This is a genomic window from Mycetocola sp., from assembly GCF_046716805.1.
GTDB lineage: Bacteria > Actinomycetota > Actinomycetes > Actinomycetales > Microbacteriaceae > Mycetocola_A.
In genome coordinates, this window is the sequence record NZ_JBKJWH010000146.1 from 1 (window position 1) to 41,071 (window position 41,071).

At 65.6% G+C, this 41,071-nt stretch carries 40 protein-coding genes and 1 pseudogene; 21 read left to right on the forward strand and 20 right to left on the reverse strand.

Annotated features, from left to right (window positions below):
- The first annotated feature begins 155 nt into the window (after nt 1-155).
- The 3 genes from ACLQ62_RS11480 to mshC are packed head-to-tail and all read left to right on the forward strand — an operon-like array spanning nt 156 to nt 3,664.
- Entirely contained in the window at nt 156-1,484 is a 1,329-nt protein-coding gene (locus ACLQ62_RS11480; protein WP_411721767.1) for a M20/M25/M40 family metallo-hydrolase, read from the forward strand.
- Between the two features lie 28 nt (nt 1,485-1,512).
- Nucleotides 1,513-2,370, forward strand: a complete 858-nt coding sequence (locus ACLQ62_RS11485) for an undecaprenyl-diphosphate phosphatase (protein WP_411721768.1) — start codon at nt 1,513-1,515, stop codon at nt 2,368-2,370.
- Between the two features lie 46 nt (nt 2,371-2,416).
- Entirely contained in the window at nt 2,417-3,664 is a 1,248-nt protein-coding gene (gene mshC, locus ACLQ62_RS11490) for a cysteine--1-D-myo-inosityl 2-amino-2-deoxy-alpha-D-glucopyranoside ligase (protein ID WP_411721769.1), read from the forward strand.
- A gap of 10 nt (nt 3,665-3,674) precedes the next feature.
- Here the strand turns inward: mshC and ACLQ62_RS11495 are convergent, their stop codons facing one another.
- Nucleotides 3,675-4,631, reverse strand: a complete 957-nt coding sequence (locus ACLQ62_RS11495; RefSeq protein ID WP_411721770.1) for a proteasome assembly chaperone family protein — start codon at nt 4,629-4,631, stop codon at nt 3,675-3,677.
- Between the two features lie 45 nt (nt 4,632-4,676).
- Between ACLQ62_RS11495 and ACLQ62_RS11500 the strand changes: the two genes are divergently transcribed.
- From ACLQ62_RS11500 to lnt, 9 genes are all read left to right on the forward strand, one after another.
- Nucleotides 4,677-5,360 carry an HAD family hydrolase gene (locus tag ACLQ62_RS11500; protein WP_411721771.1) on the forward strand — a complete coding sequence of 228 codons (684 nt, stop codon included), beginning with the start codon at nt 4,677-4,679 and terminating at the stop codon, nt 5,358-5,360.
- On the forward strand, nt 5,357-6,430 hold the full coding sequence (locus ACLQ62_RS11505) for a tRNA (adenine-N1)-methyltransferase (protein ID WP_411721772.1): 1,074 nt from the start codon (nt 5,357-5,359) through the stop codon (nt 6,428-6,430). Before ACLQ62_RS11500 ends, ACLQ62_RS11505 begins: the two co-directional genes overlap by 4 nt.
- 52 nt (nt 6,431-6,482) lie before the next feature.
- Nucleotides 6,483-7,382 (forward strand): FKBP-type peptidyl-prolyl cis-trans isomerase, encoded by a 900-nt coding sequence (locus ACLQ62_RS11510; RefSeq protein WP_411721773.1) that lies wholly within the window; start codon nt 6,483-6,485, stop codon nt 7,380-7,382.
- Between the two features lie 51 nt (nt 7,383-7,433).
- On the forward strand, nt 7,434-8,453 hold the full coding sequence (locus tag ACLQ62_RS11515) for a helix-turn-helix transcriptional regulator (protein WP_411721774.1): 1,020 nt from the start codon (nt 7,434-7,436) through the stop codon (nt 8,451-8,453).
- A 25-nt stretch (nt 8,454-8,478) separates the two neighbouring features.
- Nucleotides 8,479-9,429 (forward strand): helix-turn-helix transcriptional regulator, encoded by a 951-nt coding sequence (locus ACLQ62_RS11520; protein WP_411721775.1) that lies wholly within the window; start codon nt 8,479-8,481, stop codon nt 9,427-9,429.
- Between the two features lie 68 nt (nt 9,430-9,497).
- Entirely contained in the window at nt 9,498-9,776 is a 279-nt protein-coding gene (gene tatA, locus ACLQ62_RS11525; protein ID WP_411721776.1) for a twin-arginine translocase TatA/TatE family subunit, read from the forward strand.
- A gap of 47 nt (nt 9,777-9,823) precedes the next feature.
- Complete coding sequence (gene tatC / locus ACLQ62_RS11530; RefSeq protein WP_411721806.1) at nt 9,824-10,573, forward strand: twin-arginine translocase subunit TatC; 750 nt, start codon at nt 9,824-9,826, stop codon at nt 10,571-10,573.
- The gene (locus ACLQ62_RS11535) at nt 10,570-12,993 is read left to right on the forward strand and encodes a DEAD/DEAH box helicase (protein WP_411721777.1); all 2,424 of its coding nucleotides are present in this window, start codon (nt 10,570-10,572) and stop codon (nt 12,991-12,993) included. Before tatC ends, ACLQ62_RS11535 begins: the two co-directional genes overlap by 4 nt.
- A 33-nt stretch (nt 12,994-13,026) precedes the next feature.
- Entirely contained in the window at nt 13,027-14,586 is a 1,560-nt protein-coding gene (gene lnt / locus ACLQ62_RS11540) for an apolipoprotein N-acyltransferase (RefSeq protein ID WP_411721778.1), read from the forward strand.
- Here lnt and ACLQ62_RS11545 read toward each other — a convergent pair.
- From ACLQ62_RS11545 to ACLQ62_RS11560, 4 genes are all read right to left on the reverse strand, one after another.
- Nucleotides 14,583-14,948, reverse strand: a complete 366-nt coding sequence (locus tag ACLQ62_RS11545; RefSeq protein ID WP_411721779.1) for an RNA polymerase-binding protein RbpA — start codon at nt 14,946-14,948, stop codon at nt 14,583-14,585. The two genes, lnt and ACLQ62_RS11545, sit on opposite strands and share 4 nt — an antisense overlap.
- An 88-nt stretch (nt 14,949-15,036) precedes the next feature.
- Nucleotides 15,037-15,819 carry a glycerophosphodiester phosphodiesterase gene (locus ACLQ62_RS11550; RefSeq protein WP_411721780.1) on the reverse strand — a complete coding sequence of 261 codons (783 nt, stop codon included), beginning with the start codon at nt 15,817-15,819 and terminating at the stop codon, nt 15,037-15,039.
- Nucleotides 15,820-15,821: 2 nt separating this feature from the next.
- Nucleotides 15,822-16,841, reverse strand: a complete 1,020-nt coding sequence (locus ACLQ62_RS11555) for an SPFH domain-containing protein (RefSeq protein ID WP_411721781.1) — start codon at nt 16,839-16,841, stop codon at nt 15,822-15,824.
- Nucleotides 16,842-17,309, reverse strand: a complete 468-nt coding sequence (locus ACLQ62_RS11560; RefSeq protein ID WP_411721782.1) for an NfeD family protein — start codon at nt 17,307-17,309, stop codon at nt 16,842-16,844. It lies immediately after the preceding gene.
- Between the two features lie 144 nt (nt 17,310-17,453).
- Between ACLQ62_RS11560 and ACLQ62_RS11565 the strand changes: the two genes are divergently transcribed.
- Both ACLQ62_RS11565 and ACLQ62_RS11570 read left to right on the forward strand, forming a co-directional pair.
- On the forward strand, nt 17,454-18,218 hold the full coding sequence (locus tag ACLQ62_RS11565) for an SDR family oxidoreductase (RefSeq protein ID WP_411721783.1): 765 nt from the start codon (nt 17,454-17,456) through the stop codon (nt 18,216-18,218).
- Between the two features lie 123 nt (nt 18,219-18,341).
- Nucleotides 18,342-20,732 (forward strand): ATP-binding cassette domain-containing protein, encoded by a 2,391-nt coding sequence (locus ACLQ62_RS11570; RefSeq protein WP_411721784.1) that lies wholly within the window; start codon nt 18,342-18,344, stop codon nt 20,730-20,732.
- A gap of 573 nt (nt 20,733-21,305) precedes the next feature.
- Here ACLQ62_RS11570 and ACLQ62_RS11575 read toward each other — a convergent pair.
- The 6 genes from ACLQ62_RS11575 to trpD all read right to left on the reverse strand — a co-directional run bounded on the left by ACLQ62_RS11575 (nt 21,306) and on the right by trpD (nt 25,548).
- Nucleotides 21,306-21,641, reverse strand: coding sequence for a 4a-hydroxytetrahydrobiopterin dehydratase (locus tag ACLQ62_RS11575; protein ID WP_411721785.1), 336 nt, complete (start codon nt 21,639-21,641; stop codon nt 21,306-21,308).
- Nucleotides 21,638-21,961 carry a hypothetical protein gene (locus ACLQ62_RS11580; RefSeq protein WP_411721786.1) on the reverse strand — a complete coding sequence of 108 codons (324 nt, stop codon included), beginning with the start codon at nt 21,959-21,961 and terminating at the stop codon, nt 21,638-21,640. Before ACLQ62_RS11580 ends, ACLQ62_RS11575 begins: the two co-directional genes overlap by 4 nt.
- A 69-nt stretch (nt 21,962-22,030) precedes the next feature.
- Entirely contained in the window at nt 22,031-22,714 is a 684-nt protein-coding gene (gene dhaM / locus ACLQ62_RS11585; protein WP_411721787.1) for a dihydroxyacetone kinase phosphoryl donor subunit DhaM, read from the reverse strand.
- Nucleotides 22,711-23,358: a dihydroxyacetone kinase subunit DhaL gene (dhaL, locus tag ACLQ62_RS11590; protein WP_411721788.1), complete on the reverse strand. Its 648-nt coding sequence runs from the start codon at nt 23,356-23,358 to the stop codon at nt 22,711-22,713. Before dhaL ends, dhaM begins: the two co-directional genes overlap by 4 nt.
- Nucleotides 23,359-23,388: 30 nt before the next feature.
- Nucleotides 23,389-24,387 (reverse strand): dihydroxyacetone kinase subunit DhaK, encoded by a 999-nt coding sequence (gene dhaK / locus ACLQ62_RS11595; RefSeq protein WP_411721789.1) that lies wholly within the window; start codon nt 24,385-24,387, stop codon nt 23,389-23,391.
- 93 nt (nt 24,388-24,480) lie between these two features.
- Entirely contained in the window at nt 24,481-25,548 is a 1,068-nt protein-coding gene (gene trpD / locus ACLQ62_RS11600) for an anthranilate phosphoribosyltransferase (RefSeq protein ID WP_411721790.1), read from the reverse strand.
- Nucleotides 25,549-25,651: 103 nt separating this feature from the next.
- Between trpD and ACLQ62_RS11605 the strand changes: the two genes are divergently transcribed.
- The 5 genes from ACLQ62_RS11605 to ACLQ62_RS11625 all read left to right on the forward strand — a co-directional run bounded on the left by ACLQ62_RS11605 (nt 25,652) and on the right by ACLQ62_RS11625 (nt 30,798).
- Nucleotides 25,652-26,320 carry a heme-copper oxidase subunit III gene (locus tag ACLQ62_RS11605; RefSeq protein ID WP_411721791.1) on the forward strand — a complete coding sequence of 223 codons (669 nt, stop codon included), beginning with the start codon at nt 25,652-25,654 and terminating at the stop codon, nt 26,318-26,320.
- A 20-nt stretch (nt 26,321-26,340) separates the two neighbouring features.
- Complete coding sequence (locus ACLQ62_RS11610) at nt 26,341-27,156, forward strand: c-type cytochrome (RefSeq protein WP_411721792.1); 816 nt, start codon at nt 26,341-26,343, stop codon at nt 27,154-27,156.
- 43 nt (nt 27,157-27,199) lie between these two features.
- Complete coding sequence (locus ACLQ62_RS11615) at nt 27,200-28,282, forward strand: Rieske 2Fe-2S domain-containing protein (protein WP_411721793.1); 1,083 nt, start codon at nt 27,200-27,202, stop codon at nt 28,280-28,282.
- A complete protein-coding gene (locus tag ACLQ62_RS11620) occupies nt 28,279-29,916 on the forward strand; it encodes a cytochrome b (RefSeq protein WP_411721794.1) in 1,638 nt (545 codons plus the stop codon). Before ACLQ62_RS11615 ends, ACLQ62_RS11620 begins: the two co-directional genes overlap by 4 nt.
- A gap of 93 nt (nt 29,917-30,009) precedes the next feature.
- Nucleotides 30,010-30,798, forward strand: coding sequence for a methyltransferase domain-containing protein (locus ACLQ62_RS11625; protein WP_411721795.1), 789 nt, complete (start codon nt 30,010-30,012; stop codon nt 30,796-30,798).
- 294 nt (nt 30,799-31,092) lie between these two features.
- On the opposite strand, the gene ACLQ62_RS11630 is transcribed toward ACLQ62_RS11625, so the two are convergent.
- From ACLQ62_RS11630 to ACLQ62_RS11650, 5 genes are all read right to left on the reverse strand, one after another.
- The gene (locus ACLQ62_RS11630; RefSeq protein ID WP_411721796.1) at nt 31,093-31,515 is read right to left on the reverse strand and encodes a cytochrome c oxidase subunit 4; all 423 of its coding nucleotides are present in this window, start codon (nt 31,513-31,515) and stop codon (nt 31,093-31,095) included.
- Nucleotides 31,515-33,245: a cytochrome c oxidase subunit I gene (gene ctaD, locus ACLQ62_RS11635; RefSeq protein WP_411721797.1), complete on the reverse strand. Its 1,731-nt coding sequence runs from the start codon at nt 33,243-33,245 to the stop codon at nt 31,515-31,517. The genes ACLQ62_RS11630 and ctaD overlap by 1 nt, the downstream gene beginning before the upstream one ends.
- Before the next feature lie 2 nt (nt 33,246-33,247).
- Nucleotides 33,248-34,153: a cytochrome c oxidase subunit II gene (gene coxB, locus ACLQ62_RS11640; RefSeq protein WP_411721798.1), complete on the reverse strand. Its 906-nt coding sequence runs from the start codon at nt 34,151-34,153 to the stop codon at nt 33,248-33,250.
- A 184-nt stretch (nt 34,154-34,337) separates the two neighbouring features.
- Complete coding sequence (erpA, locus tag ACLQ62_RS11645; protein WP_411721799.1) at nt 34,338-34,697, reverse strand: iron-sulfur cluster insertion protein ErpA; 360 nt, start codon at nt 34,695-34,697, stop codon at nt 34,338-34,340.
- 107 nt (nt 34,698-34,804) lie between these two features.
- Nucleotides 34,805-36,223: a dipeptidase gene (locus tag ACLQ62_RS11650; protein ID WP_411721800.1), complete on the reverse strand. Its 1,419-nt coding sequence runs from the start codon at nt 36,221-36,223 to the stop codon at nt 34,805-34,807.
- A 39-nt stretch (nt 36,224-36,262) separates the two neighbouring features.
- Here ACLQ62_RS11650 and ACLQ62_RS11655 point away from each other — a divergent pair, with 39 nt between their 5' ends.
- A complete protein-coding gene (locus ACLQ62_RS11655; protein ID WP_411721801.1) occupies nt 36,263-36,847 on the forward strand; it encodes a DUF3043 domain-containing protein in 585 nt (194 codons plus the stop codon).
- A 24-nt stretch (nt 36,848-36,871) separates the two neighbouring features.
- On the opposite strand, the gene ACLQ62_RS11660 is transcribed toward ACLQ62_RS11655, so the two are convergent.
- The 3 genes from ACLQ62_RS11660 to hisD all read right to left on the reverse strand — a co-directional run bounded on the left by ACLQ62_RS11660 (nt 36,872) and on the right by hisD (nt 39,936).
- Nucleotides 36,872-37,906, reverse strand: coding sequence for a quinone-dependent dihydroorotate dehydrogenase (locus ACLQ62_RS11660; RefSeq protein WP_411721802.1), 1,035 nt, complete (start codon nt 37,904-37,906; stop codon nt 36,872-36,874).
- A 29-nt stretch (nt 37,907-37,935) separates the two neighbouring features.
- Nucleotides 37,936-38,430, reverse strand: coding sequence for a transcriptional regulator NrdR (gene nrdR, locus ACLQ62_RS11665; protein WP_411721803.1), 495 nt, complete (start codon nt 38,428-38,430; stop codon nt 37,936-37,938).
- 195 nt (nt 38,431-38,625) lie between these two features.
- Nucleotides 38,626-39,936 (reverse strand): histidinol dehydrogenase, encoded by a 1,311-nt coding sequence (gene hisD / locus ACLQ62_RS11670; RefSeq protein WP_411721804.1) that lies wholly within the window; start codon nt 39,934-39,936, stop codon nt 38,626-38,628.
- A gap of 98 nt (nt 39,937-40,034) precedes the next feature.
- Between hisD and ACLQ62_RS11675 the strand changes: the two genes are divergently transcribed.
- On the forward strand, nt 40,035-40,529 hold the full coding sequence (locus tag ACLQ62_RS11675) for a flavin reductase family protein (protein WP_411721805.1): 495 nt from the start codon (nt 40,035-40,037) through the stop codon (nt 40,527-40,529).
- Nucleotides 40,530-40,531: 2 nt separating this feature from the next.
- On the opposite strand, the pseudogene ACLQ62_RS11680 reads toward ACLQ62_RS11675, so the two are convergent.
- Nucleotides 40,532-41,071 (reverse strand): annotated as a pseudogene (locus ACLQ62_RS11680) (hypothetical protein); the annotation flags it as partial.

The following is a 41,071-nucleotide window of genomic DNA, read 5'->3' on the forward strand; positions in this document are numbered from 1 at the left end:
CGGGCACTAGCACCTCAAGCTAGCGCGTCTGCCATTTCCGCCACCCGCGCATGTGTTCGGGCCGTAGTATTACCGGCGCCGAGGTAAAACTTTAGCACGGTTTTCGGATGGTGTTTGCACGTCTCACAAACCATTCGGGCAGTAGCGTGGGGGGCATGCTTTCCGCCGCGTCCAGCCCGTCCGACACCCCCGCCGAACTCGATGAGACTGTGAGCGTGGCCCGCGACCTCATCCGCATCGACACCACCAACTACGGTGAGGGACGCTCCAACGGGGAGACGGCGGCAGCCGAGTACGTCGCCGCCTATCTCCGCGAGCTCGGCCTCGAACCGGAACTCTTCGACTCGGAACCGGGACGAACGAGCGTGGTCGCCCGAGTCGCCGGGCGGGACAGCGCACGCGGTGCCCTCGTCGTTCACGGCCACCTCGACGTCGTCCCCGCCGACCCCGCCAACTGGAGCGTCGACCCGTTCGCGGGGGAGATCAAGGAGGGCATGCTCTGGGGACGTGGCGCCGTCGACATGAAGAACATGGACGCGATGATCCTCACCGCCGTCGCGGAGCTGCTGCGGGCGGGGGAGCGGCCGGCCCGGGACCTGATCCTGGCGTTCTTCGCCGACGAGGAGAACGGCGGCGTGTTCGGTTCGCACTACCTCGTGGATACCCGCCCCGAGCTGTTCGCCGGTGCCACGGAGGCGATCAGCGAGGTCGGCGGCTACTCGATCTCGATCGACGGCAAACGCGCCTACCTGGTGCAGACGGGAGAGAAGACGCTCCTCTGGGTGAAGCTCATTGCCCGGGGTCCGGCCGCGCACGGCTCCCGCGTCGTTCCTGAGAACGCGATCACGCGCCTGGCCGAAGCCGTGGCCGCAGTCGGCAGGCAGGACTGGCCGATCCGGCTCACCGCGACCACAACGGCGCTGCTGGGGGAAGTGGCGCGCATCCTCGGCGTCGAGCCGCAGGCGCTCGGGCCAGACGAACTCGCCCTCGCGACCGGTACGGCATCCGGATTCATCCAGGCGTCCCTCCGCACGACGACCAACCCGACCGTCCTGACCGCCGGGTACAAGCACAACGTCGTGCCGGACACCGCCGAAGCGCTCGTCGACATCCGGACGCTCCCCGGCGAAGAGGATGCCGTCCTGGCCGCCGTGCAGGAACTCGTCGGCCCCGACATCGAGATCGAAGTGATGCACCGGGACGTCGGCCTCGAGAACGAGTTCTCCGGCCCGCTCATCGACGCGATCCGGGAAACCCTCGCCGCCCATGACCCGGGAGCCGAGGTCCTGCCGTACCTGCTCCCCGCAGGGACGGACAACAAAGCATTATCGAAGCTTGGCATCACCGGCTACGGATTCGCCCCGCTGCGGCTGCCTGAAGGCCTCGACTTCCCGGCGATGTTCCACGGCGTCGACGAACGGGTTCCGCTGGACGCATTAGTCTTTGGCAGGCGGGTTCTTACGGATCTCCTCCGCAGCTACTAGACCATCAACGGCAGGACATTCTTCACCCGTGGACTTTCTCAACGCGATCATCCTCGGCCTCGTACAGGGCCTGACCGAATTTCTCCCGGTATCGTCGAGCGCCCATTTGCGCATCGTCGGGGAGTTTCTCGGCACCGGCGAGGACCCGGGAGCCCGGTTCACAGCGATCACTCAGATCGGCACCGAGCTGGCCGTCATCATCCTGTTCTGGGGTGACATCGTGCGGATCATCGGCGCCTGGTGCAAAGCGCTCGTCGGCAAGATTCCCCGCAACGACCCCGACGCGCGGATGGGCTGGTTGATCATCCTCGGCTCCGTGCCGATTGTCGTGCTCGGGCTGCTCTTCCAGGACCAGATCGAGACGACGCTGCGGTCGCTGTGGTTCACCGCGTCGATGCTTATCGGTTTCGGCATCCTCCTCGGCATCGCCGACTGGGTCGGCCGGAAGAATCTCAAACTGGAGAACCTCGGCTACCGCCACGGCATCATCTTCGGCTTCGCCCAGGCGCTCGCCCTCATCCCTGGCGTCTCCCGTTCAGGCGGCACCATCACCGCCGGCCTGTTCCTCGGCTACGACCGCGCGTCGGCCGCACGGTATGCCTTCCTCCTCGCCATTCCCGCGGTGATCGGCAGCGGGTTCTTCCAGGTCTTCAAGTCGATCGCCGACCCGTGCCTGCCGGGCGCCACCGACTGCAAGCCGGAGATCTACGGCCCGCTGGAGACACTCGCCGCGACCGTCGTCGCGTTCCTCGTCGCCCTCGTCGTGATCAAGTTCTTCATGAGCTACATCTCGAAGCGCAGCTTCATGCCGTTCGTGATCTACCGGATCGCGCTCGGCCTCGTCCTGTTCGTGCTTCTGGGCACCGGCGTCGTCGACGCCGTCTAAGCCGCACGCGTCGGCCACAGCCTGCCGACCGGATTAGGCTGGGACGGTGAAGGCATGGAACAGACCTGAGATCCCGACCCTTCCCGGCCTTTCCTCGGCGCCGTGCCTTTATGACACGTCGACGCGCGGGCTCGTGGAAGCGCACACCGGCGACACCGCCAGACTCTACGTCTGCGGCATCACCCCCTATGACGCCACCCACATGGGCCACGCCGCCACCTATCTGGCCTTCGACACGCTGCAGAGGGTCTGGCTGGACGCCGGCCTCGAGGTGCACTTCGCGCAGAACGTCACCGACATCGACGACCCGCTCCTCGAACGGGCGGCGGCAACCGGGGTCGACTGGCAGGAACTCGCTGCCAGCCAGGTGGACCTGTTCCGACGCGACATGGAAGCCCTGAGCATCCTCCCGCCCGAAGATTACGTCGCGGTGACCGACGTGCTCGATGAGATCGCGGAGGCCGTTCGACGGCTGCTCGTCGCGGGCGTGGCCTACGAGGTTCCGACTCCGGAGAGCTCTGCCGGATCCGACATCTACTTCGACAGCGCCCTGGCGGCGACGGCAGGGATTTGGGCGCTTGGTGAGATCAGCAACCTCGACCAGGCGACGATGGAAGAGCTGTTCGCCGAACGCGGGGGAGACCCCGACCGCGAAGGCAAGCGCGATGTCCTTGATCCCCTGCTCTGGCGGGCCGCACGCGACGACGAGCCATCCTGGGAGAGTTCCGTCGGAGCAGGCAGGCCCGGCTGGCACATCGAGTGCTCCGTCATCGCCCTGATGGAACTCGGCCGTGACTTCACCGTGCAGGGCGGCGGCTCGGACTTGATCTTCCCGCACCATGAGATGAGCGCCGGGCACGCTGCCGCGTTGAGCGGGCATCCGCTCGCGCGGGTGTACAGCCACACCGGCATGGTCGCCTACCAGGGCGAGAAGATGTCGAAGTCTCTCGGCAACCTCGTGCTCGTGTCGAAACTGCTGGCCGCAGGGGTCGATGCGCGCGCCATCCGGTTGACCCTCCTCGCACACCACTACCGCTCGGACTGGGAGTGGACCGACTCGGCGCTCGAGACGGCCGAGGACCGGCTCAGCACCTGGAGCTCCCGCCTCTCCGTCGACGCGGACCGGGGAACGACATCCGCTCATGACGTACTGACCGCCCTGCGGGAGGCTCTCCGGATCGATTTGGACACGCCGAAGGCTCTCGCCATTGTCGATTCAGCCGTCGCCCTGGGGGTCGACGACCCGGCGCTGCTGCGCCGCGCCGTTTCCGCGCTCCTCGGCGTGGACCTCTGACGAACCGGACTCAGCGGGGCGTCGGCGGTTCGTTGCGCCCGTCGCCCTTGCCGTCTGCCGAACGCCGCAGGTAACGCTCGAATTCCTGAGCGATGGCCTCGCCGCTCGCCTCAGGCGATTCGACGGTGTCCCGCGCCTGCTCGAGCTGGCGAATGTACGCGGCCATGTCCTCGTCCTCGCCCGCGAGCGCGTCGATACCCTGCTCCCACTCGGCTGCTTCCTCGACCAGATCACCGCGCGGGATGACGACGTCGACGATTTCCTCAAGCTTGTCGATGAGCGCCAGCACGGCCTTCGGGGATGGTGCGTTGTGCACGTAGTGCGGAACGGAGGCCCAGATGGCGACTGTGGGGATGCCTGCGTCCTCAGCGGCCTCAGCGACGACGCTGAGGATGCCGACCGGGCCTTCGTACATGCTCCGTTCGATCTGCAACTCGGATCGCACCTCCGGGTTTTCGCTCGAGGTGAAGATGGAGATCGGGCGGGTGTGCGGCACGTCGGCGAGCATCGCTCCGAGAAAGACGACGGCGGAGATGTCGGCCGCGAGGGCGGCATCCACGATTTCGGCGGTGAACGCCTTCCAGCTGCGGGACGGCTCGACGCCGACGAGGAGGTAGATGTTGCCGCCGTTGTCGCCGGAGACGTTGAGGTCGGCGTCGTCGGCGAGCGGTTCAGCCGGAGAGAGGGGCGTGGAGGGACCGTACATCGTCGTGGTCGGCCAGCTGAGCCGCCGCCTGGCGTCATCGTCGATGCCGATCACCGGGCGATTGAACTGGTAGTCGTAGTACAGCTCAGGGTCCAGCTCGAGCATCGGCGCCACGTCCAACTGTTCCTGCAGGACTCTGACGGCGCCGGTCGCGGCTTCTCCGGCGTCATTCCAGCCTTCGAACGCGACAACGAGAAGTCGACCCTTGAGCAAAGAGTTCCCCGATTCTGTGAATTGTGGCCCATGCCCGAACACGGGCATCCTCCAAGAATAGGCGCAGTCCGTTCCCGGGTAGCATTGAAACCCGTGACTACACAGCTTCCCGCCGCCGTCCTCTGGGATATGGACGGCACACTCGTCGATACCGAACCGTACTGGATCACTGCAGAGACGGACCTCGTCGAGTCCTTCGGCCGTACCTGGACCTATGAGGACGCCATGACGCTCGTCGGCTCAGGGCTGTGGGAGTCGGCACGGATCCTGCAGGCCCACGGTGTCGACATGCCCGGAGACGACATCGTTCAGCTCCTCACCGGTCGCGTACAGGACCGGCTCAGGGCCGACGGTGTCCCGTTCCGCCCCGGCGCCAGGGAACTGCTCAAAGAACTCCGCGACCTCGGCGTGAAGACCGCTCTCGTGACCATGTCGGTCCGGGCGATGGCGGAGCAGGTGCTCTCGCACCTCGACTTCGCCGCGTTCGACGTCGTCGTTCCCGGCGACGAGGTGGAGCACCCGAAACCCCATCCTGAACCGTACCTGCGCGCAGCTGAACTCCTCGGGGTCTCCATCTCCGACTGCGTCGCCATCGAGGATTCCCGCGCCGGGCTGGCATCCGCTGTCGCGTCCGGTGCCGTCTCGATCGCCGTGCCGCACGCGGTGACGATCCCCGAAGGCCCCACCCATACCACCTGGCCCACCCTGGCCGGAAGAACCAGCACCGACGTGACGGCGCTTTTCGCCGCTTCACGCAGCGAAGGAATCCCACGATGACCGCACAACCCAACGCCGGGCGACCCCTCGACGAACGCCCGCAGAACGCCGGCCCGTTCCGGGTGGGCGACCGCGTGCAGCTCACCGGCCCGAAGGGCAAGCGCAACACCATCACGCTCGAGCACGGGAAGGAATTCCACACCCACCGTGGCATCGTCGGGCACGACACCATCATCGGGTTGCCTGACGGGTCGGTCATCACCACAAGCGACGGCATCGAATACCTGGCATTGCGCCCGCTGCTCGTCGACTTCGTCATGTCGATGCCGCGAGGCGCCGCCATCATCTACCCGAAAGATGCCGCCCAGATCGTCGGTCAGGCCGACATCTTCCCCGGGGCAACGGTCGTTGAAGCCGGTGTCGGATCCGGTGCGCTGTCGCTGTGGCTCCTCCGTGCCATCGGCCCGACCGGCCGGCTGGAGTCCTTCGAACGTCGCGACGAGTTCGCCGATGTGGCCCGCGGGAACGTGGCGACATTTTTCGGTTACGACCCGGACAACTGGCGCGTGTCGGTCGGCGACCTCGCCGAAACTCTTCCGAACACGGTCGAACCGGCATCCGTCGACCGCGTCGTCCTCGACATGCTCGCGCCCTGGGAGAACATCGACGCCTGTGCGACGGCCATGAAGCCGGGCGGAGTGCTCCTCTGCTACGTCGCCACGGTGACTCAGCTGTCGCGGGTGGCCGAGGCCATCCGCGCCACCGGGCAGTTCACCAATCCCGAGTCGAACGAGACGATCGTCCGCGGGTGGCACGTCGAGGGCCTCGCCGTGCGACCGGATCACCGGATGATCGGCCACACCGGCTTCCTGATCACGGCCCGCCGACTCGCCCACGGTGCCGTCCTTCCGGAACTGAAGCGTCGGCCGAGCAAGTCCGACTTCAGCGACGAAGACGTGGAACTGTGGACACCTGGTGCCCTCGGCGAACGAAACGTCAGCGCGAAGATCCTCCGCAAGCGCGTACGCACCGTGAACAACTCGGCGCAACTCAGCCGATCGAGGTCCTTCGGCGACGCCGTCGACAGCGCCGACGGCCTGTCTGAACCCGACGAAACTCCCAGCCACTAAAATAGCCACGCGACCGTTTCGCATCCGCCCTCCAGCATCGAAGAGAGATCCCGTGCGCAAGGCACCAGCACTGCTCCTGTCCGCCGGCCTGTTGATGGCCACCCTTACCGGCTGCGCTCCGACGTCAGCGGCGGATTCCTGCGTGCCGACGGCACCGGACGGCGCCGCGTCGACGTTGATCGACGTGTCCGGTTCGTTCGGCTCCGCTCCCCAGGTCGACTTCCCGACCCCGGTGAAGGCTCAGCAAACCGAGCGCGCCCTGGTGATCGCCGGGGACGACGACGGCCCCGTGCTCACCGGGAACCAGAGCGTTCGGATGGCGCTGGCCATGTACGACGGAGAAACTGGCGAACCGGTTCCTGGGGCGGCGTACGGTGAGCCGGCCGTCTATGCGACGTCACAACTCAACCCCGAGATCACAAAGGGGCTGGAGTGCGCGACTCCCGGATCCCGCATCGCCATGACCGTTCCGCAGGGCGATCAGGCCGCCATCCTCGTCGCCGACATCTTCGATGTGTTCCTCGCGAAGGCGGACGGGGCCGACCGTCCCGTGCTGCAACCCGGACTCCCGTCGGTCGTGACCGCTGCTGACGGCACACCGGGTCTCACCATTCCGAAGTCGGACCCGCCGAAGGAACTCGCGGTCGCGGTGCTCAAAGAGGGCGACGGCGAGACGGTGTCGAAGGCCTCCCGGATGATCGTCCATTACACCGGTGCGCTGTGGTCGGAACGCACCATCTTCGACTCCTCCTGGCAGAACGGCTCCCCGGCGACATTCAGCCCTGAGGAGATCATCCCCGGCTTCGCCACGGCGCTCGTCGGCAAGCAGGTCGGCTCCCAGATCCTCGTCGTGATTCCGCCTGAACTGGGTTACGGCGAGCAGGCAAACGCGACCATCCCGGCGAACTCGACGCTTGTGTTCGTCGTCGACATCCTCGGCACCCTGCCCTGACCCACACAGGCCAGGCGGCTCCGCCCGGCCGGACGCAAGGAGGATGATGTCGTGCCAGAACCCACCGAAGCCGCAGCGCAGCGCGTCGCCGTCGAGGAGCGTCTCTTCAGCCTCGTGCTCGCCCTGCTCGCGACCGAACAGGGCCTGACCAAATCGGAGATCCTCTCGACGGTGCAGGGGTACCGGCAGCGTTACTCGAACTCGGGCGGAAACGCCTCACTCGAGCGCCAGTTCGAACGCGACAAGGACGACATCCGAGAACTCGGGATTCCGCTCGAGACGGTCGAAGCGCCGGGGGACCCCGGCAACAATCAGCTCACCCGCTATCGCATTCCCAAGGGGGAATACGACCTGCCCAAGGAGCTCACGTTCTCGCCGGCGGAGATCGCCATGCTGTCCCTCGCTGCCACGGTGTGGCGGCAGGGCTCGTTGTCGGGGGAGTCTCGACGCGCCATCCTCAAACTCCGTTCGCTGGGGATCGAATCTGACGAACCGGTGATCGGGTATGCGCCGCGTGTCCGGATCCGGGAGAACTCGTTCGAGCCGCTCCGGCAGGCGCTCGAACACCACAGCGTCGTCGAATTCCCGTACCTCAAGCCGGGGGAGTCGACCGCGAAGACGCGTACGGTTGCCCCGCTCGCTCTCGTGCAGCACCACGGCCGCTGGCACCTGTCCGCCCACGACCTCACCATCGACGAAGGCCGGACCTACCTCCTCTCCCGGATCGTCGGACCTGTGAAGCCCATGCAGCGGACCTGGAAGCCTCCGGAAACGGGTGGGCACGCGGAACGCTCACTTCAGGCGCTTGACGCCCTGTGGGAGTCCCAGCGCGCCGTGATCCGGGTGGAACCGGGAACGGATGCCGCCACGCGGCTCGCCAAACGGGCATCAGCCGTCGAGGACGGGACCCTGGAACTGCACTACACCGACGTTGACGTGCTCGCCGACGAACTCGCCGCCTACGGACCGGAGGTCCTCGTGGAATCGCCGCAGCGGCTCGTCGACGCCGTCATTTCGCGGCACGTCAAGACCGTTCGCACCCACCGCGGAACAGGGGGAAACCGTGGTTAGGCCTGGGCTTCACGCGAGAGACAAGTTGACGTTCCTCCTCGCGCTCGTTCCGTACCTGATGGACCACGGCCATGTCACCGTCGCCGACGCGGCCAGGCACTTCGGCGTCGATGAGGAGCAGATCCGCGAGTCGGTTCGCCTCATCGCCGTTTCTGGAGTTCCCGGCGAGACCAGCTCGTACCAGCATGAGGACCTCTTCGACATCGACTGGGACCTGTTCGAGGAGAATGACGAGATCGTCATCACCCACCTCGTGGCCATCGACGACTCACCCCGGTTTTCGGCCCGCGAAGCCGCTGCTCTCATCGCGGGTCTGCAGTACCTGTCGTCCCTGCCCGAACAGGCCGATCGGGATGTCCTCGGCTCGCTGATGTCCAAACTCGCACTCGGTTCCACCGGCCGCCCCGCCGAAGTGGCCGTCGGTTCCAGTTCCGTCGACACAGCGCTCGCCCGGATCCGCGATTCGGTCGCGGCCGGCCACCGGATCGAATTCGACTACCTCAACTCGCGCGGCGAGTCGGAGAAGCGCACCGTCGACCCGTTGCGCATCCAGTCACTCGATCAGGACTGGTACCTGCGCGGCTGGGACCACCTTCGCCAGGCGGTGCGAACTTTCCGACTCGACCGGATGAGCAACCTCACCACGACCGACGAACCGATCAGCCACCACGCCGCCGAGGTGCCGCTGTCGGAGAGTCTCTTCGAAAGCTCAGCCACAGACCTCGAGGTCGTGGTCGAACTGGCCGACGACGCAATCGGGATGATCGCCGACTACCTGACGACGGATGCCCCCGTACCCGGCAGGAACGGACGGTCGCGCGTGACGCTCCACGTGGCCCACGATCACGGACTCAAACGCCTCATCGCCGGGCTCTCCGGTGTTGTCACCGTGATCAGCCCCGACACGGCGAGGACGCGAGTCGCCGACTGGGCGCAGGCGGCTCTCGACCGATACGCTGAGCAAACCGACCGGTAGGCCTTCACAGGGTCATTGCGACCAAAGCACGGTAAACTTGCCGGACACACAGGATCAAAGGACATCTCATGGGAATCTTCGGTAACGCGTTCAGCGGGTGGCACCTCCTCGTCATTGTGTTCCTCGTGCTTCTTTTGTTCGGCGCTCCGAAACTTCCTGCCCTCGCGAAGAGCGTCGGGCAGTCGATGAAGATCTTTAAGAGCGAGATCAAGAGCGACAAAACCGACAAAGACGTCGTCGATGACGCCACGGTTCCGTCTGTGCAGCCCACAGCGACGCAGGAGGCAGCAGATCCGACGATCGTGAACCCCGGAACGGGCGCTCCCGGACCCCAGACGAAACCGTAGGGTTCATGGCCGCCCGTATCAAACGGGGCAGGAACGCTGACGGTCGGATGTCGCTCGGTGAGCACCTGGTCGAGCTGCGCAAGCGCCTCTTCATCAGTGCCATCGGCATTGTGGCCGCCATGGTCGCCGGCTTCGTCGTCTCCGATTTCGCCATCAGCGCAATGGCCACCCCGATCACCGAGATCGCGGGGGATCGCGGTCAGGCACTGCTGAACTTCGACAACGTCACGGGTGCGTTCGATCTTCGCATGAAGGTCGCATTCACCATCGGGATCGTGATCTCCAGCCCCATCTGGCTCTACCAGATCTGGGCCTTCCTCGTACCTGGCCTCACCCGCAAGGAAATCGGCTACGCCCTCGGCTTCCTTCTCAGCGCCGTCCCGCTGTTCCTCGCCGGTTGTGCCGCCGGCTGGTTCGTCATGCCGCACATCGTCGAACTGATGGTCGGATTCACCCCGGCGGATGCCTCCAACTTCTTCAATGCGGGCATCTACTTCGACTTCGTGCTCAAGCTCGTCCTCGCTGTGGGGATCGCCTTCGTCGTTCCCGTCTTTCTCGTTCTGCTGAACTTCGTCGGCGTGCTGAGCGCGGCCACCATCATCAAGTCCTGGCGCGTGGCCATCCTCGTGATAGCGCTGTTCTGCGCTATCGCGACACCGGCGGCCGACGTCGTCTCCATGTTCATCCTGGCGATTCCGATGATCCTGCTCTACTTCGCCGCATACGGTGTCGCTTTCCTGCATGACCGCCGCGCCGCTCGTCGCAGGCTCGCCTTCGAGGCAGAATTGGCGTTGTGACCGTCAACCTGTCCCCGGCCGAGCGATACGCAGCCTCCAAGCGCAAGAGCCCGCTACTCGACGCCTTTCGTGCAAAGCAGCGATTCGACCTCGATCCGTTCCAGCTCGAAGCGTGCGCGAGCGTCGAAGCGGGCAACAGCGTTCTTGTCGCCGCACCCACCGGGGCTGGGAAGACCATCATCGCCGAATTCGCAATCTACGCGGCGATGCAGCGAACCCGGTCGAAAGTGTTCTACACGGCGCCGATGAAGGCACTGAGCAACCAGAAGTTCAACGAACTCGTCGCCGAATACGGCGCCGAGTCGGTCGGGTTGCTCACCGGTGATACCAACATCAACGCACGGGCCCGCATCGTTGTGATGACCACCGAGGTCCTTCGGAACATGCTGTACGCCGACTCTGACCTGCTCACTGACCTCGCATACGTGGTCATGGACGAGGTGCATTACCTCGCCGACCGGTTCCGCGGCGCTGTGTGGGAGGAGGTGATCATCCACCTCCCGCAGGAGGTGCGGATGGTCTCCCTGAGCGCGACCGTGTCCAACGCGGAAGAGTTCGGGGACTGGCTGCAGGCCGTCCGCGGCCACACCGAGGTCATCGTGTCTGAGGAGCGGCCGGTGCCCCTCGACCAGCACGTTCTCATGCGCGGCAAACTGATCGACCTTTTCGCTGCGCCGAGCCTCGCCGAGACGCACTCCGTGAATCCCGAGCTGGTGCGGATGGCGCAATTCGGCGGCCGGTCGCTGAACAACAAACAGTACAACGACGTCAGCCGGTACAACGCCAAACGCGGCCAGCGCACCGGGCAGCGCGTTGACCGCGGCCAGGTTATCGAACTGCTGGACGAACACCACCTGCTCCCGGCCATTTTCTTCATCTTCAGCCGGGTCGGATGCGACCAGGCAGTCACGCAGGTGATGCGTTCGGGAATCCGTCTCACGGAAGCCCACGAACGTGACGAGATCCGCGAGCTCGTTGAAGAGCGCTGCTCGGCCCTGCAGGACGAGGACCTCGGCGTGCTCGGATACTGGGAGTGGCTCGACGGACTCGAACGGGGCATCGCCGCCCACCACGCCGGAATGCTGCCGGCGTTCAAGGAAGTCGTCGAGGAACTGTTCCGCCGCAAGCTGGTGAAGGCGGTCTTCGCGACCGAGACGCTCGCCCTCGGCATCAACATGCCTGCCCGAACCGTCGTGCTCGAGAAGCTCGAGAAATTCAACGGAGAAGCCCGGGTTCCCATCACCCCGGGGGAGTACACGCAGCTCACCGGGCGGGCCGGCCGCCGCGGAATCGACGTGGAGGGCCACGCGGTCATCGCGTGGCAGGAAGGCCTGCACCCCCAATCGGTCGCCTCTCTTGCTTCACGGCGCAGCTACCCCCTCAACTCCAGCTTCAAGCCGACGTACAACATGGCCGTGAACCTCATCGACCAGTTCGGCCGCGAACGAACGCGCGAGATCCTCGAGTCCTTGTTCGCCCAGTTCCAGGCCGACCGCGCGGTCGTCGGAATGGCCCGCAAGGTTCGGGAACAGGAAAGCTCACTGGCGAAATACCGTGAGGCGATGACCTGCCACCTCGGCGACTTCGCCGAGTACGCCGGTATCCGCAGGGAGCTCACCGACCTCGAACGCAAGAGCGGGTCGCCTGAGAACTCCTCACGGTCACAAAACGATCGCCGACAACGCCAGCTCGTCGAGCTGCGCAAGCGGATGAAGGCCCACCCGTGCCACGGATGCGCCGACCGGGAGCAGCATGCGAGGTGGGCCGAGCGCTGGTTCACCTTGAAGCGGCAGACCGACCAACTCAGCCGGCAGATCTCCACCCGAACGGGCGCCGTCGCCAAAATCTTCGACCGCGTCACCGACGTCCTGCTCGAGTACGAGTACCTACTTCCCGGTGAGAACGGAGAGGTGGAACTCAGTGCGGCCGGGCGTACCCTCAAACGCATCTACGGTGAACGGGACCTGCTTGTCGCTGAGGCTCTGCGGCGGGGAGTGTGGAACGACCTCGACCCTGCGAGCCTCGCCGCCATGGCCTGCAGCATCGTTTTCGAGCCGCGGCGTGACGAGGGAACCCTGGCCGACCGGTTCCTGCCGCGTGGAGCCTTCCGTGTGGCTCTGGACAAAACCCAGGACCTCTGGGCCCGGCTCGACGACACCGAACAGGAGAACCGCCTGCCTGGGAGCGAGCCCCTCGCCACCGGCCTGTGCCTGGCCATGCATATGTGGGCGCGCGGCTCGAGCCTGAACTTGGTGCTGACCGAGGCGGATATGGCGGCGGGGGACTTCGTCCGCTGGACCAAACAGACCATCGATCTGCTCGACCAGCTTTCGATCGTCGCCGACGGTGGCGTTGGACGCAATGCCCGCAAGGCGCTGGAGGCTATCCGCCGGGGAATCGTGGCATACAGCGCCGTGTGATCCGGCGCCTCTTACGCCGCATAGGCTGGAACAGTGACAGCCCCGACGCGCCCCCCCGTACCCCTCCTCGCCGCTGTCATCCTTGCCGCAGCGTCAGGTCCCGTCTTCGACGCCGGATTTCCTGACCTCGGGATCTGGCCTCTGGCGTTCGTCGGTATCGGGCTCAACCTGGTCGTCCTCATCGGCCGCAGCGCCTGGGGCGCCCTCCTCACCGGCTTCATCGCCGGCGTCTCGTTCTACCTGGTGCACGTGTCGTGGGTTTCGCTGTACCTCGGCCCTGTTCCCTGGATCGCCCTGTCGGTGCTCGAGTCGATCTTCTTCGCCCTCGGCGCTCTGCTGATCACTCTGGCGTTCCGCTGGATACCGAGGGTGTGGTCGACGCCCCTCGGCCGGGTCGGCCTGCTCCCGCTCGTCGTCGCCGGACTGTGGACCGCCCGGGAAGCTCTCGTCAGCACCTGGCCGTACGGCGGGTTCGCGTGGGGCCGGGTTGCGCTGAGCCAGTCCGAGAGCCCGTTCGCACCGCTCGTCGCGTGGGTCGGGGTCAGCGGTCTCAGCTTTGTTCTCGTCTGGCTCGTCGCATTCCTGCTGCAGTTCCTCCGCGAGCCGAAGGTGCCGATTCCCTCTCTCCGACTGCTGGCTCCAGCCGCCGCCGTCGCCCTCGTGCTCGCTCTGCCGGCCTGGCCGATTCTCGAACGCGGCACGTCGACGATCGCCGCTGTCCAGGGCAATGCGAAAGCAGGCTACTTCGACGAACGCGAACCGGGTGACATCCTCTCCGCCCAGGCGTCGGCGACTCTTCCCCTCGTCGGCGCTCCGGTCGACATGGTCGTCTGGCCGGAGAACGGCACAGATCTGGACCCGGTGACCGTGCCGCAGGCGGCATCCGTCCTCGACTATCTCGGCGCCCAGACCGGCGCCCCGATCCTCACGGGGACGATCATGGAGCGGGACGGCCGGTTCTACAACACATCACTGTTGTGGGAGTCGGGGACGGGCCCCACCGACTACTACGACAAGCGGCACCCGGTTCCGTTCGGCGAGTATGTTCCGGACCGGGAGTTCTGGGAACCGTTCGCACCGGACCTGATCGGGCTGATTGCGCGGGAGTACACCCCGGGCACCCGGGACAACGTCTTCAACGTCAACGGAGTGATCGCCGGTATCTCGATCTGTTTCGACATCGTGGACGACGCGCTGACCCGTGAGGCCGTCGACCGTGGCGCCCAGGTGATCATCGCCCAGACGAACAACGCAGACTTCGGCCGCACAGACGAGAACCAGCAGCAGCTCGCCATTGCCCGGCTCCGCGCCATCGAATCGTCGAGAAGCATCGTGAACGTATCCACTGTCGGGACCAGCCAGATGATCGGCCCCAACGGCGCCACACTCACCGAGATCCCGGCGTACGAGCCAGGACACATGGTGTTCGACGTTCCGCTGGTATCAGGGAAGACGCCCGCGATGGCGGCCGGCGGCCAGATCGAAACCCTCGTGTCGTTCTTCGGACTCGGTGCGTTGATCGTCGCCCTGTTCGTGGGTACAAAAAACGGGCGCCAGCGCGAAGCTGACGCCCGAATTGTGGACGGAAGTTAGGCTCCGACCTTGTGCTGGCCGCGCCGAGCCCGCAGGAAGGCGAGGCGTTCTTCGAGGAGTTCCTCGAGTTCGTCCCGGCTCCGGCGTTCGAGCAGCATGTCCCAGTGGGTACGGGCCTGCTTCTGATCCGACCGGTCGATCACGACCGGTTCAGAGCCGACCATGAGGACGGCTTCAGCTCCGCAGTGGCGGCACTCCCAGGTCTCTGGGGCTTCCGCATCCGCTGCGAACATCAGTGCGCTCTCGTGGTTGCACTCCGGGCACAGGTACAGCGACCGTGCCCGTTCTGAAAATATGACGCCGTCTTCGCTCTGTAGGCTCTGGGCGCCGAGGCGCATTCCGCGCAAACTGCGATCTGCCATGTTCTGGTTCCTCTCGCTCGCTGAGTCCAGTTATAGACCCCGAAGCTGGGCAACGCCTTGTCATCCGGAATTTTCTGCCAGCGTTCACTCAGACTTGTCGGCGGGTGCGACGTTCGGCGAGGAGGGGGATGGCCAGATCCGCGCGGTCGGTGATGATGCCGTCCACTCCCATCTCGACAAGCCGGTGCATGTCGTCGGGGGAGTTCACCGTCCAGACGTGAACTTCGACGCCGGCGCGATGGAACATCCGGACCGTTCGCTCGGTCACGAGGCGGAGGTTCCGGTGACGCTCCGGAATCTGCACGCAGGAGATCCCGGAAAGCGCGGAACGGATGATCGCCGCGGAGCCCAGCCGCACGCCCAGATAGGCGCGGCGAATTCGGTCGGATGACGCCGAGGACGCCACACCAGGCAGAGCATCGACTGCGCGCCTCCGCCTGCCCTCGTCGAAGGAGGTGATGAGGACACGGTCCGTCGCCCTTTCGGCACGGATCGCCCGGGCGACAGGCCCGGCCGCCTGCTCTGACTTCACGTCGATGTTGAACCGGATGTTCGGGAACGTGACGAGAGCACCGGCGAGAGTCGGCACACGGTGCCCCTGCCCCAGGTCCAGCTGCCTGAGCTGGCTGAGGGTGAGGTTCCTGACCGCGTGGTTCACACCGTCGACGCTGATCTCCGGGTCGTGCACGAGCACGGCGATTCCGTCAGCTGTCGCATGGGCGTCCGTTTCGAGGTACTGAGCGCCCACGTCGACGGCGGCCTGGAACGCGGCAATGGTGTTTTCGGGGGCGCCAAGGGCGAGCCCGCGGTGGGCGAGGACACGCGGCCTCTGGGGTTCGTAGTAGACCGAGGCCGCGTTCTCGTCCGGCATATTTACTCGGAGGCCGGCGGGAGCGGAGAAGCCGGGGGAGTGGAGGTCGGGGGAGTGTCTGGCGGGAAGATGCTCGACGGCACATCGGGGGTCGGTGCCGACGGGGAGTACGGGCGATCGTCACCTTTCCCAGGCACGAACGCCTTTCCCAGTCCCTTGAGCGCCTCGGTCAGTTCGGAGGGGATGATCCACAACTTGTTCGCCGAACCGTCCGCGAGTTTCGGAAGCGTCTGCAGGTACTGGTACGCCAGCAGCTTCGGGTCAGGGTCGCCACGGTGGATGGCGTCGAAGACTATGGTGATCGCCTGAGCTTCACCTTGTGCCCGCAGCACGGCAGCCTTCGCGTCACCTTCGGCGCTGAGGATGGCCGCCTGTCGAGCACCCTCGGCGGTGAGGATCGCCGACTGCTTGGTTCCCTCGGCGGTGAGGATCAGGGCACGACGATCCCGCTCGGCACGCATCTGCTTCTCCATGGAGTCCTGGATGGAGAGGGGCGGGTCGATTGCCTTGAGCTCCACCCGGCCGACCCGGATGCCCCATTTACCAGTCGCCTCGTCGAGGACGACGCGCAACTGACCGTTGATGTTGTCGCGGCTGGTGAGGGCTTCCTCGAGGTTCAGGCCACCGACGACGTTACGCAGTGTCGTGGTGGTGAGTTGCTCGACCGCGCCGAGATAGTTGGCGATCTCGTAGGTCGCGGCGCGGGCATCCGTCACCTGGAAGTAGACGACCGTGTCGATCGACACGACGAGGTTGTCTTCGGTGATGACCGGCTGCGGCGGGAACGAAACCACCTGTTCGCGCATGTCGATCAGGGGACGCACCCGGTCGATGAACGGCACCAGGATGTTCAGGCCCGGCTGGAGAGTCTTGTGGTAGCGGCCCAGCCGCTCGACAACACCAGCGGTCGCCTGGGGGATGATCCGGATGGCGCGGAACAGCACCACGAGGATGAAGATGAGGACGACGACGCCGATGATCCACGCCACCACCGTCCCGATGAGTTCGGTTGGGTTCTCCATTTAGGGATTCCTCTCGTGAGGCACGACGACGGCGGTCGCGCCCTGGATGGCGAGCACCCGGACGGAGGTGCCGGGTTCGAGGCTGGTCGCGGGGGAGTCGAGGGGGACCGTCGCCGTCCACAGTTCACCGTTCGCTAGCTTGACCTGGCCGCCGTGGTTTGAAACGGTCTGGACCACCTGCCCACGGGCACCGAGCAGGGCGTCGACGTTGCTTTTTGCCGGGTCCTCGCCCTTGCGGAGGGCACGCAGCAATGAGGGGCGGACAACGAGGAGAAGAAGAACGGATGCCGCCGCTCCGATGAGCAGCTGCCCCCACCACGGCACACCGAGAACCCCGGACAGGAGACCGATGCCGCTGCCGATGGCGAGCATCAGAAAAGTGAACTCGAGGCTCAGCATTTCGATGGTGATGAAAAGGAGGATGAGGACCAGCCAGATCACCCATGAATACTGCACGATCCAGTCCATACCGCACCCTTCCGGCCGCTGACGCTGAGGCCCATCCTGGTTGAAACCTATCAGCTGGGCGCAGGCGGCCGGGGAGTTTTTGGTAGTGTCGGATGCTGGGATTGCAGCCGTCGGCGCACTCCACCGTCGCCTAAGGAGTTCACCGTGTCCAACCCCCTCGCCCCCGGTTCTCTCACGGGCAAGAACGTTCTCGTCACCGGATCGTCACGGGGGATCGGCGCCGACACGGTCCGGTATTTCGCGGAGGCCGGCGCGAACGTCGTCATCAACTTCCGGAACAAGGAATCCCGTGCGGTGAAACTCGCCGACCAGCTGCGTGTCCACGGCGGAACGGCGCTCACCGTCGGCGCAGACCTGACCGACCCCGCATCCGTCCAGGTGATGTTCGACCGCGTCGCCGAGCAGTACGGTCACCTCGACATCCTGGTCCTGAACGCCTCAGGTGGCATGGAGAGCGGGATGGCCGCCGATTACGCCATGCAGCTCAACCGTGACGCCCAGCTCAATGTGCTCGACGCCGCCCTGCCGCTGCTCGGCGCCGGATCACGCGTCGTCTTCGTGACCAGCCACCAGGCGCACTTCATCCGAACCACGCCGACGATGCCCGAGTACGAGCCTGTTGCCCGGTCGAAGCGAGCGGGCGAGGACGCGCTTCGCGCCCGCATCCCGGAACTCGCTGAGAAGGGCGTCGGTTTCGTCGTGGTCTCCGGTGACATGATCGAGGGCACCATCACGGCGACTCTGCTCGAGCGGGCGAACCCGGGCGCGATCAGCGCGCGCAAGGATGCCGCAGGCAAGCTGTACAACGTTGGCGAGTTCGCCGCCGAAGTTGCTGCGGCAGCGGTCGAGCCGATCCCTGCGGAGAACACTCGCTACGTCGGCGATACGACAGACTTCGGCGGCAAGTAGCCGCTGGGTACGCACCCTGGGCGGAGCATCCGTCGATCCGGTGACAGGTGAAGCCGTCGGTGGCAGAGGGTAAACTGCCCTCCGTCGACGCGACCGCTCTCGAAGCCGACGGATGGAGTCAGGATGAGCACGATCACGACAACAGACACGCAATCGCCTGCATCCCACGTTGCAGACAACCATGATCGGATCCGGGTGCAGGGTGCCCGGGTGAACAACCTCAAGGACATCAGTCTCGAGATACCGAAGCGTCGGCTGACCGTGTTCACCGGCGTCTCCGGATCCGGAAAGAGTTCGCTCGTGTTCGGAACGATCGCCGCGGAATCCCAGCGGATGATCAACGAGACCTACAGCGCCTTCCTGCAGGGCTTCATGCCCTCGCTGGCGCGGCCGGACGTCGATGTGCTCGAAGGGCTGACGACGGCGATCATCGTCGACCAGGAACGGATGGGCGCCAACTCCCGCTCGACGGTGGGCACCGCAACCGACGTCAACGCGATGCTCCGCATCATCTTCAGCCGCCTCGGCCAGCCCCATGTCGGCGCGCCGCAGGCATTCTCGTTCAACGTCGCTTCGATCAGCGGGGCGGGCGCCGTCACCGTCGAGCGTGGAGGGAAGACCACCAAGGAGCGGCGCAGCTTCGAGATCACCGGGGGGATGTGCCCGCGCTGCGAAGGCATGGGCACCGTGAACGACATCGACCTCACCCAGCTCTACGACGACTCCAAGTCACTGGCCGACGGCGCGATAACCATCCCGGGCTACACAGCGGACGGCTGGGGAGTGAAGATTTTCACCGGTTCGGGTTTCTTCGATCCCAACAAGCCGATCCGTGACTACTCCAAGAAGGAACTCCACGATTTCCTCTACCGCGACCCGGTCAAGGTGAAAGTCGCGGAGATCAACATGACGTACGAGGGCCTCATTCCGAAAGTTCAGAAGTCGTTCCTCTCCAAGGACCGCGAGGCCATGCAGCCGCACATCCGGGCCTTCGTGGACCGCGCCGTCACCTTCACGACCTGCCCGGACTGCGACGGCACCCGTCTGAACGAGGGCGCCAGGTCGTCACGGGTCGCCGGGCTCAACATCGCCGACGCCTGCGCAATGCAGATCAGCGACCTGGCCGGCTGGGTCCGCACCCTCGACGAGCCGTCGGTGGCACCGCTGCTCGTCGCCCTGCAAGACACCCTCGACTCCTTCGTCGAGATCGGTCTGGGCTATCTGTCGCTCGACCGACCCGCCGGCACTCTCTCCGGCGGCGAAGCGCAGCGCACCAAGATGATCCGCCACCTGGGTTCATCGCTCACCGACGTCACCTATGTCTTCGATGAGCCGACCATCGGGCTGCACCCGCACGACATCGAGCGGATGAACAAGCTGCTGCTGCAGCTGCGCGACAAGGGCAATACGGTTCTCGTCGTGGAGCACAAGCCTGAGATGATCTCCGTCGCCGACCATATCGTCGACCTCGGCCCCGGTGCCGGCACGGCGGGCGGGACGATCTGCTTCGAGGGCTCACTGGACGAGCTGCGGTCAAGCGACACCCTCACCGGCCGGCACCTCCACGACCGGGTCTCTCTGAAGGACGGTGTGCGGACGCCGACCGGTGCGCTCGAGATCCGCGGCGCGACGGAACACAACCTGCAGGACGTCGATGTGGACATCCCGCTCGGCGTGCTCGTGGTCATCACCGGTGTCGCCGGTTCGGGGAAAAGTTCGCTCGTGCACGGATCCATGCCATCCGGTGCTGGTGTGGTGTCGATCGACCAGGGAGCGATTCGAGGCTCGCGGCGCAGCAACCCAGCCACGTACACCGGAATGCTCGAGCCGATCCGCAGGGCTTTCGCGAAGGCTAACGGAGTGAAGCCTGCCCTGTTCAGTTCCAACTCCGAAGGTGCGTGCCCGGTTTGCAACGGCGCCGGCGTGATCTACACCGACCTCGGTGTGATGGCCACCGTCGAATCGCCGTGCGAGGTGTGCGAGGGAAAACGGTTCCAGGCGGAAGTCCTCGAGTACAAGCTCGGTGGCCGCGACATCAGTGAAGTCCTCGCGATGTCGGTGACCGAGGCGGAGGACTTCTTCGGCACCGGGGAGGCTCGGACCCCCGCCGCACACGCCATCCTCGACCGGCTGGCCGACGTCGGACTCGGCTACCTCAGCCTTGGCCAGCCGCTCACCACGCTGTCCGGTGGCGAAAGGCAGCGGCTCAAGCTGGCCACCCAGATGGGCGAGAAGGGCGGCGTCTACATCCTTGACGAGCCCACCACCGGCCTGCACCTCGCCGATGTCGAAAACCTGCTGGGCTTGCTCGACCGCCTCGTCGACTCGGGCAAGTCGGTTATCGTCGTCGAGCACCACCAGGCGGTCATGGCGCACGCCGACTGGATCATCGACCTGGGACCTGGTGCCGGCCACGACGGCGGCCGCGTCGTGTTCGAAGGCACGCCAGCCGACCTCGTTGCAGCGAGCTCGAGCCTCACCGGGAAACACCTGGCGGCATACGTCGGCAGGTAAGGGGCGCTCGTTGCCCATATTATGTCAAGTAATAGTGGAGGGGCACGGCAGGACAGGGGCGGTGCCACGCCATGCCGAACCGGGTCCCTGGTCGGTGCGCCCGTTTAGCCCTCTGCGTTTGGGCACGTCACGGGGCACGTCCAGTGTGCGCAGATCGACCCATGCGAGACGGAAAAAGTCGTTTTGCGCACAGTGAACGTTCTTCACGCAGAATGCTGACGGAGGCTCGACGGATGCCGTGCATCCGTCGAGAACAGCACAGACGTCGGTCGAGTTGCGGGTGTCGCAATGCTGCCGTCGTACCCCTCCGAGCGCGCATGAGAAGAGGCGCAGCCCGGCACATCCGCTGTCTTGTTTCGCGACCGGACTTGTGCCGATAATGCACATTATGTCAACAAAGTGATCTGGGCCTGCTTGATACTGCCGGGGCCGCTCCCCGCCCGCCTCATGAGCGGTCCACGCGAAAGCACCCGTTGCGGACGCATTCACGCGGCGCGCCGGGTGGATCGGTCCGGAGTGCGTGAATTCGTGAGCCGCTTCGTCGACGCCTCGCGGCGCAAGTCCGTTGGTCCGTCAGTCGTCTTCCGGCTCGCCTCCAGCCGGGTCGGGCTCAATCCCGAGCGCGGCGGCGGCGCGGGTGATCAACCTCGCCAGCTCGAGGTCCCGGGCGGTTACGCCCCCGGCGTCGTGCGATGTGAGCGAGAACGTCACCGAGCCCCAGCCCAGGGTGACGTCCGGGTGGTGGTTCATCGTCTCCGCGATTTCGGCGACGTCCGCGACGAGCCGGGCGCCCGTCGCGAAGTCCGGTGTGCGAAAGGCAGCCGTGAGGGATCCACTGGCGTGACGGAAGCCGCTCCCCCGCAATTTCTCCGACGTTTCGGACGGCGACAGCGTCGGCGGCCGCGTCATCGAGGATTCTTCGCGGTCCGCCGCGGGCCGCGCAATGGCATCCCGAACTCATCCAGCGGCGAATGGTTCGGGTGCTCGAGATTGTGATCGATCGGCGCGGGGCACTCGAGGATGGCGTTGCGAGCCGAGTGGTCGATGGTGTGCTCCCCCATCGGATGCCCGCATACCGGGCACGCGGGACCGGCACCGTCACCGTCGGCATCTTCGTTGCCGGAGCTGATCGGCGGAGGGCCGAAGACCGGCATGAGTTTTCGGTCGATCCACGCGGCCGAGCGAATCAATCGGCCGTCCGTGATCTCCGTCTTCTTTGATCGGACCATGCCGCCATGGTAGCGCCGATTTGACGAAAGGGCACGGAACTGATATGTCGTCGTAACCGCGTTGCCGGTTCAATCCTCGCCGAAGCCGGACGCCACCAGGTCGGCGAGGGCATCGACGGCCGCGTTGCCGTTCGGGTCCTGGGTCGAGATTTCTGCATCTCGGCCGCGCACGAGGCCAAGAGCCATGATTGCGAGCAAGCTCTTGGCATCCTTCCCGTTGACGGTCACCCGTGATGGAAACGTGCTGGCGAGCTTGACGAAATCTGCCGCGGGCCTGGCGTGCAGTCCGTCGCGGTTCACAACGGTGACGACTCGCGTGTAGCCGGCGGTTCCGGCAGCCGACGCCTCCTGAACGGCAGGCTGGCTCACGCTCGGCCCGACCGCCGTTCTCGCCGCGGCGGCAACCGCATCCCGGTTCTCGCCTGTTTGCGCAGCCACAGCCGCAGCAACCCCGCCTTCGACAAGAGGGGCGTCGACGAGGAGGACACGGGATCGCTGCTCATCGTCAAGGAAGTCGAGTGCCGTCTCTGCGGTAAGAATCGCAGACCCGAGGTCGCACAGAAGAACCACTCCGTTCCCGGTATCCGCCTCCCCGATCGCCGCCAGAACCCGGTCAAAGCTCGTGCCGATCCCGCCGTCGTCGGTACCGCCGGCGGCGACGAGGGTCACCTCGGGCGCCATCTGCCGGGCGAGATCGACGAGACCTTCGGCGATACGTGCACTGTGCGACACGAAGACGAGGCCAACCGTCATGCTGCGGCCGCTCGTGCCGCGACGTCGGCGGCAGCACGCAACAGGAGCAACGTCGACTGGGCCCCTGGATCCCGGTGGCCGATGGCCCGCTCCCCCAGGTAGCTTGCCCGCCCCTTTCGTGCGACGAGCGGCTCGGTCGCCTGTGCTCCGGCAGCCGCGGCGTCGGCCGCAGCCTGCAGGATCTGGGATTCGCTCGCCCCGCCGGCAAGTGCTGCGTCAGCAGCATCGACCGCGGGGGTCCAGGCGTCGATCATCGTCTTGTCGCCGACTTCGGCCTTGCCGCGCAGGACGATCCCGTCCCTGGCCGCACGCAGCAGGCTGGTGACGGCGGGTCCGTCAAGCTCTGCGAAACCTGCGACAGCTCCTGCAGCCTTGAGGTAGGCGGTCCCGTACAGCGGGCCGGATGCGCCGCCGACGGTCGAGATGAGGGTCGTTGCGACGAGCTTGAGCACATCAGCAGGGAGGGCATCACCGGCGACGTCGCCGAGTTTGGTGAGTACCGCAGAGAACCCGCGGTCCATGTTCTCGCCGTGGTCGCCGTCACCGATCTCCCGATCGAGCGTGATGAGCTCCACCCGGTTCTCCGCGATGACGGCCGCGCTCGCCCTCACCCAATCGAGAACCCAATCGGTGCCCAGGCTCATCTGATGTCCTCTCGTCGTGCGGTCATGGTTTCAGCGGCCCCAGCGGAGAGCGGCGGTCTGGACTGGCGCGTCCCACAATTCGGTCAACTCGTCGTCGAGCCTGAGCACGGACAACGACATGCCCTGCATCTCGAGGGAAGTCGTGAAGTTGCCCACGAGAGAGCGGGTGATCTCGATACCCCGCTCGGCAAGCACCTGTGCTGCGCGCCGGTAGACGATGTACAGCTCGATCTGTGGAGTCCCGCCCATTCCGTTGACCAGCAGCAGCACCTTGTCGCCCGAGGCAAACGGGATGTCGTCGAGGATCGGTCCGAGCATGCGGTCGACGATCGCGTCGGACGGCTCAAGCTTGATCTTCTCGCGGCCTGGCTCACCGTGGATTCCGATTCCGATCTCGATCTCGTCGTCCTCGAGGACGAAGCTCGGTTCACCCGCGTGCGGGACGACGCACGGGGTGAGGGCGACGCCCATCGACCGCACCTGACCGATCACCTTTTCGGCCACCGCGGTGACCTCGTCGAGCGAATCACCGCGCTGGGCGGCGGCGCCGGCTATCTTCTCAACGAGCACGGTACCGGCCACTCCCCTGCGCCCGGCGGTGTACAGCGAATCCTGCACAGCGACATCGTCGTTCACGATCACGCTCCGCACTTCGATCCCGTCGGCGGCGGCCAGATCGGCAGCGGTTTCGAAGTTGAGGACATCCCCGGTGTAGTTCTTGACGATGTGCAGCACACCTCGACCGCCGTCGACCGCCGCGGTCGCAGCAACGATCGGGTCCGGGGTCGGTGAGGTGAAGACGGCGCCGGGAACAGCGGCGTCGAGCATCCCGAATCCCACGAACCCGCCGTGGAGGGGCTCGTGTCCGCTCCCGCCGCCCGAGATGATGCCGACTTTATCGGAAGGGGCATCCGCTCGAACAAGAAAGGTCGGATCGGTGGACGCCCGGACGATGTCCGCATGCGCCGAGGCGAATCCCTCGACAGATTCGGCGACGACATTCTTCGGGTCGTTGATGAGCTTCTTCATTGAATTCTCCTGCTATTCGCGAACCGGAACCTGCCGCCTGCTGGGGGCAGCCTGCACTCAACCTAGCGGCAGCGTCGCCGGCGCGTAAGGGGTTCAGGAAGCCGACGCCCGCCCCTGCGTTGCCCGTACCCACTCGTCCAACTTCGCCGCAGCCCGGCCGGAATCGATCGACGCGCGGGCGACCTCCAACTGCGCCTGGAAGCGCTCGAGGATGCTGACCTGCATCTGGGACGGATCCTCGGCGAGGCGATACGCGACGAGCCCCGCAGCGGCATTCAGCAGGACGATGTCCCTCACCGGCCCCTGCTCCCCCGCCAGCACCCGGCGGACGACGTCGGCGTTGTGCCTGGGGTCCCCGCCGATGAGGTCGCCCATCTTCGACCGGGCGATGCCCAGGTCACGCGGGTCCAGGTCGTGCTCGGTCACGGAACCACGGCTGATCTCCCAGATGTGGGAGTGCCCCGTCGTGGTGAGCTCGTCCAGCCCGTCATCGCCGCGGAAGACGAGAGCGGTTGCCCCGCGGGTCTGGAAGACGCCGACGAACAACGGCACCCGGTCGAGCTGGGCGACGCCAACGGCTGAGGCCTCCGGCCGTGCCGGGTTGCAGAGCGGGCCGAGGTAGTTGAACACTGTCGGCACCCCGAGGTCGGCGCGCACCGGCGCCGCGTGCCGGAATCCCGGGTGGAATGCGGAGGCGAACGCGAAGGTGATGCCGGTCTCGGTGAGCGCGGATGCCACCGACTCCGGTGACAGCGTCAAGTCGATTCCCAGCTCGGACAGGACGTCACTGGCTCCTGAGGTCGAGCTCACCGCCTTGTTCCCGTGCTTGATAACGGGAACTCCGCTGGCGGCGACAACGAGGCAGGCCATGGTGGAGATGTTCACGGTGCCGAACCGGTCCCCCCCGGTCCCGACGATATCGAGTGCCATCGAATCCACCGGCAGCGTCACGGATTTCTCGAGGATCGCATCCCGGAATCCGACGATCTCGTTGACCGACTCCCCCTTCGCCCGGAGGGCGATCAGAAACCCGGCGATCTGCGCCGGCGAGGCTTCGCCGCTGATGACCTGCTCCATCGCCCACGTCGCCTCGGCGACGCTGAGATCGTCCCCCTCGAGGAGCGTGGTGAGGACATAAGGCCAGCTAGGAGAATCAGACATGACTCACATGGTATCGACCGAGCGCAGTGCGGGGAATTCACGGCGGATTCGCGGGCACTTCTGAGGGTCACCTAACCAACAAGACTTGCCGCGGGGGCTGGGAATGGGGAAATCCCGCTGGGATATCGGCCATAATGGAGAGGTGACGAGCACTTCATTGAACTATGCGGCGAGAGCCCCGAAGATCAACAGGCCAAACACTGTCGCTGTGGGCACCATCGTGTGGCTCGGCAGTGAGGTCATGTTCTTCGCGGGACTATTCGCGATCTATTTCACCCTCCGGTCAGTAGCACCGGACCTCTGGGCAAGCGAGACCGCTCTGTTGAACGTTCCGTTCTCCACGGTCAACACCATCATCCTGGTGGCCTCGTCGTTCACCTGCCAGTTCGGGGTGTTCGCCGCTGAGCGGATGCAGCCCCGGTCGGTGGGTTGGAAGCCCTCTCAGTGGGGCATGGTCGAGTGGTTCTTCCTCACCTACGCGCTCGGAGCGATCTTCGTCGCCGGCCAGATCTTCGAGTACGCGACGCTCGTGAGCGAGGGTGTCTCGCTGTCGTCCAACGCGTACGGTTCCGCGTTCTACTTCACCACCGGTTTTCACGGTCTGCACGTCACCGGAGGGCTCATCGCTTTCCTTCTGGTGATCGGTCGCGCATATGCCGTCAAGTCGTTCGGCCACAAGGAAGCGACGAGCGCCATCGTCGTCTCCTACTACTGGCACTTCGTTGATGTCGTCTGGATCGGCCTCTTCTTCGTCATCTACGTACTTCAATAGCAACCGGAGACAGCACAGCAATGCCCAGGACAACATCCCCTTCGGCCGCCAAGAGCCGGAAATCGGGTCGCCGCGGCCCACTCGCCACGATCTCGCTTCTCGCCGTCGGACTTCTCTTCACGGGCGGCGCCTACGCCGCTTTCTCGACGAGCACCGCCAGCGCAGAGACCCCAGCGGCCGTCAGCGCCGCGAGCGTCGAGGACGGCAAGAAGCTTTTCCAGGCGAACTGCGCCTCGTGCCACGGCCTTGCGCTCGAAGGCACCGAGAACGCCCCCAGCCTGATCGGCGTCGGCGCGGCCGCCGTCGACTTCCAGGTCGGCACCGGCCGGATGCCGATGCAGGCACACGGCCCGCAGGCTCCGGACAAGCCCGTCCAGTTCACGGAGGACCAGATTCAGTCCCTGGCGCAGTACGTCGCCTCGACCTCCCCCGGCCCCGCCATCCCTGACGAGTCCCTGCTCGACGGCGAGGGTGATGTCGCCAACGGCGCAGAACTTTTCCGCATCAACTGCGCCATGTGCCACAACGTCGCCGGAGCCGGTGGCGCTCTCACCGAGGGCAAATGGGCTCCAGGACTGTCGGGCGTCGAGCCTGCGCACATCTACGAGGCCATGGTCACCGGGCCGCAGAACATGCCCGTCTTCAACGACACGAACCTCACGCCCGAAGACAAGCGGGATGTCATCTCGGCACTCAAGTTCATGGAAGAGAACCCCTCCCCCGGCGGAAACCAGCTCGGTTCGCTCGGCCCGGTAGCGGAGGGTCTCTTCCTCTGGATCTTCGGTCTCGGCAGCATCGTCGCGATCACCGTGTGGATCACGGCACGGTCGAACTAGGTACGAGGCTTTAGAACAATGCGCAGAATTATGAAGGAGCAACATGGCACAGGACGGTAACAGCGGCACAGACATCGCCGCTGCCGACTCGTCGAACACCGGCCACGGCACAGAACACGCCGTCGGTACGGCAGTTGTGGCCAGGGACGCGGTTCAAAACCCGGGATTCCCCCCTCACCGGCACCGGGTCACCGACCTGGACCCGAAAAAGGAGAAGAACGCTGAGCGTACGGTTTACACGCTCTTCTACCTCTCCATCGTCGGCAGTGTGTGGGCCATCGCGGCGTACATGGCGTTCCCGATCGTTCCGGAGGACATCGAGTCCGTCCGCATCAACAACCTGCTCATCGGCCTCGGCCTTGCGCTCGCGTTGCTGGCTCTGGGCATCGGAGCCGTGCACTGGGGCAAAGCTCTCATGCACGACGAAGAGGGCATCGACCTGCGGCACCCTGTGCGAGGCACTGAGGACACTCGCGCCCGCGCCGTCGAGATCTTCGACGAGGCCAACCAGGAGTCCGGTTTCGGTCGTCGTTCGCTGATCCGCAACAGCCTCATCGGTGCGCTCATCGCCTTCCCGCTCCCGGCCGTCGTCCTGTTCCGCGGGCTCGCCCCCGAGGGCCAGAACCCTGTCGACCTGCTCAAGCACACGATGTGGGAAGCCGGCGACAAGCTCGCCCGTGACCCGTCCGGGTTGCCGATCAAGGCATCCGACGTCACCATCGGCTCCGTCTTCCACGTCATCCCCGAAAAGCTGGCCGGCGTCGGACACTCAGAGGGTTACCTCGAGGAGAAGGCGAAGGCCATCGTCCTGCTCATGCGGCTCAAGCCTGAAGACCTCGTCGAGGACGAGGACAAAAAGGATTGGTCCTACGACGGAATCGTCGCATACTCGAAGGTGTGCACCCACGTCGGATGCCCCGTGGCGTTGTACGAGCAGCAGACCCACCACCTGCTCTGCCCGTGCCACCAGTCGCAGTTCGATGTCACCAACCACTGCGCCGTGATCTTCGGACCCGCGGCACGTCCCCTTCCGCAGCTTCCGATCGCGATCGATGATGAGGGCTACCTCATCGCCCAGAGCGACTTCCGCGAACCTGTGGGCCCGAGTTTCTGGGAGCGTCATTGAACACCGTCACGGCCCCGGCCGCACCAAAGCCAGCCACCCCGGTTGCACCGGCCAAGAAGTCCGGTGGCTTCACGGCAGCCGCGTCGAACTACATTGACGAGCGGACGAGCATCTCGACCGCCGTCAAGGAACTCGGCCGCAAGATCTTCCCCGACCACTGGTCGTTCCTGCTCGGTGAGGTGGCGCTGTACAGCTTCATCATCATCCTGCTCTCGGGAACGTTCCTGACGTTCTTCTTCCAGGCGTCGATGGCCGAAGTCCACTACGAAGGCTCCTACGTTCCGCTCAAGGGCATCGAGATGTCCGCGGCCATGGCATCAACCATGGACATCTCCTTCGACATCCGTGGCGGCCTTCTCATGCGTCAGGTTCACCACTGGGCAGCGCTGCTGTTCGTGGCGTCGATCGGCCTGCACATGCTGCGCATCTTCTTCACCGGTGCTTTCCGCAAGCCGCGTGAGCTGAACTGGGTCATCGGGTTCATCCTCTTCATCCTCGCCATGGCTGAAGGATTCACCGGTTACTCGCTGCCTGACGACCTGCTCTCCGGGAACGGTCTCCGCATCATCGACGGCATGGTCAAGGGCATCCCGCTCATCGGAACCTGGACATCGTTCCTGTTGTTCGGCGGCGAGTTCCCCGGCACCGACATCGTCGGCCGCCTGTACTCGCTGCACATCCTGCTGCTTCCGGCGATCATCCTCGTGCTCATCGCCCTGCACCTGCTCTTCGTCGTCGTGCACAAGCACACCCAGTACTCCGGTCCGGGGCGCACGCAGCAGAACGTCGTCGGCTACCCGATCCTCCCGGTGTACGCAGCGAAGGCCGGTGGATTCTTCTTCATCGTCTTCGGTGTCGTCATGCTTATCGCTTCGCTGTTCACGATCAACCCGATTTGGAACTACGGCCCGTACGACCCGTCTCCGGTGTCCGCTGGCACGCAGCCTGACTGGTACATCGGATTCGCGGACGGTATCCTCCGGCTCGCTCCGTCGAACTGGGACATCGTGCTCTTCGACCACACCTTCTCGTTCGGGATCCTGATCCCGCTCGCCGTGGTCGGACTGTTCATCATGCTCGTGCTGTTCTACCCGTTCATCGAGGCGTGGATCACCGGCGATAAGCGTGAGCACCACATCCTCGACCGTCCTCGCAACGCAGCCACCCGCACCGCGATCGGCGCCGCCGGGGTCACCTTCTACGCAGTGCTCTGGGCAGCAGCGAGCTCCGACATCATCGCGACTCACTTCAAGCTCACGATGGAAGGTGTCATCCACACCCTCCAGGTGTTGCTGTTCCTCGGACCGGTAATCGCCTATTTCATCGCCAAGCGGACCTGCCTGGCGCTGCAGAAGAAGGACCGCTCGATCGCCCTCCACGGCTACGAGTCGGGACGTATCGTCCGGCTCCCCGGTGGCGAGTACATCGAGGTTCACGAGCCCGTCGATGACTTCGAACGCTGGAAGCTCGTCAGCCACGAGTCCTACCAGCCGCTGATGATCCGCCCGGATTCGCGCGGACGCATCACCGTGGCCCAGCGCGCACGCGCCGGTCTCTCACGGTGGTTCTTCGAAGACCGTATCGACCCGATCACCCGGGCCGAGATCGAGTCCTCTCACAGCAACCATCACTAGGACGACCTTCGACACGATCGGGCAGCGTTGACCCTCCACCGTTTGGCAGGAGGGCTTCGCTGCCCGTTCTGTTTCTCCGCCGGATCCGGATCCGTGCCGCTCTCCCCCGCCGGTGCGCTCATCCTCGGCTGTGAGAACGGGCACCGGGTCGACGTGAACAAACGCGGCTACGTGTCGCTGCTGCCTCCCCGGACCCGTGTGGTCGGTGACAGCGCGGAGATGCTGGCCGCCCGGGCCCGTTTCTTTGACACCGCCGCCTACCGGCCCATCGCCGAGGCTGTCGCCCAGGCCAGCGCCGAGGCCGTGGCCCGGCCGGGGTCGCGGGTCGCGGAGATCGGTTGCGGCACCGGATACTATCTGGACGCCGCCAGTGCCGCCGTGCAGGCCGAGGACGTGCTCGCCGCCGACCTGTCCCCCGCTGCCGTGCGTACCGCCGTCGCCACCGTTCCAGGCGCGGTTGGAGTGGTGCTCGATGTCTGGCAGCCGCTGCCGCTCGCTGACGCGTCACGGGATCTGCTGCTGAGCGTCTTCGCTCCGAGGAACCTGCCCGAGTTCGCCCGGGTGCTCGACGCCGACGGATGCCTTGTGGCCGTCGTTCCCACCGGGAACCACCTCCGTGAGGCACGTGCCGCCGGCCTCGCCCTCGACGTGCCTGAGGGAAAGGCGGATGACCTGGTGCGCGCCGCGGCACCCTGGTTCGACGACGTGTCGCGCACGGACGTCGAGTTCACGATGACTCTCGACGACGGAGCACTCGACCTCCTGCTCGGGATGGGACCGTCGGCACACCACGTTCTCGGCGCTGAAGGCAGCAGCCGTCCGGCTGCTCCCCGCGTGGTCACGGCATCCGTCACCGTTCTGACGCTTCGCCGACGGACCTGAGCTCTCCGCAACCACCCCGACGTAACGACCCCGTCGAAACCGTGGCGGCGACACGAGCCGAGGCGCGCAATTCCGGTCGCGCGCTCCGCCCTTGCTGTCCGCTCAACCGGAGATTCTGGCCCGGCTGCACGCCCAACAGGAGAAACGGGCATATCTCGGCGGCAGCATCCTGTTGAGCGTCCCACGCTCAGCCGGCCTGCTGGTTGGCGCCCCGCTCACAGCCGCATGGAGACACGACTCCACGAAAAACGGCCAGGCGCTTCAGCGCCTGGCCGTTTCCTTGTGAGACGTGTCTCAGTGGGCGTGGTAGCCCCGGTAGTACTCGTACGTCCAGCCGATCACGGCGACCAGCAGGAGCGGCGCTGCGATGAACGAGATCCAGAATCCGGCCGACAGTCCGAGCATCATGAGCGCTCCTCCACCAGCGAGGATGATGGGCCACCAGCTCCACGGCGCGAAGTGCCCGAGTTCCGGGTCGCCATCGTCGATGTTTGAGCTGAGAATGTCCTCCGGCAGCTCCCCACCCTGGTGGCGGTGCACCCGGTTGAGGTAGAAACCCAGGAAGAGGGCAAGCAGGGTGGACAGAGTCAACGCCGTCGTTCCAGCCCACTCGATGGTGCCGTGGTTTACATCGTTGAGGCCCCAGACGATGTACGTCACGTCGACGATCGCGAAGAAGACCGCGAGGATCCAGAAGAGATTGACGTTAGCCTTCATTACTTCACTGCACCTTCCGCGCGGTCGTACGTGGGAGCATCCGGGGCGTCCTTCGCCGGGCCGATGCCGACGGGGATGCCGGCCTCGGGGTGGTTCAGGTCGAAGGCCGGGCGCTCGGAACGAATGCGCGGAATCGACGTGAAGTTGTGGCGAGGCGGCGGGCAGGATGTGGCCCACTCGAGCGACCCGCCGTAACCCCACGGGTCGTTGACGGTGACCTTCGGCGCCTTGCGCGCGGTGATGTAGACGTTCAGGAAGAACGGCAACATCGACAGCGCGAGGATCATCGAGCCGACCGTTGAGAGCTGGTTCATCCAGGTGAACCCGTCCTCGGGTGAGTAGGTCGCGTACCGACGTGGCATGCCGACCACACCGAGCCAGTGCTGGATGAGGAACGTCGTGTGGAAGCCGATGAACAGCAACCAGAAGTGCCAATAGCCGAGCTTCTCGTTGAGCATCTTGCCGGTCCACTTAGGCCACCAGAAGTAGAACCCACTGAACATCGCGAACACGACGGTTCCGAACACCACGTAGTGGAAGTGCGCGACGACGAAGTAGGTGTCTGACACGTGGAAGTCGAGCGGCGGCGACGCCAGGATCACACCGGTGAGTCCACCGAAGGTGAAGGTGATCAGGAACCCGATCGCCCAGAGCATCGGTGTCTCGAAAGTCACCGATCCCCGCCACATCGTGCCGACCCAGTTGAAGATCTTCACACCCGTTGGAACGGCGATGAGCATGGTCATCAGGGCGAAGAACGGCAGCAGAACCGAGCCGGTCACGTACATGTGGTGTGCCCACACCGTGACGGACAGTGCCGCGATTGCGATCGTCGCGTAGACCAGTGTCTTGTATCCGAAGATCGGCTTGCGGCTGAAGACCGGGAAGACCTCACTCACGATGCCGAAGAACGGCAGCGCGATGATGTACACCTCGGGGTGGCCGAAGAACCAAAACAAGTGCTGCCAGAGAATCACTCCGCCGTTTTCGGCGTCGAAGATATGGGCACCGAACACCCTGTCTGCGCCGAGGGCGAAAAGAGCCGCGGCGAGTACCGGGAAGGCCATCAGGATGAGGAGCGACGTGACAAGCGTGTTCCAGGTGAAAATCGGCATCCGGAACATCGTCATGCCTGGGGCACGCATCGTGATGATCGTCGTGATGAAGTTCACGCCACCGAGAATGGTTCCGAACCCGGAGATCGCGAGACCGAGGACCCAGAGGTTGCCGCCGATACCCGGAGTGAACGTCGTGCTCGACAGCGGCGCATAGGCGAACCAGCCGAAGGATGCCGCACCCTGCGGGGTGAGGAACCCGCCGACCGCGAGCAGGCTGCCGAACAGGAACAGCCAGAACGCGAACGCGTTGAGCCGCGGGAACGCGACGTCAGGGGCACCGATCTGCAGCGGCATGAGCGCGTTCGCAAATCCGGCGAAAAGCGGTGTCGCGAACATCAGCAGCATGATGGTGCCGTGCATGGTGAACAGCTGGTTGTACTGTTCCTTCGTCTCGAGCAGGTTGAGGCCCGGTTCGAACAGTTGCGCACGGATGATCAACGCCATCACGCCACCGATGAGGAAGAAGAGGAACGAGGCGATCAGGTACATGTACCCGATCGTCTTGTGGTCGGTGGAGGTGATCCAGCTGACGAGGACGTTGCCCTTGCGCTCAACCGTGTTCTTATTGAGAACCCGGGCCTGCCCAGCAGGAATCTCGAGTGTCGTAGCCATGGCTAGTTACCTTCTTCCTCGGAGCGCTCGACGGCATCCGTCCCCGGCAGGTTGGTGTTACGGGAGAAGTCCTCGTCGAAGTCGCCGATCTGCCCCTTGTCGGCAAGCGACTGCAGGTAGTCGTCGTATTCGGCCTGTGAGACGACCTCGACGTTGAACAGCATCAACGAGTGGTATTCGCCACAGAGCTCTGCACACTTTCCTGCGTACGTTCCCTCACGTTCGGGCGAGAACGACATGTAGTTGGTCTTGCCCGGGAACATGTCCTTCTTGTAGAGGAAGTCGATGACCCAGAACGAGTGGATGACGTCGCGCGATTCGAGCGCAATGGTGACGTCCGCGCCGACCGGCAGATAGAGCGTCGGGAGCTTCTTCTGGTCGATGGTGCCGGATGCGGCGCCTTCTTCCTGCTCAGCCTGGACGCCGGCGGACCAGACGTCTTCGCCGTCGACGGCTCCTTCGTAGATGAAGTCCCAGGCCCACTGTTTTGCGAAGACCGAGATCTCCACGTCGGGGTCCTCATACTGCGTCTCGATCGCGGCCTGGTCCCGTGCCGTGAAAGCGAAGAAGCCGAGCACGAGGATCAGCGGCACGATCGTGTAGAAAATCTCGATCGGCATGTTGTAACGCATCTGGACGGGAAGGCCGGTCTGGCCCTTCCTGCGGCGGTAGACCACGATGGCCCAGATAATGAGCCCCCACGTGAGTAGACCCACGAGAAGGAGGACGATCCACGAGGTGACCCACAGACCGGCTACCCGCTCGGTGTGGTTAGTGACGGGCGGTTCGCCCTCCACAAAACCTGGAAGATAGCCGTGTAGTTCGGCCTGGGTACAGCCGGCCAGAACCACGGCAAGCGTGATGGCAACCGGTATAGCAGCCCATCGGAGTCGACGATTCGAGCGCACCTGGGACCTTTCGATGACAGTGTTATTTCAGCTCTCAGTCTAGCCCGATACCGCGCCCGGCTCTGGACCATTTCCGGCTGGTGAGGCGGATTCCGGGGGCTCGGCCGGGGTGAAGCCGGGCTTAAACAGTGCAGGGGACGCACCGTTCCCGGCGCGTCCCCTGCACAAAAAACTGTATATCCGCCTAGTGGAAGCTGTCTCCACAGGCGCAGCTACCGCCGGCGTTGGGGTTGTCGATGGTGAAACCCTGCTTCTGAATGGTGTCTTCGAAGTCGATCGAGGCACCATCGAGGTACGGCACGCTCATCTTGTCGACGATGACCTCGACCCCGTTGAAATCGACTGTCGCGTCGCCGTCGAGAACGCGCTCGTCGAAGTACAGCTGGTAGATGAGCCCGGAGCATCCGCCTGGCTGGACTGCAACGCGCAACCGGAGGTCGTTCCGGCCTTCCTGCTCGAGCAGGCTCTTCACCTTGGCTGCTGCCGTGTCGCTCAGCCCGACTCCGTGAGCGGGCGGGGCGGATGTCAGCGTCGTGTCGCTCATGACTCTCCTTGGTAGGTCGTGCTCGCAGGTATTGCGAATTCCGGATTCATTCTACGCACCTCAACCGGGCGGGGCCTGAAGGAATTCCCGGTGCGACAAATGCCGCGTCAGCGTGCTTTCGCGTTGAGACGGCCGAGCAGCAGCGCCTCGGCGAGAATCGAGCGATGGAACACACCGAGGTGCAGTGATTCGTTCGGGCTGTGCGCTCGCGAGTGAGGGTCTTCCACACCGGTGACGAGGATCTCGGCGTCGGGGAATTCGCGCACGAGATCGGCGATGAACGGGATGGACCCGCCGATGCCGAGCTCGACCGGCTCCACTCCCCAGGCATCCGCCATCGCACGTTTCGCCTCGCCGACCGCGTACCCGCTCGTGTCGACGAGGAACGGGTCGCCGAGGTCGACGTCGTCGATCTCGATCGCCGCCCCGAACGGAGCGTGTGCGCGGAGGTGACGTTCGATTGCATCGGCGGCATCCCTGGCGCTTTGGCCGGGGGCGACACGAGCGCTGATCTTGACGGATACGGACGGCGACAGGGTGTTCGACGCGTTTGCGACGGTCGGGGCGTCGATGCCGGTGACGGTGATGGATGGCTGCGACCAGATCCGGCTGAGGATGGACCCCGTGCCGATCGCCTGCGTTTCCGGCAGCAGTCCGGCTTCAGCGCGGAGCTGCTCTTCTGAGTATTCCGGTGTCTCCCCCTCGTGCCGGGTCAGACCGTCGACGGCGACCGAGCCGGCGTCGTCCCAGAGAGTAGCGAGCAGGCGGATGCCGGCGAGCATTGCATCAGGGACGGCTCCCCCGAACATGCCGGAGTGCGAGGCGTGCGCGAGGGTGCGGATCTTCAGGCGGAAGGTGACATTGCCGCGCAGCGCGATGGTCAGCGCCGGGGTCTTCTCGTCCCAGTTGTTCGAATCGGCGACGATGATGGCATCCGCGGTGAGGGCGTCGCGGTTTTGGGACAGGAAGTTGGCGAACGAGCGGGAACCGAACTCCTCCTCCCCCTCGATGAAGAGTGCGAGGCCGAGGTCGAGGTCGTCGCCGAGGGTCTCGGTGAGCGCACGGACCGAAGCGATGTGGGCCATCACCCCTGCCTTGTCGTCTGCTGCGCCGCGCCCGTAGATGCGGTCTCCGCGCACCGTCGGTTCGAAGGGCTTCGATTCCCAGTCTTCGTCCTTGCCGGGAGGCTGGACGTCGTGGTGGGCGTACAGCATGACGGTCGGCCGCCCGTTCCTGGCGCGGCGGGTGGCGAGCACAGCCGGCTGGCCGAGTTCGGTGCTGTTTCCGATCGGTGCCTGCAGGATTTGGACGCTGTCGAACACCCCTGTCCCCTCGGCCAGCGCGGCAACCGCCTCGGCGCTCCGGCGCACATGCGTCGGGTCGAAGGCCGCCCACGAGACGCTCGGGATGCGCACCAGTCGCGCCAGGTCGGCGATGGTCGATGGGAGCCCGGTCGCGACCGCCTCGCGGATCGCTCCGTCGGTGGCCGGCGAAACCGGAGGGACGTGCTCGGTGGTATCGGTCATGCAGGTAATCTTAAGAGATATCCAGCGCAAGGACTCATCGTGACCAAGCACACCCCAGACTCGTCTTCCGAGCCCGTGACCGAAACCGCCCAGGAGTCGGCCGCCCGTCTCGCCGGTAAGGGACGCCCAACGCCGACCAGGAAAGAACGGGAAGCGCTCAACAAGCGCCCCCTGGTGCCCGGTGACCGCAAGGAAGCGGCGAAGGCTGCCAAGGCCAAGTTGGTTGAGTCCCGCGAGAAGGCACGACTCGGTCTCGCCGCAGGCGAGGAACGCTACCTCCCGGTTCGCGACCGTGGCGTGCAGAAGCGCTTCGTTCGCGACTTCGTGGACTCCCGATTCAATATCGGTGAGTTCCTCATCCCGGTCATGTTCCTCGTGATCATTCTCACCCTGTTCCCGCCGGTGGTTCAGGTCTACGCCATGCTTCTGCTCTGGGCCTTCTTCGGCATCGCCGTGCTCGACGCGATCTGGCTCGGCATTTCGGTGAAGAAGAAGCTCGCCGCCAAATACGGAGAGACCTCGGTCGAGCGCGGTGTGAAATGGTACGCCGCCATGCGCGCGTTCCAGATGCGCGTGCTCCGGCTGCCGAAGCCGCAGGTCAAGCGCGGACAGCGCCCCGCCTGACGCGTTACTGCCGGGCGTTCACCTTCAGGACGCTGACGCCCGGCGACTGAGTTCCCGGTTGACCTGCCGCGCCCACATCGGGCCGCGGTAGAGGAACGCCGTGTAGCCCTGCACGAGCGTCGCGCCGGCGGCGAGTCGCTCGGCGACGTCGTCGCCTGTCTCGACCCCGCCGACCGAGATGACGCAGAGGCTCGCCGGGACTGTGGCGCGGATGAGACGGAGCACCTCCAGGGATCGTGCCGCCAGAGGCGCGCCCGATAGCCCTCCCGCTCCGGCCGCCTCGACCACTGCGGGTGACGTCGAGAGCCCGGCCCTGGAGATGGTTGTGTTGGTGGCGATGATCCCATCGAGACCCACCTCGACAGCCAGTTCGGCGATCCGGCGGACTTCATCGTCGGTGAGGTCCGGCGCGATCTTCACGAGGAGCGGCGTGGCCCCTGCCGCCTGCTTGACGGCGGTCAGGAGCGGCTCGAGCCTGTCGAGTTCCTGCAGGCCGCGCAGCCCCGGCGTGTTCGGTGAGCTGACGTTGACCACGAGGTAGTCGGCGACCGGGGCGAGCAGTCTCGTGCTCGTGAGGTAGTCGGCGATGGCTGCGTCGACGCCGACGACGCGACTCTTGCCGATGTTGACGCCGAGCACCGGCCGCCCTGGAACGTTTCGCACGCGGGCCAGCCGGCGGGCAGCGGATGCCGCTCCCCCGTTGTTGAAGCCCATCCGGTTGATCACAGCGCGATCGGGAATGAGCCGAAACAGCCGCGGTTTCGGGTTCCCCGGCTGGGAATGAGCGGTCAGTGTCCCGACCTCGACGTGACCGAACCCGAGAGCGCCGAGCCCGATCACCGCGTGGCCGTCCTTGTCGAAGCCCGCGGCCACGCCGAACGGCGTGTCGAAGTGCAGGCCGAGGGTGTCGACGCTGAGATCGACGGCCGGTCGCGTGAACCGCCGGGCGACTCGCGCGAGCCCGACGGCGGGCAGGGCCCGGATCACGTCGAAGGCGAGGTGGTGGGCGCGTTCAGGATCGAGCCTGGACAGGACGGAGGTGAAGAGAATGCGATACATGCCTGTGCAAGGTTACCGTGACGCGGGTGTCACGCCTGCGCGGGCTCCGCTGTTGTCTCTTGTGCGGCATCCGTCGACCGGTGTTCGTTCCTGAGCAGGGTGATCGCGTCCTCGAAGTCCTCGAGGGAGTCGAACGCCTGGTAGACGCTGGCGAAGCGGAGGTAGGCGACCTCGTCCAGTTCACGCAGCGGCGTGAGGATGGCCAGCCCGATCTCGTTGGCGTCGATCTGGCTGGTCCCCGTCTGCCGAATGGACTCCTCGACCTTCTGCGCGAGGATCGCCAGGTCGGAGTCCGTCACCGGCCGGCCCTGGCACGCCTTGCGGACGCCTGAGACGACTTTCTCGCGGCTGAACGGCTCGACGACCCCGCTGCGCTTGATCACGTTGAGGCTCGCGGTCTCGGTCGTCGAGAAGCGACGCCCGCATTCCGGGCACTGCCGGCGCCGTCGGATGGACAGCCCGTCGTCGCTGGTACGGGAGTCGATGACACGGGAATCAGGGTGACGGCAGAACGGGCAATACATGGATCAAGACTAGTCGAGGGCACGCGGCAGCCGGGCTCTCCTCGGCGGCAGCGGGCGGGCATTCGGTGTGCTTCGCGTGGGCGTGTCGGGCCTGTCCCGCCCGCTCCCGCGCGGGCGTTTCGGGCAGGCGCGGGTGCTATTGCATCGGCGGGCGGCAACAGCACCCGCGCGACCGCACGGGTGAGCCGCACACTCTCAGCTGGCCGGGAACCGCGCGGTGATGGCGTCGCCGTGCGCGGGGAGCGCTTCGGCGCGCGACAGAGCGACCACCTGGGCTGCCACCTCGGAGAGCGTTGCACTGTCGTACTCGATGATCTGCTGGGGACGGAGGAACGTGTATGCGCCGAGTCCGGACGCGAACCGCGATTGGCCACCCGTTGGCAGGACGTGGTTGGAACCGGCGAGGTAATCGCCGAGGCTGACGGGCGAATGTGGCCCGAGGAAGATCGCGCCGGCGCTCGTGATCGTGCCGAGAACGGCCTCATTGTCCGAGGTCTGGATCTCGAGGTGCTCGGGACCATACGCGTTGCTGAACCGGGCGGCTTCGGCGAGGTCGTCGACGAGAACGATCGCCGACTGCGGTCCGCCGAGAGCTTCGGTCACGCGAGCGGAGTGCTCCGTCGTCGCCGCGAGCGTTCGCAGGTGCGAGACGACAGCATCCGCGAGCTCCGGCGAGTCCGTGACGAGCAGCGACGCCGCCGCTTCGTCGTGTTCCGCCTGGCTGACGAGATCCGCGGCGACGAATGCGGGGTCAGCCTCGCTGTCGGCGATCACGAGGATTTCGGTGGTTCCTGCTTCGGCGTCGATGCCCACCACACCACGGACGAGTCGTTTCGCAGCCGCGACGTAGATGTTCCCGGGGCCGGTGACCACGTCGACCGGGTCGAGGCCGAGCGACGGCACGCCGTAGGCAAGCGCGCCGATCGCGCTGGCACCGCCCATCGCGTAGATTTCGGTGATCCCGAGGAGCCCTGCGGCGGCGAGGATGGTGGGGTGCACCGCTCCCCCGTGCTCGCGTTGCGCCGGGGATGCGAGTGCGATGGATGCGACGCCGGCGACCTGGGCGGCGACGACGTTCATGACGACACTGGACGGGTACACGGCTTTGCCGCCGGGGACGTACAGTCCGACCCGGTCGACGGGCTGCCAGCGCTGCCGAACGGTGGCGCCGGGGGCGAGGGTTGTCGTCCGCGCGGCGGGCACCTGCGCGCTCGTCGCCGACCGCACACGGTCGATCGCTAATTCGAGGGCGTCGCGCACAGCCGGGTCGAGGGATTCGACCGCGGCGGCCACAGCGGCAGGTTCGACCCGGATTCTCACATCGTCCACACCGTCGAACTGCGCGGCGTGTCGCTGAAGAGCGCTTTCGCCGTCTGCCCTCACCTCATCGATCAACCGGCCGGCGGCGTCGGACGCCACCGAGACGTTCACGGTGGGTCGCGGGATGAGGGAGAGCAATTGCGCGCGGGTAGTGTGGATTCCGCGGAGGTCGAGAGTCTGGATCATAACGAATCCAGCATATCTGCCCAGCCCTGTCGGCTCCTCCCAGGCGGGCCGCTCGCCTGCCCTGACCTGCCGGCATCCGTTTGAAGAGAAAGCACACGATGAACCCGATGCAACCCGACCTCGACGCCTTCAAAGCGGCTTTCCGCCGCCATGCCGCTGGCGTCGCGGTGATCACGGCGCGGGACACGGCCGGAGTGCCTGTCGGGTTCACGGCGACGTCGCTCGCGTCGCTGGCGGCCGTTCCGCCGCTCGCCACCTTCAACATGGCGACAAGCGCGAGTTCGTGGCCCGCGATCGCCTCCACCGACAGGGTCGCCATCCACATGCTCGGAGCCCGGAATCGCCTGCTGGCTGAGATCATGAGCGGCGATCACGACGCCCGGTTTCTCGGCGACCACTGGCATGAGGGTGAGGACGGCCTGCCGATTCTCGACAGCGTGACCACCTGGATGACCGGCAGGATCATCGAACGGTTGTCGGTGCACAACAGCGCCGTGGTCGTGGTCCAGATCGAGGGCGGTGAGATCGGCCCGGACGACGAGCCGCTCATCTACCATGAGCGTCGCTACGTGCGTCCGGGCGACGTCGCCTGAGGTCAGCCCCTGGTGATGCCCTCGAGATTCTGGAGCACGCCGACTCTGCCGTCATCGTGGCGGAGAACGAGTTCTGAGCCTCGATCCATGATGGCGAGTGCCCATGCACTCGGACCGATCTCGAACACGGTCGCTCCGGAGACCTCGTCGACGACGGGGCGCGGTACCGGTGAGTACACCCAGAACGGCTGGGTGGAGAACACCGCGGTCGGCTGCTCGGAGACGGGCCCGGAGCTGTTCGATGCCGTCCCGGCAGCGGTGCGGGCCGAGACATGGCCCAGTGCCGACATCGGCGCCGGTTCGCCGTCGGTGGGTGCTCCGTCGTTTTCGTCGTCGCCCCGGTCCTCGTCGTCCGCGTGCTCGTCCCTGTACCCGGTGACGGGCTCGGCGGCGACGCCCTGCGGGTCGACGGCCGGCACCTCGGTGGCGACGAAACCGGGCGCGACGGCTTGCGATGGGTCGGCCGCATGCGTCGGCAGGGTTCGCGTGGCCCCGCCTGCGGCGACCTCCGCGGACGGCTGTTCGACCGCCTGGTGCTCAGC

Excerpts from the sequence above, each read along its gene's own strand:
- ACLQ62_RS11545 (WP_411721779.1), bottom strand. The coding sequence starts at position 14,948 with ATGGCAGATCGCAGTTTGCGCGGAATGCGCCTCGGCGCCCAGAGCCTA.
- tatC (WP_411721806.1), top strand. The coding sequence starts at position 9,824 with ATGTCGCTCGGTGAGCACCTGGTCGAGCTGCGCAAGCGCCTCTTCATC.
- dhaM (WP_411721787.1), bottom strand. The coding sequence starts at position 22,714 with ATGACGGTTGGCCTCGTCTTCGTGTCGCACAGTGCACGTATCGCCGAA.
- ACLQ62_RS11505 (WP_411721772.1), top strand. The coding sequence starts at position 5,357 with ATGACCGCACAACCCAACGCCGGGCGACCCCTCGACGAACGCCCGCAG.
- ACLQ62_RS11560 (WP_411721782.1), bottom strand. The coding sequence starts at position 17,309 with ATGGACTGGATCGTGCAGTATTCATGGGTGATCTGGCTGGTCCTCATC.
- ACLQ62_RS11610 (WP_411721792.1), top strand. The coding sequence starts at position 26,341 with ATGCCCAGGACAACATCCCCTTCGGCCGCCAAGAGCCGGAAATCGGGT.
- ACLQ62_RS11555 (WP_411721781.1), bottom strand. The coding sequence starts at position 16,841 with ATGGAGAACCCAACCGAACTCATCGGGACGGTGGTGGCGTGGATCATC.
- tatA (WP_411721776.1), top strand. The coding sequence starts at position 9,498 with ATGGGAATCTTCGGTAACGCGTTCAGCGGGTGGCACCTCCTCGTCATT.
- ACLQ62_RS11495 (WP_411721770.1), bottom strand. The coding sequence starts at position 4,631 with ATGCCCGTGTTCGGGCATGGGCCACAATTCACAGAATCGGGGAACTCT.
- ACLQ62_RS11575 (WP_411721785.1), bottom strand. The coding sequence starts at position 21,641 with ATGACGCGGCCGCCGACGCTGTCGCCGTCCGAAACGTCGGAGAAATTG.
- ACLQ62_RS11615 (WP_411721793.1), top strand. The coding sequence starts at position 27,200 with ATGGCACAGGACGGTAACAGCGGCACAGACATCGCCGCTGCCGACTCG.
- trpD (WP_411721790.1), bottom strand. The coding sequence starts at position 25,548 with ATGTCTGATTCTCCTAGCTGGCCTTATGTCCTCACCACGCTCCTCGAG.
- ACLQ62_RS11605 (WP_411721791.1), top strand. The coding sequence starts at position 25,652 with ATGGGGAAATCCCGCTGGGATATCGGCCATAATGGAGAGGTGACGAGC.
- ACLQ62_RS11480 (WP_411721767.1), top strand. The coding sequence starts at position 156 with ATGCTTTCCGCCGCGTCCAGCCCGTCCGACACCCCCGCCGAACTCGAT.
- dhaK (WP_411721789.1), bottom strand. The coding sequence starts at position 24,387 with ATGAAGAAGCTCATCAACGACCCGAAGAATGTCGTCGCCGAATCTGTC.
- ACLQ62_RS11650 (WP_411721800.1), bottom strand. The coding sequence starts at position 36,223 with ATGACCGATACCACCGAGCACGTCCCTCCGGTTTCGCCGGCCACCGAC.
- hisD (WP_411721804.1), bottom strand. The coding sequence starts at position 39,936 with ATGATCCAGACTCTCGACCTCCGCGGAATCCACACTACCCGCGCGCAA.
- erpA (WP_411721799.1), bottom strand. The coding sequence starts at position 34,697 with ATGAGCGACACGACGCTGACATCCGCCCCGCCCGCTCACGGAGTCGGG.
- ACLQ62_RS11580 (WP_411721786.1), bottom strand. The coding sequence starts at position 21,961 with ATGGTCCGATCAAAGAAGACGGAGATCACGGACGGCCGATTGATTCGC.
- ACLQ62_RS11660 (WP_411721802.1), bottom strand. The coding sequence starts at position 37,906 with ATGTATCGCATTCTCTTCACCTCCGTCCTGTCCAGGCTCGATCCTGAA.
- ACLQ62_RS11630 (WP_411721796.1), bottom strand. The coding sequence starts at position 31,515 with ATGAAGGCTAACGTCAATCTCTTCTGGATCCTCGCGGTCTTCTTCGCG.
- nrdR (WP_411721803.1), bottom strand. The coding sequence starts at position 38,430 with ATGTATTGCCCGTTCTGCCGTCACCCTGATTCCCGTGTCATCGACTCC.
- ctaD (WP_411721797.1), bottom strand. The coding sequence starts at position 33,245 with ATGGCTACGACACTCGAGATTCCTGCTGGGCAGGCCCGGGTTCTCAAT.
- ACLQ62_RS11550 (WP_411721780.1), bottom strand. The coding sequence starts at position 15,819 with ATGCCGGACGAGAACGCGGCCTCGGTCTACTACGAACCCCAGAGGCCG.
- ACLQ62_RS11570 (WP_411721784.1), top strand. The coding sequence starts at position 18,342 with ATGAGCACGATCACGACAACAGACACGCAATCGCCTGCATCCCACGTT.
- dhaL (WP_411721788.1), bottom strand. The coding sequence starts at position 23,358 with ATGAGCCTGGGCACCGATTGGGTTCTCGATTGGGTGAGGGCGAGCGCG.
- ACLQ62_RS11675 (WP_411721805.1), top strand. The coding sequence starts at position 40,035 with ATGAACCCGATGCAACCCGACCTCGACGCCTTCAAAGCGGCTTTCCGC.